Annotated in this window: 39 protein-coding genes and 2 pseudogenes (1 of these 41 only partly in view); 19 read left to right on the plus strand and 22 right to left on the minus strand. The window is 54.2% G+C overall.

The features are described from left to right. From FND52_RS19995 to FND52_RS20020, 6 genes and pseudogenes are all read right to left on the minus strand, one after another. Window positions 1-849: the 5' portion of an MFS transporter gene (locus tag FND52_RS19995; RefSeq protein ID WP_125293842.1), read on the minus strand. It extends 486 nt beyond the left edge of the window; only the first 849 of its 1,335 coding nucleotides appear in the window; it begins with the start codon at window positions 847-849; its stop codon lies beyond the left edge, outside the window. A 36-nt stretch (window positions 850-885) separates the two neighbouring features. Beyond that, window positions 886-1,578 (minus strand): RraA family protein, encoded by a 693-nt coding sequence (locus FND52_RS20000; RefSeq protein WP_144132888.1) that lies wholly within the window; start codon window positions 1,576-1,578, stop codon window positions 886-888. Between the two features lie 17 nt (window positions 1,579-1,595). Further along, window positions 1,596-3,314, minus strand: a complete 1,719-nt coding sequence (locus FND52_RS20005; RefSeq protein ID WP_144132890.1) for an IlvD/Edd family dehydratase — start codon at window positions 3,312-3,314, stop codon at window positions 1,596-1,598. A 380-nt stretch (window positions 3,315-3,694) separates the two neighbouring features. Continuing rightward, window positions 3,695-4,546 carry an aldose 1-epimerase gene (locus tag FND52_RS20010; RefSeq protein WP_144132892.1) on the minus strand — a complete coding sequence of 284 codons (852 nt, stop codon included), beginning with the start codon at window positions 4,544-4,546 and terminating at the stop codon, window positions 3,695-3,697. Then, window positions 4,546-5,991, minus strand: a pseudogene (locus FND52_RS20015) (sugar porter family MFS transporter); the annotation flags it as partial. The pseudogene FND52_RS20015 and the gene FND52_RS20010, both read right to left, overlap by 1 nt. A gap of 54 nt (window positions 5,992-6,045) precedes the next feature. Further along, window positions 6,046-9,321: a DUF5107 domain-containing protein gene (locus FND52_RS20020; protein ID WP_144132894.1), complete on the minus strand. Its 3,276-nt coding sequence runs from the start codon at window positions 9,319-9,321 to the stop codon at window positions 6,046-6,048. Between the two features lie 116 nt (window positions 9,322-9,437). Between FND52_RS20020 and FND52_RS20025 the strand changes: the two genes are divergently transcribed. Beyond that, complete coding sequence (locus FND52_RS20025; RefSeq protein WP_144132896.1) at window positions 9,438-10,634, plus strand: ROK family transcriptional regulator; 1,197 nt, start codon at window positions 9,438-9,440, stop codon at window positions 10,632-10,634. 61 nt (window positions 10,635-10,695) lie between these two features. Here FND52_RS20025 and FND52_RS20030 read toward each other — a convergent pair whose 3' ends face one another. Both FND52_RS20030 and FND52_RS20035 read right to left on the minus strand, forming a co-directional pair. Continuing rightward, window positions 10,696-12,009 (minus strand): MFS transporter, encoded by a 1,314-nt coding sequence (locus FND52_RS20030; protein ID WP_144132898.1) that lies wholly within the window; start codon window positions 12,007-12,009, stop codon window positions 10,696-10,698. A gap of 105 nt (window positions 12,010-12,114) precedes the next feature. Then, window positions 12,115-13,311, minus strand: a complete 1,197-nt coding sequence (locus FND52_RS20035) for an L-talarate/galactarate dehydratase (protein ID WP_125293834.1) — start codon at window positions 13,309-13,311, stop codon at window positions 12,115-12,117. Window positions 13,312-13,598: 287 nt separating this feature from the next. Between FND52_RS20035 and FND52_RS20040 the strand changes: the two genes are divergently transcribed. The 11 genes from FND52_RS20040 (at window position 13,599) to FND52_RS20090 (ending at window position 25,636) form a co-directional block, all read left to right on the plus strand. Beyond that, window positions 13,599-14,621 (plus strand): LacI family DNA-binding transcriptional regulator, encoded by a 1,023-nt coding sequence (locus FND52_RS20040; protein WP_244290594.1) that lies wholly within the window; start codon window positions 13,599-13,601, stop codon window positions 14,619-14,621. 303 nt (window positions 14,622-14,924) lie between these two features. Further along, window positions 14,925-16,190, plus strand: coding sequence for a tagatose-bisphosphate aldolase subunit GatZ (gene gatZ / locus FND52_RS20045; protein WP_125293832.1), 1,266 nt, complete (start codon window positions 14,925-14,927; stop codon window positions 16,188-16,190). A 19-nt stretch (window positions 16,191-16,209) separates the two neighbouring features. Continuing rightward, a complete protein-coding gene (locus tag FND52_RS20050) occupies window positions 16,210-17,250 on the plus strand; it encodes a zinc-binding dehydrogenase (RefSeq protein WP_125293982.1) in 1,041 nt (346 codons plus the stop codon). Between the two features lie 3 nt (window positions 17,251-17,253). Beyond that, window positions 17,254-18,123, plus strand: coding sequence for a tagatose-bisphosphate aldolase subunit GatY (gatY, locus tag FND52_RS20055; protein WP_125293831.1), 870 nt, complete (start codon window positions 17,254-17,256; stop codon window positions 18,121-18,123). Window positions 18,124-18,161: 38 nt separating this feature from the next. Next, window positions 18,162-18,587 carry an L-fucose mutarotase gene (gene fucU, locus FND52_RS20060; RefSeq protein WP_125293830.1) on the plus strand — a complete coding sequence of 142 codons (426 nt, stop codon included), beginning with the start codon at window positions 18,162-18,164 and terminating at the stop codon, window positions 18,585-18,587. Window positions 18,588-18,639: 52 nt separating this feature from the next. Then, window positions 18,640-20,142 (plus strand): sugar ABC transporter ATP-binding protein, encoded by a 1,503-nt coding sequence (locus tag FND52_RS20065; protein WP_280114075.1) that lies wholly within the window; start codon window positions 18,640-18,642, stop codon window positions 20,140-20,142. Continuing rightward, window positions 20,143-21,192 carry an ABC transporter permease gene (locus FND52_RS20070; RefSeq protein WP_125293828.1) on the plus strand — a complete coding sequence of 350 codons (1,050 nt, stop codon included), beginning with the start codon at window positions 20,143-20,145 and terminating at the stop codon, window positions 21,190-21,192. A 46-nt stretch (window positions 21,193-21,238) separates the two neighbouring features. After that, window positions 21,239-22,195 (plus strand): ABC transporter substrate-binding protein, encoded by a 957-nt coding sequence (locus FND52_RS20075; RefSeq protein WP_125293827.1) that lies wholly within the window; start codon window positions 21,239-21,241, stop codon window positions 22,193-22,195. 76 nt (window positions 22,196-22,271) lie between these two features. Beyond that, a complete protein-coding gene (locus FND52_RS20080) occupies window positions 22,272-23,291 on the plus strand; it encodes an aldo/keto reductase (RefSeq protein WP_144132902.1) in 1,020 nt (339 codons plus the stop codon). 36 nt (window positions 23,292-23,327) lie between these two features. After that, the gene (gene xylB, locus FND52_RS20085) at window positions 23,328-24,815 is read left to right on the plus strand and encodes a xylulokinase (protein ID WP_144132904.1); all 1,488 of its coding nucleotides are present in this window, start codon (window positions 23,328-23,330) and stop codon (window positions 24,813-24,815) included. 23 nt (window positions 24,816-24,838) lie between these two features. Then, complete coding sequence (locus tag FND52_RS20090) at window positions 24,839-25,636, plus strand: DeoR/GlpR family DNA-binding transcription regulator (protein WP_125293824.1); 798 nt, start codon at window positions 24,839-24,841, stop codon at window positions 25,634-25,636. Between the two features lie 76 nt (window positions 25,637-25,712). Here FND52_RS20090 and fdhF read toward each other — a convergent pair whose 3' ends face one another. From fdhF to nikA, 8 genes are all read right to left on the minus strand, one after another. Beyond that, window positions 25,713-27,860 carry a formate dehydrogenase subunit alpha gene (gene fdhF / locus FND52_RS20095; protein WP_144132906.1) on the minus strand — a complete coding sequence of 716 codons (2,148 nt, stop codon included), beginning with the start codon at window positions 27,858-27,860 and terminating at the stop codon, window positions 25,713-25,715. Window positions 27,861-28,181: 321 nt separating this feature from the next. Continuing rightward, window positions 28,182-28,481 (minus strand): helix-turn-helix domain-containing protein, encoded by a 300-nt coding sequence (locus tag FND52_RS20100; RefSeq protein ID WP_125293822.1) that lies wholly within the window; start codon window positions 28,479-28,481, stop codon window positions 28,182-28,184. Continuing rightward, window positions 28,468-28,833 (minus strand): type II toxin-antitoxin system RelE/ParE family toxin, encoded by a 366-nt coding sequence (locus FND52_RS20105; RefSeq protein WP_144132908.1) that lies wholly within the window; start codon window positions 28,831-28,833, stop codon window positions 28,468-28,470. The genes FND52_RS20100 and FND52_RS20105 overlap by 14 nt, the downstream gene beginning before the upstream one ends. 120 nt (window positions 28,834-28,953) lie before the next feature. Beyond that, window positions 28,954-29,814 (minus strand): nickel import ATP-binding protein NikE, encoded by an 861-nt coding sequence (gene nikE / locus FND52_RS20110; RefSeq protein WP_144132910.1) that lies wholly within the window; start codon window positions 29,812-29,814, stop codon window positions 28,954-28,956. Beyond that, a complete protein-coding gene (gene nikD / locus FND52_RS20115) occupies window positions 29,814-30,575 on the minus strand; it encodes a nickel import ATP-binding protein NikD (protein WP_144132912.1) in 762 nt (253 codons plus the stop codon). The genes nikE and nikD overlap by 1 nt, the downstream gene beginning before the upstream one ends. Then, a complete protein-coding gene (gene nikC, locus FND52_RS20120) occupies window positions 30,572-31,405 on the minus strand; it encodes a nickel ABC transporter permease subunit NikC (protein WP_144132914.1) in 834 nt (277 codons plus the stop codon). Before nikC ends, nikD begins: the two co-directional genes overlap by 4 nt. Beyond that, window positions 31,402-32,346: a nickel ABC transporter permease subunit NikB gene (gene nikB, locus FND52_RS20125; protein ID WP_144132916.1), complete on the minus strand. Its 945-nt coding sequence runs from the start codon at window positions 32,344-32,346 to the stop codon at window positions 31,402-31,404. Before nikB ends, nikC begins: the two co-directional genes overlap by 4 nt. After that, complete coding sequence (nikA, locus tag FND52_RS20130) at window positions 32,346-33,866, minus strand: nickel ABC transporter substrate-binding protein (RefSeq protein ID WP_144132918.1); 1,521 nt, start codon at window positions 33,864-33,866, stop codon at window positions 32,346-32,348. The genes nikB and nikA overlap by 1 nt, the downstream gene beginning before the upstream one ends. 406 nt (window positions 33,867-34,272) lie before the next feature. Between nikA and FND52_RS20135 the strand changes: the two genes are divergently transcribed. Genes FND52_RS20135 through FND52_RS20145 form a run of 3 tightly spaced genes read left to right on the plus strand, consistent with a single transcriptional unit; the run spans window position 34,273 to window position 36,030 of the window. After that, the gene (locus FND52_RS20135) at window positions 34,273-35,415 is read left to right on the plus strand and encodes a transglutaminase-like domain-containing protein (protein WP_144132920.1); all 1,143 of its coding nucleotides are present in this window, start codon (window positions 34,273-34,275) and stop codon (window positions 35,413-35,415) included. Further along, the gene (locus FND52_RS20140; RefSeq protein ID WP_125293815.1) at window positions 35,393-35,749 is read left to right on the plus strand and encodes a mercuric transporter MerT family protein; all 357 of its coding nucleotides are present in this window, start codon (window positions 35,393-35,395) and stop codon (window positions 35,747-35,749) included. The genes FND52_RS20135 and FND52_RS20140 overlap by 23 nt, the downstream gene beginning before the upstream one ends. After that, the gene (locus FND52_RS20145; protein WP_125293814.1) at window positions 35,746-36,030 is read left to right on the plus strand and encodes a heavy-metal-associated domain-containing protein; all 285 of its coding nucleotides are present in this window, start codon (window positions 35,746-35,748) and stop codon (window positions 36,028-36,030) included. The genes FND52_RS20140 and FND52_RS20145 overlap by 4 nt, the downstream gene beginning before the upstream one ends. Before the next feature lie 14 nt (window positions 36,031-36,044). On the opposite strand, the gene FND52_RS20150 is transcribed toward FND52_RS20145, so the two are convergent. The 6 genes from FND52_RS20150 to FND52_RS20175 are packed head-to-tail and all read right to left on the minus strand — an operon-like array spanning window position 36,045 to window position 41,989. Further along, window positions 36,045-36,665, minus strand: coding sequence for a helix-turn-helix transcriptional regulator (locus tag FND52_RS20150; protein ID WP_125293813.1), 621 nt, complete (start codon window positions 36,663-36,665; stop codon window positions 36,045-36,047). 45 nt (window positions 36,666-36,710) lie between these two features. Beyond that, a complete protein-coding gene (locus tag FND52_RS20155) occupies window positions 36,711-37,232 on the minus strand; it encodes a fimbrial protein (protein WP_144132922.1) in 522 nt (173 codons plus the stop codon). 12 nt (window positions 37,233-37,244) lie between these two features. Then, window positions 37,245-38,183, minus strand: coding sequence for a fimbrial protein (locus FND52_RS20160; RefSeq protein WP_144132924.1), 939 nt, complete (start codon window positions 38,181-38,183; stop codon window positions 37,245-37,247). Between the two features lie 26 nt (window positions 38,184-38,209). Then, on the minus strand, window positions 38,210-40,699 hold the full coding sequence (locus FND52_RS20165; RefSeq protein WP_144132926.1) for a fimbria/pilus outer membrane usher protein: 2,490 nt from the start codon (window positions 40,697-40,699) through the stop codon (window positions 38,210-38,212). A 29-nt stretch (window positions 40,700-40,728) separates the two neighbouring features. Further along, window positions 40,729-41,406 (minus strand): fimbrial biogenesis chaperone, encoded by a 678-nt coding sequence (locus FND52_RS20170; protein WP_144132928.1) that lies wholly within the window; start codon window positions 41,404-41,406, stop codon window positions 40,729-40,731. Between the two features lie 55 nt (window positions 41,407-41,461). Continuing rightward, on the minus strand, window positions 41,462-41,989 hold the full coding sequence (locus FND52_RS20175; RefSeq protein WP_144132930.1) for a fimbrial protein: 528 nt from the start codon (window positions 41,987-41,989) through the stop codon (window positions 41,462-41,464). A 343-nt stretch (window positions 41,990-42,332) separates the two neighbouring features. Between FND52_RS20175 and FND52_RS20180 the strand changes: the two genes are divergently transcribed. The 4 genes and pseudogenes from FND52_RS20180 to FND52_RS20195 all read left to right on the plus strand — a co-directional run. Next, complete coding sequence (locus tag FND52_RS20180) at window positions 42,333-42,995, plus strand: winged helix-turn-helix transcriptional regulator (protein ID WP_144132932.1); 663 nt, start codon at window positions 42,333-42,335, stop codon at window positions 42,993-42,995. Window positions 42,996-43,104: 109 nt separating this feature from the next. After that, a complete protein-coding gene (locus tag FND52_RS20185; RefSeq protein ID WP_244290596.1) occupies window positions 43,105-43,710 on the plus strand; it encodes a winged helix-turn-helix transcriptional regulator in 606 nt (201 codons plus the stop codon). Window positions 43,711-43,874: 164 nt separating this feature from the next. After that, complete coding sequence (gene hypB / locus FND52_RS20190) at window positions 43,875-44,741, plus strand: hydrogenase nickel incorporation protein HypB (RefSeq protein ID WP_144132936.1); 867 nt, start codon at window positions 43,875-43,877, stop codon at window positions 44,739-44,741. A gap of 27 nt (window positions 44,742-44,768) precedes the next feature. Continuing rightward, a pseudogene (locus FND52_RS20195) lies at window positions 44,769-44,912 on the plus strand (hydrogenase formation protein HypD); the annotation flags it as partial. Between the last annotated feature and the right edge of the window lie 20 nt (window positions 44,913-44,932).

Below are 44,932 nucleotides of genomic sequence, written 5' to 3' on the forward strand. Positions count from 1 at the left end.
AAAGCCGTTGGTTAAATCCGACACCCCGAAACCTTTGACGATAGTTGGCATCCAGTAACTTAAGCCATATGCGCCGAAGGAGATAAACCCTAATACCAACGCCAGCAGCAGAACACGGCTGTCTTTAAGTGTTTTAAGGATGCCAGTGACGTGGGTATCCTGATGTTGCTGCTGCTCTTTTTGTAATGCGTCGTTTAACCATATTTTTTCTTCTCTGGTGAGAAAAGGCGCTTTTTCCGGGCTATCAGGCAACCATAATAAAATCGGTAAAATTAACAGTACGGCAGGCAAGCCGGTGCCGATAAATATCCATTGCCAGCCTTCAAGATTGAATGCGCCATGAATGGAAAGCAGCATGCCGTTAAGCGGAGCGCCGATTAGATTGGCTACCAGGCTTGCCATAATAAGATATCCCACCACACGGGGACGGTGGGCAAGCGGAAACCACTTCGTCATGTAATACAGTAAGCCTGGATATAACCCCGCTTCTGCCGCACCTAATAAAAAGCGCAAAACATAAAACATGGTTGCATTGGTCGTGAAGGCCATAACTACAGTAATTGCACCCCAGGTCAACATAATACGAGCAAACCAGACACGTGCGCCTACCCGATGGAGAAATACGTTGCTGGGCACTTCAAAAAACAAATAGCCGATAAAAAATAATGAGGCACCTAAACCAAAAGCCGTTTCGCTTAACCCCAGACTATCAACCATATGTAATTTGGCAAAACCGATATTTTGACGATCGATATAGGCAATCACATATAGCATCACCATTAGCGGAATGATTTTTAAACCAGCCTTTTTCATCACGCTGGCTTCAATACCTTGCGCGAGTTTGCTCATAGAAAACTCCAGAAAGTAAATGGGATAGACGAGATATTACATAATCCCGAACTTATCGAATGCCTCGACGGTGGTCATTCCTTGCTGCAGGGCGGTTAATACGGCATTTTCACCTTTAGCTTTTTCAAACGCGCCGTGGAATGCATCGTCAACGGCGTGCGCGGGGATCACTAATATGCCGTCACGATCGCCATAAATCACATCACCGGGCGTAACGCGTATACCGTCCAGCTCAATCGGAACCCGCCAGTCAACCACTTTGCCACGTGGTCCCTGATCCTGAGCGTAACTGCCGAAAGAGGCCACCGGATAATTTAGCCGCAATATTTCATTGGTATCACGATGATAACCATGAACCACTGCACCCGCTGCACCGCACTGCAACGCACGCGTAGACATCAGCCCTCCCCACTGGGCGTAGCGCAGCGATCCGCCAGCGCAAATATAGACTTCATTTTTCTTTAAATCGTCCAGCGCATGAAACATTAATCCAAAAGGTTTCTCGCTAATTTCATTATGCCCTGGTCCTTGCTGCTGAAAATAATCCGCTTCCAGCACCGGCATAGCGCGACCAATAATAACCATGTCGGGATCGATAGGTTTAAGTTGCGGATGAAGAAATTGATGTTGTAACCCCATGGTATCCAGAACATCACCCACTAACGCGACAAACAATTTTTCTTTGGCTAAGGAAAAAAGCATGTCGTCATCTGACCAAAATTGACTCATTATTCACTCCTGTTGTGTTATTCCGGATGCGGTTCACGTTTGATATCGGTCCCGGACTGGCCAATTAAAAAGTCCAGATCGGCCCCGAGATTAGCTTGTTGAACGGTACGAATATAAAGATTGGCATATCCACGCGGGTAATCCGGTAAGTCGGGTTGCCATTGCGCGCGGCGGCGTAATAACTCTTCTTCAGAGACATGCAGCGTCAGCTCACGTCGTTCGCAGCTTAATTCAATGATGTCGCCTGTTTGTACCAGCGCAAGTGGTCCGCCTACCGAAGATTCAGGGCTAACATGCAATACGATGGTTCCAAACGCCGTTCCGGACATTCTTCCATCGGAAATACGGATCATATCCCGCACGCCGCGTTTCAGAAGTTTTAAGGGCAGACCAAAATTGCCGACTTCAGGCATACCAGGATAGCCGCGTGGCCCTGCGCCTTTTAACACCAGAATATCGTTTTCAGCGACCGGTAAATCAGGATCGTTAATTCGGTGGTTATATTCCTCAATGTTTTCGAAAACAAAAGCCCGGGCTTTATGATTTAATAATTGAAACGTGGCGGCGGAGGGTTTAATAATTGCTCCGTCAGGGCATAAATTTCCGCGCAATACCATAGTTCCGGCATTCTCTTGCAACGGTTTACTACGCGGTGTAATGACCTGTGGGTCGTAAGTCTCACTTCGTGAATAATTTTCTGACAGGGTTAGCCCATTTACATTGCGCGTATCAAGGTGAAGCTTGTCGAGAAGTTGATTTATAACAGCAGGCACGCCGCCAGCATAGTAAAAATCCTCCATTAAATATTGTCCGGACGGTTTTAAATTTACCAGTAAGGGGATGTTTTGGCTCAGGTGGTCAAAGTCATCCAGAGTAAGAGGGATTTCCATTCTTCCCGCGATGGCTAACAAATGAAGAATAAAGTTTGTTGAACCGCCAATGGCCGCATTAACAATAATTGCGTTCTCAAACGCCTGTCGGATAAGAATATCTGACAGTTTACAATCTTGTTTTACCATCTCCACGATCCGCCGCCCTGACAGGCGTGAGACGCGGCGGCGATTGGCATCGACAGCGGGAATCGCAGCAGAGCCGGGCAATGACAGGCCAAGTGCTTCAACCATGCAGGCGAGCGTGGAGGCGGTTCCCATCGTGTTGCAGGCCCCGGGGCTGCGCGACATATCGTTTTCGCTCTGGTCAAACTGAGACTGCGTGATAATACCGGCCCGTAAATTTTCACTAAATTTCCAAAGGTCAGTACCGGAGCCGATATCTTTGCCATGGTGTTTGCCATTGAGCATAGGGCCGCCGCTAACGACCAGGGTTGGTAAATTAACGCTGGCTGCGCCCATCAGACAGGCTGGGGTTGTTTTATCGCAATTTGCCAAAATAACCACGCCATCAATGGGATTCCCGCGAATAGATTCTTCGACGTCCATACTGGCTAAGTTGCGAAATAACATTGTGGTTGGCTTCATCAATGCTTCACCCAAAGACATCACCGGAAACTCAAAGGCAATACCACCTGCTTCCAGTACGCCCATTTTGACCTGTTCGGCTAAATCGCGTAAATGCGCATTACAGGGGGTTAATTCCGACCAGGTATTACAAATACCAATGACTGGACGGCCATCAAATGCATCATTCGGCAATCCCTGATTTTTTAACCAACTTCTGGCAATAAAACCTGATTTATCTTTACGGCCAAACCACTCCTGGCTACGAAGTTGTTTCATATGTTTACCTTATTATGCTGTCGATATTACGTTGATTAATATTCTATGAAATATATCGACCTTATCAATGAGGGACAGCCGAGGTATTTTTTTATTGCAGTGTGAGCAATCAAAAATAAATATTGGCATCAGGGCGAAAGGACTTTTACTAATAAAAATCAACGCTAACCTGATTGAGGCTAAAAAAATAAATAACTTATTTTTCAGCCGCTTGCTTGCCGGGAGGGAAAAATGGTTTTTACAGGTGAAAGTGATATTTTTTTCTTTATGCATTCAATCTGTGAGGAAAATCACAGAACGCAGGCCTGAGTTCGCGGTTACGGTGAGAATCCACACATATAGATAGCCTGACCCTCAGGCGACTAAAGGTCAGGCATTGCTCAATGTATTAGCACATCGATTTCCATACTAAACGCCAGACTTTCTGCCTGTGCCAGCATTCTTAACCCCGGTTGCCCCGGCAAATTATGGGCGTTAACCGGATGGGTTTGCGGCTCCAGGCAAATAAACTCGCTTGTTTCAGTCTGGTAAACCATCAGCCAGGGCGTATCGCTGCGCAGTATGACTTCACGCCCGGCGCTGATAAGCCGGGCCACCCCGCTCCAGCCGGAGTAACCGTTGTTAATCCACCGTGCGCCGGGAAGGCGCGGCCTGGCGAAATCCAGCGTTGCGGGCAAGGTGGATGACCATGCCAGCGGTAAATGCCGGGCGTCCTCAGGCCAGTATCCGCCAGCGGAAAAGTGCAACTGCGTGTCTGGCGTTTTGGCAAAGAAGGGATGAAATCCGCCGCCGTAGAGCATTGGCGTGGCACCGCAGTGAGTAATTACTAACTTTGCGATAAAACGGTGGCCTTCGAGAGCGTAGGTGAGTTGCGCATGGTAATCGAAACCGCAACGTTCGATTGCCCGCAGGTGCAGCGTGATGGCATCCGGTGCAGTCTCACAGGCTACCCATTTCTCAAGCCAGCCGTTGCCGTGTAAAAAACCTTCTGGATCGCCGGGTTTGCCAGGTAATTCAACGGTCTCTTTACCCTGGGGATAACGGTTTTCCGCCACCCGGTTCGCCAGAGGCAGCATTGGAAAAAGCGCACTATCGCCAGGATGGAACGACGCATTGTCCTGCAAGGCACGGAGGATCGGTTGTTTATCGGCAGTGTCCAGCGCCAGCAGCGCCGCGCCTTGCGAAGTCACCCGCATCCGAAGATGCGGGTTTTGCAGCGTAAAGATCTCCATTACGGATTCACGCGTTGAGCAGTGGGCGCATGCAGCGGATCGCCGCCTGCCATTTGTTTCTCCAGCGCTTCCAGCGTCACGCCTTTGGTTTCCGGCACTTTGCGCAGCACGAAAATGTAGCCTGCCGCGCAAATCACCCCGTAGAGCATAAAGCTGCCCGCCGCGCCCAGACCGGCGTTGAGCAGCGGGAAGGTGTAGGTGAGAATAAAGCACGCCACCCACAGCGCCAGCGTACCCACCGACATCGCCAGGCCGCGCACCCGGTTGGGGAAAATTTCCGACAGCAGTACCCAGGTGACCGGGGCGAGCGTCAGCGCATAGATGGCGATGGCGGCAAGCACCAGTACCAGCACCGGCCAGCCGAGAATGCCCAGACCGTAGGCCGCGGCGATCAGCGCATAAATCACCGTCAGGCCTGCTGCGCCAATCAGCATCAGTTTGCGGCGGCCCAGCTTATCCACCAGCGGCAGGGCGATGATGGTAAACACCAGGTTGATTAAGCCCGTGGCGACAATCGATTTCAGGGTGCTGTTAATATCGAAACCGGCTGAGGCGAAAATCTCCTGCGCGTAGTTAAAGATGACGTTAATCCCGCACCACTGCTGGAACACCGCCAGCACCATGCCAATGATGATAATCGGCTTCACTTTCGGCTCCAGCAGCGCCGAGTAGCTTACCTTCTGGGCGTTGGCATCGGCGCTGAGGGTCTGTTTGATGTCTGACAACGTGGTGTCGGCATAGCTTTGTGAGCCGATTTTCAGCAATGTTTTGCGGGCGCGTTCGGTTTTCCCTGCGTAAGCCAGCCAGCGCGGGGATTCCGGCACAAAGAACATCATTACCAGGAACAGGAACGACGGCACCCCACAGGCGGCGAACATCCAGCGCCAGCCCATCTGGCCGTTCCAGCTCTGCTGGATTTCCAGCAGCGTGGCGTTGGAGGCGACCGGTTGGGCAATCGCCAGATTAATCAGCTGTGCCGCCAGCACGCCGATCACGATGGTGAGCTGGTTGATCGCCACGAACTTGCCGCGCTTTTCCGCCGGGCTGACTTCGGCGATATACATCGGGCTCACCGCAGCGGCCAGGCCGATGCCGATGCCGCCAACGATTCGGAACACCACAAACAGATCGAAGTGGGTGGCGACCGCCGTGCCCCAGGCGGAAAGCGTAAACAGGATCGCGGCGATAATCAGCGGGATTTTGCGGCCTAGTTTGTCGGCGCACCAGCCGGAGATAAACGCGCCAAAAATACAGCCCACCAGCGCCGAGCTCATCGCCCAGCCGGACAGCGCCGGGTCGGTAATATTAAAATAGGCCTCGTAGAAGGGTTTTGCCCCGCCAATCACCACCCAGTCGTAACCGAATAACAGGCCGCCGCAGGCGGCGACCAGGCAAATCATCCATATGTAGCCCATACGGAGTTGTTGAGTGTTATGCATGATGTTCCTCTCCCGTTGAGAGAAGTCGTTATGGGAAGGGGGATCGCTCCCCCCGTTTAGTTAACTCAGGATTGGACTGTTGCTCAGAGCCAGCAGCAGATGCGCTTTGTCATGGGCCGGATTAAGTGCCAGCAGGGTGTCGATGCGCTCGTTAAAGGCGTGGCGCTCTCCCAGCCCCAGATAGCCCAGCGCCTCGACAAACAGGCAGTGCTGGCGATGACGCTGCTGCGGGTCGCTGTCAAGCACCACCAGATCCGGCAGGGAGACCGCAAAAAAATCGCTCTCTACCGGGTCGTTGTGATGCTGTTGCCCCCAGGCGATAAACTGGCGGAAACGGGCCTCGGCCTGCTCATGCTCGCCGAGGCGCTTCAGCGCCATGGCCTGCCAGAACTGATAATCCACCGGCTGATCGTTGTAGTAGCGTCCGGCATCCAGGCCCGCGTCGCCCTGGATGGCCTGCCGCCAGGCCGCATCGGCGTGCTGGGTTTCCTGCTGCTGTTCGGCGCACCAGCCCAGCAGATACCAGATGTCGTTATCGGTTTGCCCGGCCAGGCGGCCTTCGCCAAGATTAAGTGGATAGTGCAGCGCCTCTTTCAGCAGGTTTTGCGCGCTGCGGTAATCGCCGTGATGGATCGCCTCTAACGCCCGGCGCTGCTGGTTAATCAGATACTGGTCGGTAATTTTGCCTTCTCCCCCTTCCCACGGGTGGAAAGTGCGTTGCGCCAGCACCGCGTGGGCCTCGGCGTTTTTGCCGTGGATATGCCACAGGCTGAGCAACTCGGCGGTGAGATCGTCGCGCAGCAATGCCACGGGCTGATGTTTTTCCAACAGGGCCAGGCGCTGTGCGGTGGGGCGGCCCAGCTGTTTGTGCAGATAATCCAGCTCGAACAGCAGGCGCGGGTTTTCCGGCTCCAGCTCCGCCGCTTTGCGCAGCGAGGCTTCCGCCTGCGCGGCGTCGTGCTGTTTATTCCAGGCCCAGATGCCCAGCAGGCGATGAACGGCGGCGAAGCCAGGCAGTTGCTGGCGGGCGAACTCCCAGCAGGCCACCGCCTCGGCGTACAGCCGTTTGCTGTAGTAAAAACAACCCAGCAGATATTGCGCGAAGCCGTCCTGCGGCAGCTGGCGCAGCATTTCCACTTCATCCACCAGGTTGGGGAAGCGCACTTTAATCGTGAAGTTGGCTTTGGCCAGCGCCAGCCAGCGCTGGCGCTGCACATCGTCCTCCTCCAGCGCCGCGCGCCACAGCAGCGGCAGGGTTTCCGGGTTATCCAGCAGTGCGAGGAGTTCACGCGCCTCAGCTTTCATGCCCAGATTCACCAGCCAGCCCGCCAGCACCGACGCGTTAACGCCGCGCTGGTTGGTGATGTCACGCAGTTGAGTAAGCGCTTGCTCACTTTGTGATATGGCATAGCGGGCATAGTGCAGCGCATAGCTCAGCGGGTAGTCAGCAAGCTGTTGTTCGATATAGGTTAACGCTGCATCGCGCTGGCCGTTTTGTGCCATCAACAGGGCATTCAGCGCCATCGCCAGGTTGTTGCTGGCGTTGAAGCGCAGGCTCTGCTGGCAGAACGCCAGCGCTTTGGCACTCTCGCCCCGGCGCAGCGCCAGGCGGGCCAGATCGTAAAACGCCGCGTCCCGGCAGTTGCCGCTCCAGCTGGCTTTGAAATAGTGGTCGTATGCCGCATCGAGCTGGCCCTGTTTTTCCAGCGCCGCGCCCAGCAGCTGGCTCGCCTGGCCGCACTGCGGGTTTTTGTTCAGGCGGTGCGCGCGTTTTAACGCCGCTTCGGCATGGGCCTGCGCCTGCGGCCATCGGGCGCGGTTAAACTCCAGCGTTGCCAGCGCCACGTTGCAGCGGTAATCGTGCGGGTCCAGCTCCAGCGCTCGCTGGTAATAGTCGAACGCGGAGCGGCTGGCGTGCAGGTATTGCTCCAGATGCTGGCCGATAAAATAGAGTTCATCGCCGTTGGTGATGTCCGCAGGCAGCGCCGGGGCGCAGGCAGGATCGGGCAGCGGCGTTGCTTCAGCGATATGCTCAAGGTAATGCAATATTGGCTGGCCGCTGGCGTCGCGTAGGGTCAGGGTCAGACGATCCGGGAAGTTATCGGCAAGGGTTTCCTGCCACGCCTGCGCCGGGGTTAATGACAGCGGCTGCTGCCAGACGAGTGCGCCACCCTGTGACAGCTCCAGCGTCACGTCGTTAAGCGGCGCGATGGCGTAGACGCCGATATGCAGCTGCCCATTATGGCGCTCCAGCTTGATCGCCGCCTCGGTGCTGGCATTCTGCAACGTGCCAAGATGGCTGTAAGGCAGGAAATTCTGCACAAACACTTTTTCTTCGAACGGGGCAATCCAGGTGAAGTCCGGCTGGTTGTCGGTAAACACCCCGGTCATCAGTTCAATATACGGCCCGTTTTCATCGGTGAGATTGCGATCCCAGGCCTGACCGAAATCGCCATAGCCCCAGCTCCACTGTTTTTTGCCCGGCGATACGTGGTGGTCCGCCACGTGCAACAGCCCGCCGTTTTCCCCGTGGTGCCATGCGCCGACAAAATCGTAATCCGATTTATCCGCCATATAGGAGGTGGGAACCGGGATATTTTTGTAGCGCGAGATATCCACGCCCGCCGAGTAGTCCACTTTGTAATAGGTGCCGTGAGCAATCGGGAATGAGGAAACGTCGCGCTTGCCGTGGTCGAACACTGCGGTGACGTCCGGTGGGAAGACGCTTTGATGGTCGTCGCCGCCTTTGACCGCCGGGTTTGCCCACCACAGGAAGTGGCGCGGCGTGGCATTGGGGTTAAACACTTTGCCGGTGATTTCAATCAGCGCTTTGTGCGGGTAGAGGGTAAAACCGGTCATCACCTGTAGGCCGCGCATCGGCTCCACTTCACCCAGCCAGACGGTTTGCGAGCCGTCGTCGTTGGATTTGAGAGTGACGTCCACCGGCATAAAGGTGGTGGGGCGGTGGTGCTGTGGCCAGTTGAACTCGATCCCGCCGGAGATCCACGGGCCGACCAGCCCGACCAGCGCCGGTTTGACCACTTCGTTGTAGTAAACGAAATCGCGCTGCATCACTTTATCCCACGCCCGGTGGATGCGCCCGCCCAGCTCCGGCAGCAGCATCACCCGGATAAAGTCGTTTTCCAGGTACACCGCCTGGTAGATTTTCTCTTCGCGTTCACCGGTCAGCGTATCGATCACGCCCCAGGGATAAACCGCGCCGGATGAGCCCTGATAAACGCGTTTTTCCAGAAACATTGGGTTGGGATCTTCCTGACCCGTGGTCCATGTCGGTAAGGAAATGCTCTCTCGCCAGACCTTCACGTTGCCGTACATGTGCGTCTCTCCAGTAAAAAAATGACAGTGAAATAAGGTATACTGTCATTCTGGACAACAAATTCGTGGCGGTAACACGTAGTGGTCACGTAATACAGTTAACGGAGTTTAGTGAAGTGACGATCGTTGGTCTAAATAATCAGCGGGTGCGGCAGTACAACAAAAAGGCGCTAATGACGCTGATTTGGCAGGAAAAAGTGGTCAGTAAATCGCAGCTGGCGCGCCAGACTGACCTGTCGATCCCCGCCGTGAGCAATATTCTCGATGAGCTGGTGGAGGAGGGGCATCTGGCCCATTCGCAGCAGGCGTTGAGTAAACGCGGGCTGAGCAGCGGCAGCTATCAAATTCCGTTAACCGGGCCGCTAACCCTGTGCCTGAACGTGACGCCGACCACCATCGAAAGCCAGCTGGCGGACCAGCAGCTTTCGCCGCTGGGGGAGTACGCCAAAACCCACGTCGATGCGCCGCACCCGGAAGCGCTACTGGCGGCAATGCTGAGGATTTGTCATCAGTATGCCAAAACGTACAGCGGCAATACCTTTCGCCTTGCCATCGCCATCCACGGCCAGGTGGATCCGGTGACCGGCGTATCGCAAACCATGCCGCAGGCTCCGTGGAAAGCGCCGGTGGAAATCAAATATTTGCTGGAAGAAAAGCTTAAATGGCCGGTGCTGGTGGATAACGACTGCGTGATGCTGGCGCTGGCGGAGAAGTGGCAGAACCCCAGCCGACAGCAGGATTTCTGCGTGATTAACGTCGATTATGGGATTGGTTCGTCATTTGTGATTAACCAGCAGATTTATCGCGGCAGTCTGTACGGCAGCGGCCAGATTGGCCACACCATTATCGATCCGGACGGCATGGCCTGCACCTGTGGCCGCTACGGCTGCCTGGAGACCGTGGCTTCCCTGACGGCGCTGAAAAAGCAGGCGCGCGTCTGGTTTAAAAGCCAGCCGGGCATGGGCGACCAGGATATCGACAATCTGACCACCGCGCATCTGCTGACCCTGTGGCGGCAGCACGATCCGATGGTCGAACAGTGGGTAGAAAACGGTGCCACCACCATCGGCCTGAGCCTGTATAACTTTCTTAATATTCTGAATATCAATCAGATTTGGTTTTACGGGCGCTGCTGTGAATTTGGCGAGCGCTGGCTGGCGGCCATTACCCGGCAGATCAGCACCAATCCGTTCGATCCGGCGGACCCGACGCGGGTTAACGCCACGCGCGTGGCCTTTGGGGAATTAAGCCGGGCGCAGCAAATTATGGGGATTGGTTATTTGTACGTGGAGAAGGCGCTGGAGAATTTTTAAAAAACGTGCTGGCGGCAGTCGAGTGCGGGCCGTCCAGCACGTGTGCTAATTAAAACACCAATTACGCAGCCGCCAGTGGCTGCAATTTAATGCGATCCAGCGGACCGACAATAAATACGTAAGAAAACAGGCCAATCAGCCCCATCGAACCGACATACAAAATAGCGTAATCAAACGAGCTGGTGGTGGTCAGGATGTAGCCAATCACCAGCGGGGTAATGATACTCGCCAGGTTACCGCACATATTGAACACGCCGCCCGCCACGCCCAGCACTTCTTTGGGTGAGGTATCGCTCAGTACGCACCAGCCGAGATTGCCGAAGCCTTTGGCGAAGAACGCGATGCTCATCGCCGCCACCACAATCACTTCCGACTCGGTGTAGTTGGCGCTGACAATCACACACGAGAGCAGCATGCCGCAGATAATCGGCACTTTGCGGGCGTAAGTCAGGCTGTGGCCCTTACGCAGCAGGTAATCCGAGAACATCCCGCCGATTAATCCGCCGGCAAACCCGGCGATCGCGGGGATAGAGGCGATTAAACCGACTTTAAGGATCGACATCCCTTTGGCCTGATACAGATAGGTCGGGAACCAGGTCAGGAAGAACCAGGTGATGGAGGTGACGCAGAACTGGCCGATATACACGCCAATCATCATGCGGTTTACGCACACCTGTTTTAACTGCGCCAGCGAGATTTTTTGTTTTTTCTCCTGTTTGCCTAATTCCGGCTCGCCGCCGCCCTGTTTAATATAATCGAGTTCCTGCTGGTTAATTTTTTTATGCTTAAACGGATCCTGGACAAAGCCCAGCCAGAATATGCCCAAAATAATGCCGATGCCGCCGATATAATAAAACACATAGTGCCAGCTTAAATTATGCAAAATAATGGTCATTAATGGCGTCACAATCCCTAAGGAAATATACTGCGCGGCCTGATAAACCGAGGTGACGAATCCACGCTCTTTATTCGGGAACCACTGGACGCTTAACCGGCTGTTGGCCGGGAAGGCCGGGGCTTCAATCGCGCCCATCAGCAAACGCAGGGTGACCAGCGCCATCAGCGGCGTGGCGAACAGGTAAATCGTGCCCTGCAGCATCGTCACCAGCGACCAGCCAATCAGCGCCACGCCGTACACCAGCCGGGAGCCGTAGCGATCGAGCAGCCAGCCGCCGGGGATTTGCATAATCACGTAAGAAATACCAAATGAGGAAAACGCCAGCCCCATCATTTCCGGATCGAACGCTAACTCTTTACTCATAAACGGCGCAACCACAGAAAGGGTGGCGCGGTCGGCATAATTAAATACGGTGGCTAAAAATAAAAAAATTAAAATCGTATAACGAACATTGGTTTTGGCCTTGAAATTATCCATAGAAGATAACTCCTGCGTAGGATTATTAATATTAATAGAGGTGAGGGATATTCTGGGTGGATAATGCCCGATCTGCTGCCGTTGTTAATTATCCACCCGAATTTATTAAGGCTGTTTACCAAATTCGCATTCCAGCACCGTCCACTTACGGGCCTGTTCGCTGATGGTAAAGCCCAGACCGTGACGATCGGAAACGTGCATCCGGCCATCGCGCAGTTCGAGCTGCTCGTTGAACATTGGGTTCAGCCATTCGAAATGTTCCAGCCACGGCTCAATCGGATAGGCCGCCGCCAGATGCAGGTGAACTTCCATGGCAAAATGCGGCGCCAGTTTGCGGCCATGTTTAGCGGCCAGATCCATGATTTTCAGGAACGGCGAAATGCCGCCAACGCGCGGCGCGTCCGGCTGGACGAAATCGCTGGCGTTGCCGAGGATCAACTGCTCATGCTCGCGGAAGCTGGTGAGCATTTCACCGGTAGCGATAGGGGTGTCCAGCGCGGCGGTCAGCGCGGCGTGGCCCTCCACGTCATAGGCGTCCAGCGGCTCCTCAATCCAGATCAGATTGAAATCTTCCATTTTTCGGCCCATGCGAATAGCGGTTTCCCGGTCCCACTGCTGGTTTGCGTCCACCATCAGCGGGAACGCGTCGCCCAGCTCTTTGCGCACGGCGGTTAAGCGGCGGATATCCTCCTGGGTATTCGGTTGGCCCACTTTCAGTTTGATGCCGCCAATGCCGCTTTCGCGCGAGATCGCCACGTTCTTCAGCACCTGATCCAACGGGGTATGCAGGAAGCCGCCGGACGTGTTGTAGCACTGCACGGAATCGCGGTGTGAGCCGAGCAGTTTTGCCAGCGGCAGACCGGCGCGTTTGGCTTTCAAATCCCACAGCGCGATATCGATCGGGGAGATCGCCTGCACCGCCATGCCGCTACGGCCCACAGACGCGCCCGCCCACAGCAGTTTGGTATAGATCTTATCGATATCGTTGGGATCTTCGCCCAGCAGGTTATCGGCGATCTCCTTAGCGTGCGCGTAAATCCCCTGGCCGCCCGCGCGTTTGGAATAGCTGAAACCCACCCCTTCGAAGCCATCGCGAGTGCGGATCTCGGCAAAAATAATCGCCACCTCGGTTAACGGTTTTTGGCGGCCTGTCAGCACTTTGGCATCGCTTACCGGCGTGGCCAGCGGCAGGAAGGAAAGGGAAATTTTTACCCACGCAATACGGTCACCGGTTTCGGCAGCCGTTCTGGCATTAGTCACTTTGGCGTAGGTCACAGCCTGGGAGTTAGCGCTATCGATCATAAGAGTCTCCATTAACCCGGTGGTTTAAAATGTTTGCGCTAACATTTGTAGGCTCAGGGAAATGTTAGCGCTATCTTTCATGGCATAAACTGAGATTTAGATCGCAAATAGCCGCTTAATTGATCGCTTTTTGTGATGTTAATCGAGAATTTGCGCCACTGAATGGCGGATCTTTATTTATTAATGATTGCGCAATCATTGGTGGTGTCTCGCATTTCTGGAAACAGGGGGATAATTAACCGATAATGTTCGCCGCTTTCACGCGCCATGAGAGGACGGTTGTCGAATTGAAAAGTGAACGAAACGCCAGAAAGACGGTATCCCGCGCTCCGACGCTCGAAGATGTCGCCCGCGCCGCTGGACTGTCGCCCATGACGGTAAGCCGCGCGTTGAACACACCAAATATCGTGCGCCCGGCCACCGTGGCGAAAGTCATGGAAGCGGTGAAAGTGACCGGATACATCCCCAATCTGCTGGCCGGTAGCCTGGCGTCGCGGCGCAGCAAGCTGATCGCGGTGGTGGTGCCGCAAATTAACAACAATATGTTTGTCGATACCGTACAGTCGTTAAGCGATGAGCTGGCGGTGCGGGGCTATCATCTGCTGTTGTGCGTGGCGGGGTATAGCCATGAAAGCGAAACCGATATTGTCTCGACGCTGCTCTCCCGCCGCCCTGACGGCATCGTATTAACCGGCATTCATCACAATACCGAGCTGAAAAAGGCAATTATCAATACCGGGCTGCCGGTCGTGGAAATCTGGGATTTAACCCCCACGCCCATCGATATGCTGGTGGGGTTCTCCCACGAAAAAATTGGCAATGCCATTGGCGAATACCTGCTTAACAAAGGCCACCGGCGCTTTGGTTTTATCTGGACCGATGATAAACGCGCCATGCTGCGTAAAAAGGGCGTGCTGGATGTGCTCAACCGCCAGGGAGATTGCCAGTGGCAGGATGCGCTGGTGCCGCTGCCCGCGACCATGGCGCTGGGGCGCAGCGGTCTTGGCGCACTGTTAAAAAGCGGCCAGACGTTCGACGCTATCATCTGTAGTTCAGACACCCTGGCGCAGGGGGCAATTTTCGAAGCGCAAACCCACCAGCTGCGCGTGCCGCAGGACATCGCGGTGATGGGCTTCGGCGATCTTGATTTCGCCGCCTGTAATATTCCGGCAATCACCACCGTTAATATCGACCGCTGGAAAATCGGCAAAGACGCCGCCACGCTGCTGGCCGATAAGATTGAAGGCGTGCCGGTGGAGGAGGGGATTGTCGATATTGGATTTACGCTGATGGAAAGGGAATCGGCGTAAGCGCGCTTCCTGATACTTTTTTTCTAAGCGCCTGAATGGGCGCTTTTTTTTGCCTGACGATTACGCTGGCTTATCCATCAAGATGTTCCCACCACTACGCTCACCTTGCCTTTTTCTTTGCATTTGCCTCCGCTGCAACCGAAATAAACCGAAAGCATCCTCCCGGTGAAACGTTTCACTTTCGTTTTCTTTTTTCGCTTTAGCCGTTTTTGTGATGCTTATCGCAAACAAAAGAAAGCAAAAGGTTAATGATAGAAACCAGAGAGACACTAAATTTCAAATTTGCAACATAAAGGAAATCAAATGAAAGATATCATACATAAACATAAATCAGGGCAACCTGTTGGTATCTGTTCAGTCTGTTCTGCCCATCCTCTGGTTATTGAAGCGGCGCTGCTGTTCGATCTGAATAGCGACCGCAAGGTGCTGATTGAAGCCACCTCCAACCAGGTGAACCAGTTCGGCGGTTACACGGGAATGAAGCCGGAGCAGTTCCGGGATTTTGTGCTGGCGATTGCCGATAAAGTGGGCTTCCCGCACTCGCGCCTGATCCTCGGCGGCGACCATCTTGGCCCTAACTGCTGGCAAAGCGAAGACGCCGAAAGCGCGCTGCTGAAATCGGAAGTGCTGATTGAACAGTACGTGCGCGCGGGTTTCACCAAAATTCATATCGATACTTCCATGTCCTGCGGGGACGATCCGGTTCCGCTATTACCCACCACCGTAGCCGAACGCGCAGCGCGTCTTTGCCAGGTGGCGGAGCGCGTGGCAACCGACGAGCAAAAGCAGCACATCACCTATGTGGTGGGGACTGAGGTGCCGGTACCGGGCGGTGAGAAAGAGGCTATCCAGTCGGTGCATATCACCACGCCGCAAGCGGCGATGGAAACCATCCAGACCCATTACGACGCCTTCGCCAGACTGGATTTGCATGACGCGATTGAACGCATCATCGCCATCGTGGTGCAGCCGGGCGTGGAGTTTGACCATTCATCCATCGTTCACTATCAGCCGGAACTGGCGCGCGACCTGACGAAAGCGATCGAAAGCACCAGCCTGGTGTATGAAGCTCACTCCACCGATTACCAGACGGCAGAGGCTTATAAAGCGCTGGTGCGCGACCACTTTGCGATTCTGAAAGTCGGCCCGGCACTGACCTTCGCCCTGCGTGAAGCCATGTTTGCGCTGGCCATGATCGAAAACACCCTGGTTGCGCCGGGCGAGCGTAGCGAACTGGTTTCGGTGATTGACAACGTGATGCAGGACGAGCCGGGCTACTGGAAAAATTACTACAGTACGCTGCATTCAAAAGCGATGATCGACCTGCACTTTAGCCTGTCCGATCGTCTGCGCTACTACTGGCCGCATCCGACTATCAATAAAGCCGTGAACAAAATGTTCGCCAACCTGGAAAGCGTCACGCTGCCGCTGGGGGTGATCAGCCAGTACTTCCCGGAACAGTTCCAGCGTATTAACGCGAAGCAAATCCCTCTGACGCCGAAAAACCTGGTGCTGTTCCGTATTCAGGATGTGCTGCGCCTGTACGCCTATGGTTGCGACCCGGAATAAGGACATCAACATGACGACCATGAAAGAAATTGTGATCCCGGAAAATAACCAGCTGGAAATTCGCGAAACCGGGATCCCCGAATACGGCGACTACGATGTGCTGGTTAAAGTGATCTATTCCGGGCTGTGCGGCTCCGATATTCCGCGTATTTTTCATCACGGCGCGCATTTTTATCCGGTGCGCTTAGGCCACGAATTTTCGGCCAGGGTAGTCGCGACCGGCAGCAAAGTCAGCTCGGTAAAAGAAGGCGACAACATCTGCTGCGTACCGCTGATCCCTAATTTTTCAGCGCCGGAATGCCAGCGCGGTTTTTATTCCTTAGGAAAAGGGTATTCGTTTGTGGGCTCCCGCTTGCCGGGCGGCAATGCGCAATACGTTACCATGCCGGAAAGCAGCTGCTTTTTATTACCGGAAGGCGTAACGCCGTTGCAGGGCGCATTTTTCGAACCCGTTACCGTGGGCGTGCATCCGATATTAATGGCCGGCGGCTGTCAAGATAAAAATGTGATTGTGCTGGGTGTCGGCACCATCGGTTTACTGGCGATGCAGAGCGCCAAAGCGCTGGGCGCGAAATCCGTCACGGCGGTAGATATTAATAACGAGCGTCTGGATCTGGCGAAACAGCTTGGCGCGGATCATGTTATCAACGTAGCGCAGGAAAATGCGCTGCAAGAAGCCGCATTCCTCGCTGATATCAATTTCGACCAGCTTATTCTTGAAACCGCCGGTACGCCGCAGACCTTTAAACTGGCATTGAAAATTGCCGGTCCGCGGGCGCAGGTGGCGTTAATCGGTACGCTGCATAAAGACCTGGCGCTGACCTATACCGAATATGAACAAATTCTGCGTAAAGAGTTATTTGTGTTCGGCAGCTGGATGAATTATTCCGCGCCGTTCCCCGGTGACGAATGGCGCTTAACCATTGACATGTTCCGTAATGGGCAAATCCAAATCGATCCGCTGATTAACTGCATCGTTAATGAAAATGATTATGTCGAGCAAGTAATGGCATTAGAAGGCGGTCCGGCAAACGGCAAAATTTTACTGCACTGGGAGTAACCGATGAACCATATTATTAACAGCAGCTATTTGCTTAACCATGCGCGAAAATTTGGTTATGCCGTACCGGCTTTTAATATTCATAACCTGGAAACCATTCAGGTGGTATTAACGATTGCCAAAGAACTGGAGTCACCGGTTATTTTAGCCGGGACGCCGGGTACCTATAGTTATGCCGGGGTACAGCAAATTATCGCGATTGTCGAATCCATGGCGGCGGAAAATAATCAGCAGGTGGTGGTGCATCTCGATCACCATCATGATTTTGACGATATCCATAACAAAATTCGCGCCGGGATCCGTTCGGCGATGATCGACGGCAGCGCCATGCCGCTGAAAGAGAATATTGCTATTACGCGTAAAGTTACCGAGTTATGCCATTACTACGGGTGCAGCGTGGAAGCGGAAATTGGCCAACTGGTCGGCCAGGAAGACGATCTGATTATCGATGAAGTCGCCGATCCGTATACCCATCCGGAAGATGCGCGCCTGCTGGTTGAGCAAACCAACATCGACTCGCTGGCCGTGGCAATTGGCTCCGCGCATGGTCTGTATAAATCTACGCCAAAACTGGATTTTGAGCGTCTGCAGAAAATCGCCAAATTAGTGGATATTCCGCTGGTGCTGCATGGCGCATCCGGTATTCCCGATAGCGATGTGAAAAAATGTATTGAATTGGGTATAAGTAAGGTTAATGTGGCGACCGATCTTAAATTAGCCTTCGCTGAAACATTAAAATCGTTTTTCCTTGAAAAGCCAGGTTCTACCGATCCGCGCGAATATAACCAGTTGGCGAAAGCGGCAATGGCCGATGTCGTTCGCCATAAAATTATGACCTGCGGCAGCGCCGGGCGTATTTATTCGTTCAAATAAAAAACACATTTGCGATTTTTATTAATACTGGAGCAATCATGCTTAAAAATATTGATCCCCGTCTCTCTCCTGAATTGCTATATACGTTATATTGCATGGGTCACGGCGACGAAATTGTTTTGAGCGATGCGCATTTCCCGGCTCACTCGGTGAATGAGAATGTTATTCGCGCTGATGGTAATCAGGTGGAACAATTACTTAAGGCTATCATGCCGCTTTTTGAGTTAGACAGCTACGTGACCGATGCTGTTGTAATGATGTCCGCGAGCGCGGGTGATGAATTACCGCCAGGGTTAATTGATGATTATAAATCGGTGTTACCAGAAAATCAGGAAATTACCTTTATTGACCGTTTTGCCTTTTACGAAAGAGCGCAAAAAGCCAGTTGCGTGGTGATTACTTCCTCAACGCGGAAATATGGAAACATTCTTCTGAAGAAAGGCGTTACGCCAGTGGAATGTTAATCCTCTTATTCTCTTTTTTCCGGAGTTTTTCATGAAGCAAGCCATATTGCAAATGAGAAATATATCCAAATCATTTGCCGGTGTTCACGCACTTAAAAATGTGAATTTCCAGCTGCGTAAAGGGGAAGTTCACGCCTTAATGGGTGAAAACGGTGCGGGCAAATCGACATTAATGAAAGTGTTGATTGGCGTACATGCCGCAGATGAAGGAACCATTTATTATAAAGATCAAGAAATCTCGTTTGATTCCGTGCTGGAAGCGCAGAAAAGCGGGATCAGTATGATCTTCCAGGAACTTAACTTAGTTCCGCATCTTAGCGTGGCGGAGAATATTTTCCTGGCGCGAGAGCCGTTAAAAAACGGGCTGGTTGACTTTGCCTTGATGGAAGAGAAATCCGCTAAGCTGTTGGAAATGTTTGACATTGATGTATCGCCAAAAGATATCGTTAATACCCTGTCGGTGGCGAAACAGCAGATGGTGGAGATCGCCAAAGCACTTTCTTTTGATGTCGAAGTTCTGATTATGGATGAACCCACATCGGCACTGACCAAAAAAGAAATTGATAAACTTTTCCAGCTGATTGAGAAATTAAAAAGCCGCGATGTCTGCATTGTTTATATTTCTCACCGCATGGAAGAATTAAAGCGTATTTGCGATCACATTACGATTTTCCGCGACGGAACCTATATTTCCGATCATGTGTTTGCCGACATCACCATGGATGAAATTATCACCAAAATGGTCGGGCGCTCGCTGGATAATCATTTCCCAACCCGCAAATCGCAGGCGGAAGATAAGGTTATTTTGTCGATTCAGAACGCCAGCCGTTTCGGCGTGTTTGAAGGCATCGACTTTGACTTAATGAAGGGGGAAATTCTTGGCATCACCGGCCTGGTCGGCGCAAAAAGAACCGAACTGGCGCGCGCTATTTTCGGTGCAGAAACCCTGGATGACGGGCAAATAGTTTCTTTCGATAAAGAAATTACCATTACCAGCCCGAACGACGCCATTAAAGCGGGCATCGCTTATTTATCGGAAGACCGTAAGTTAAATGGTCTGGCGGTGGATATGTCGGTAAAAAGCAATGTGATGATGGCGGCGCTGGATAAAGTCTGTAGTAAGTGGGGCGTTATTTCCGGCATCAAAGAAAAAGTGGCATGCGATTTATACATAAAAAAATTAAGCATCAAAACACCGCACATTGAGCAGATAGTTAAAAACCTCAGCGGCGGCAACCAGCAAAAAGTGGTTATTGCGAAATGGTTATTTCGGGACGCCAGGATCATGATTTTTGATGAGCCAACCCGGGGGATCGATGTCGGCGCGAAATATGCCATTTATGAATTACTGGATGAACTGGCGGATCAGGGGATCGGCGTCATCATGATCTCCTCAGAACTGCCGGAAATATTGGGAATGACCGATCGCGTGGTGATCATGAAAGAAGGGCAGATGACGGCGGTATTAAAAACCACCGACACCAGCCAGGAAGAGATCATGCAGTACGCGACAGGAGTGAAAAATATGTACGTCACCGAACAGGAGTTAGCTTAAATGAACGATAAAAGAAAACTTTTATTGCAGAAGTTGACTGCGTTGGGCGGTTTACTGCTACTGATTATTATCTTTTCCTTTACCAGCGACAGCTTCTTCTCCGTCAATAACATTATGACGGTGGGTCTGCAAACCTCGACAATCGCCTTTATCGGCATTGGCGTCACCTGCGTCATTTTGACCGGCGGCATCGATCTGAGTATCGGCTCCGTGGTTGCGCTCTCCGGCGTGGCGGCAGGCCTGGCGGTCAATGCCGGTATGCCGGTCAGTATCGGGTTATTGCTTGGCGTCGTAACCGGCAGCGCCTGTGGCCTGGCGAACGGCATTCTGGTGACAACGTTCCGTCTGCCGCCGTTTATCGCCACCCTCGGCACCATGATGATCCTGCGCGGCCTGGCGCTGTACGTCACCAATGCTGCGCCGGTGTCCGGTATGCCGGAATCCTTTGGCGATTTGGGCAACGGCTCGCTGTTCCGCATCGTTCAGGAAGGCGATAACGGCTTACCGCAGGTCATTTTCCCTGGTATTCCTTACCCGGTCATTTTGATGATTATCGCCGCGGTACTGTTTACCTTCGCCTTAACCAAAATGCGCATGGGCCGTTATTTATACGCTATCGGCTCTAACGAAGAAGCGGCGCGTTTGTCGGGGATTAAAACCAATCAGGTCAAATTAGTGGCCTACGTTATCAGCGGCACCTTTGCCGGACTGTGCGGCGTGGTTATCGCCTCTCGCCTGGTCACTGCCCAGCCGAACGGCGGGATGATGTATGAACTGGATGCGATTGCCAGTGCGGTAGTGGGCGGCACCTCGTTAATGGGTGGCGTCGGCACCATTCCGGGCACCTTAATCGGCTCCTTTATCATCGGCGTGCTGCGTAACGGCCTGAATATGAACGGCGTGTCGTTCTTCGTTCAGCAAATCATTATCGGCAGCGTCATTCTGTTGGCGGTGGCCTATGACCAAATCCGTCAGCGTCCGGCTACCAAAAAATCCGTAAAGCAAAAAGTCAGTAATAAAAAGCCACAGGTTAATCCTTCGGTGAAATGACATTAACCGTCTTACCCCTACACATAAGATAATAAGGAACACGTTCATGAAGAAATTAGCAACATTTGCAATGCTGGGTTTGGCAGCGGCAATTTCGATGAGCACATCGGCTGCGTTCGCTAAATCAAATGAAATTGCGGTTATCGTTAAAACGGCTAACTCTAACTTTTGGCAAAACGTGAATAAAGGTGCCACGGACGCGGGAAGCGAATTTAAAGATAAATATAAAGTGACCTTCCAGGGCCCGGAAGCCGAAACCCAGGTCGCCGAGCAGGTGAATATGGTGGATAACGCCATCAACCGCGGCGTATCCGGTATTGTCCTTGCGCCGTCCGATCCGGATGCGTTAATCCCGGCGGTGAAAAAAGCCTGGGAAAACGGTATTCCGGTGGTACTGATTGACTCCTCATTAGGCGAGAAAGGTGCGAAATATTATCAGTCCTTCCTCTCTACCGATAACCGTAAAGCCGGCGCGCTGGCCGCACAGAAATTGATTGAAGCCAACGGCCAGGAAGGCAAAGTCAGCGTGATGTCCTTTACGCCGGGCGCAGGCAGCGCCATTGAGCGCGTCGGCGGTTTTACCGACGTGATTAAAGCCGACTCAAAATTAAACATGATTGGCCCATTCTATTCCCAGGCGGATATGGCGACGGCGCTGAACCAGACCATCGACGCGCTCTCCTCCAATAAAGACATTACCGCGCTGTTTGGTGCGAACGAGCCGACCGCGGTCGGTATGGCGCGCGCCATTAAGCAACTGGGCTATAGCGGCAAAGTCGTGGCCGTAGGTTTTGACGGTAACGCCGCGCTGCAGCATTTCGTCCGTGACGGAACCCTGAACGGCATTATCGTTCAGTCCTCTTATCAGATGGGTAAAAAAGGCGTTGAGACCATCGACCAGATTCTGAACCAGAAGAAAGTCGACAAAGTCATCGATACCGGTGTGGTGTACATCGATAAAAACAATATCGACTCCCCGGAAGCCCAGGCTGTTCTGTATTAATACATGCCTCTCATCGGGTTGCTTCGGCAGCCCGATGAGAGGGAATAACGATAACTTCTTCATAGAGCCGTGAGAAATGAGCAACTTATCAAACTTAGTCGCACCCGCGCAGGATGCCATTCCGTATAAAACCTTAGCGAATGGCTATAAGATCCCCGGTATTGGCATGGGCACCTTTGGCTCTGACCGCTTTACCGCAGAACAGGTGGCAGAGGGTGTCTATCACGCCGCCGAAGCCGGTTTCCGCTTCTTTGACTGTGCATCGGTCTACGGCAATGAAAGTATGATTGGTGAGGTATTTGCCAGAATCATGCAAAGCGGCGTGAGCCGTTCTGAGCTGTTTATCGACTCGAAAGTCTGGAACGACCAGCATGACGACGTGATCGCCTCGTGCAAAAAGTCGCTGGCGGATCTCAAGCTCGACTATCTCGACCTGTATTTAGTGCACTGGCCGTTCTCTAACTATCACGCGCCAGGCTGCACCGTGGATTCCCGTAGCCCCGACGCCACTCCGTATTCCCACGAGCGCTTTATGAAGACCTGGGCGCAGATGGAGCAACTGGTGGAAATGGGCCTGGTCAGAAGTATCGGCACCTCCAACATGACCATTCCCAAAATGGAACTGCTGCTGCGCGACTGCAAAATCCGTCCTGTAGTCAATGAGATGGAATGCCATCCGCATTTCCAACAGCAGGAATTGTACGACTACCTGATTGCCAATGAGATCCAGCCCGTTGGCTTCTGCCCGATTGGCTCTCCGACGCGCCCGGATCGCGATCGCACCGAAGATGATACCTGCGATATCGAAGATCCGGTGATTGTTAACATTGCTGAGCGTCTCGGCGTACATCCGGCCATTGTCTGCATCAAATGGGCGGTACAGCGCGGCCATATTCCGATCCCATTCTCGGTATTTAAGGAGCAAATCTACGGCAATATCACCTGTATTACCGAAGATCCGCTAACCGATGAAGAGATGGCGGCGATTGCCGGTATCGATCGCAATAACCGTCTGATTAAAGGTCAGGTGTTCTTATGGGAACACGCTAAAGGTTGGGAAGACCTGTGGGATCTTGACGGCGTTATCGTCAAATAACCAGCGCGAAACTGACTCTTCACCGGGGAATTAACTATGTATCTGGGCATCGATTGTGGCACGCAGGGCACCAAGGTTTTACTGTGGGATGCTGAAACAGAACGGGTTGTGGCATCCAGCTATCATACCTGTGAGCTCATCAGCGATCGCCCAGGGCAAAAAGAACAGCATCCCGCCGCCTGGCTGGATGCAATAAAAAAAGGCGTTCAGGCCGTCATTGCCAGGGCGGGGATTGCGCCTGAGCAGATTGCGGCAATGGGCGTATCTGGCCAGCAGCACGGTTTGGTGCTGCTGGATGAACAGGATGCGCTCATCCGCCCGGCAAAGTTATGGTGCGATACCGAAACGGTGCCGGAACTGAACGCATTTTTGACGCGGTTTAACGCCGCGATGGGCGCGCCGGTGGCGCATTTCACCGGCATCCATATTCCCGTGGCGTTTACCCTCGCTAAATTACTGTGGGTGAAAGAGCATGAACCCGAGGCGTATCAGCGCATCGCTAAACTCTTTCTGCCCCATGAATACGTTAACTACTGGCTGACCGGCCATTACTGTGCCGAATACGGCGACGCATCGGGCACCGGCTGGTTCGATACCTATAATCGTCGCTGGCGCAAAGAAGTGGTGGACGCCATCGACCCGCAGCTGATGGCGAAGCTGCCGCCGCTGATTGAGGCTCATCAGCCTGCCGGGTATCTAAGCGCTGCCAGCGCCGCGCTGCTGGGGCTGCCGGAAGGCATCCCGGTTTCCAGCGGCGGCGGCGACAATATGATGTCCGCTATCGGCACCGGTAATATCGCCCCCGGCATCCTGACCATGAGCCTCGGCACCTCGGGCACGTTATTTACCCACGCCGCGCAGCAAATCGAAACCCAGCATCATCCGGATATTAACGCCTTCTGTTCCTCCTCCGGCGGCTGGCTGCCGTTGGTTAGCACCATGAACGTGACCAACGCCATCAATGCCTTTCGCGAGGTGATGGATATTCCGCTGGCGGAATTTGAAAACTATCTCAACAACAGCGAGCCGGGAGCCGGGGGGCTGTGGTGTTACCCGTGGCTGAACGGCGCACGCCTGCCGAACCGCCCGGACGCCACCGCCAGCGTAATGGGCATCACCAGCCGCAATTTTAATAAAGCCAATTTATTGCGCAGCGTGGTGGAAGGCGTGACCTTTAAGCTGTGCAAAGGCATCGAAATTTTCCAGCAGTGCGGATTGCATTTCGATCAGCTGCGGGTGATTGGCGGCGGGGCCAATAGCCAGGCCTGGTGCCAGTTAATTGCCGATATCAGCGGTATTGAAGTCATACGCCCGACGGTAAGCGACGCTGGCGCGCTAGGCGCGGCGTTACAGGCGCGGTGGTGCAATGAGAATCTCCAGCAGCCGGGCGAAATGATTGCGCTGCACGAGATATTACCCGCATCACTGCGTGATATTGGGCGCGACGCTATACTGCCTTGCCCGCAGCAGCGGGCGATCTATCAACCCATTTATGCTCGCTATCATCAAAATATGCCCACATAAAAAAACTGCGGGGACGCGAAACGATGCATCTGATGGAACGAAGGAATCAAATTCTGGCTGCGCTGACGGAAAAGGGCAGTGTGCAGGTGGCGCATCTGGCAAATAAGTTTGGTATTTCCGAGGTTACTATCCGCAACGATTTGCGGGAGCTGGAAACCCAGGGGCTGCTTATTCGCTTCCACGGCGGGGCGACTAATCAAATAAATAACTGGGCGCTGACCGGAAAGCCCAACGGTAATAGCGATAGTCATAACGAAGTAAAACTGGAAGATCGTGCGCTGCTCTCTGCCGATGCCAAAACCCGCATCGCCAATGCCGCAGCGCGCCTGGTTTCAACCGGCAATAGCGTAATCATCGACAGCGGCAGCACCACGTTAAAAATCGCCCAGCAATTAGCAGACGCCGCAGATTTAATCGTCGTCACCAATAATTTACCCGCCGCCGAAGTGCTGTCGATTAATCAGCACATCACCCTGGTGTTATGTGGGGGGACCTTCCGTCATAAAACCCGTTCTTTTCACGGTATGCATGCCGAATCGGTATTAAAAGGCATCGTGGCGGATTATCTGTTTATTGGTGCTGACGGTATTGATATTGATAAAGGCATTACCACCTTTAACGAAGGTTATGCCATCAGTAAGGTCATGGCGCGGGCAGCAAAAAAAGTGGTGGCGGTACTCGACTCAACCAAGTTTGGCCGGATTGGTTTTAATCCGGTATTACCGATTAGCGATATTGACGTGCTGATTACCGATGACGGCATCAGCCGTGAGATGGTCACGCTGCTGGAAAACAGAAATATCGACGTAATTATTGTTTAACGTGTTGGCAGTATTGCGCGATAAATAAAAAAGCCGGTCCGCAATCGCGGACCGGCTTTTTACTATCGGCCAGAAATCAGCCCATTGCGGTTTCCCGTAAATGGCGTTTCAGCTTGTTGTACTCATTGATCACGTACTGCTCTGCCGCATTCTGATCGGCAATCGGCTCAACGCGCACCGCACAGTACTTGTACTCCGGCGTTTTGGTAATCGGGCTGAGGTTTTCCGTCACCAGTTCATTACAGGCACCAATCCACCACTGGTAAGTCATATATACCGCGCCTTTGTTCGGGCGATCGCTCACCTGAGCGCGGGTAATGACTTTGCCTTTGCGCGAATTCACCCACACCAGCGCTTCATCCTGGATGCCCAGGCGAGCGGCATCGGCGGTGTTGATCTGCGCGTAGCCCGGTTCATCCGCCAGCGCAGCCAGCGCGGCGCAGTTACCGGTCATGGAACGGCACGAGTAGTGGCCGACTTCACGCACCGTCGACAGCACCATCGGGTACTCTTCATTCACGCGATCGAGCGGCGGAGCCCAGTCGCAGGTGAACAATTGCCCCAGACCGTTCGGCGTGGAGAATTTATCCTCGAACAGATAATCCGTTCCCTGATCGGCCTCGGAGACATCGCGGCACGGCCACTGGATATAACCCAGCTCGCCCATTTTCTCGTAGGTTGCACCGTAGAAGTCCGGGCACAATCCGCGCAGCTCATCCCAAATCTCTTTGGTGTTGTTGTAGTGCATCGCATAGCCCATCCGGGTGGCGATTTCACTGATGATCTGCCAGTCGGTTTTCAGGTCCCACTTCGGTTCCACTGCTTTAAAGAAGCGCTGGAATCCGCGGTCGGCGGCGGTATACACCCCTTCATGTTCCCCCCACGAGGTGGACGGCAAAATCACATCCGCTTGCGCGGCGGTTTTGGTCATGAAGATATCCTGAACGATCACCAGCTCCAGCCCTTCAAAGGCTTTACGCACCGCTGACAGCTCGGCATCGGTTTGCAGCGGATCTTCGCCCATGATGTACGCCGCGCGCACTTCGCCATGCTCAACGCGGTGCGGCAGCTCGCTGATGCGATAACCGGTATGCGCGGGCAGTTCGGACACGCCCCAGGCTTTAGCGAATTTCTCGCGGTGCTCCGGGAACTTGACGTACTGGTAACCCGGATAGGTATCCGGCAGCGCGCCCATATCGCATGCGCCCTGAACGTTGTTTTGCCCACGCACCGGGTTGACGCCCACGCTCGGCTTGCCGAGGTTACCGGTCAGCAGCGCCAGGCTGGTCAACGAACGCACCGTTTCTACGCCCTGATAGAACTGGGTCACGCCCATGCCCCACAGGATGGTGGCCCGTTCGGATTTGGCATACATCCGCGCGGCCTGGCGGATCTCACTGGCCTTCACGCCGGTGATCTCTTCCACGGACTCCGGCGTATAGCCTTCAACGATTTTGCGATACTCCTCGAAGCCTTCGGTACGCGCCGCGACAAACGCGTGGTCATACAGATCTTCTTCGATGATCACATGGCCCATGGCGTTCAACAGCGCGATATTGGAGCCGTTTTTTAACGCCAGGTGCATATCGGCAATACGCGCGGTTTCGATTTTACGCGGATCGCAGACGATCACTTTCGCCCCTTTCTGCTTCGCCCTGATCACGCGGTTTGCGACGATCGGGTGAGAATCAGCAGGGTTATAGCCAAACACAAACACTAAATCAGCATCTTCGATACCGACGATGGAGTTACTCATCGCGCCATTACCGACCGACTGGTGCAGACCTGCAACCGATGGGCCGTGTCAGACACGTGCGCAGCAATCGACGTTATTGGTTCCAATAACGGCGCGCGCGAATTTTTGCATGATGTAGTTGGTTTCGTTGCCGGTACCCCGGGACGAACCGGTGGTCATAATAGCGTCCGGACCATATTTGGCTTTGATGGTGCTGAGCTTATCGGCGACATAATTCAGCGCCTCATCCCAGGAAACGGCTTCCAGCTTCCCGCCGCGTTGGCGACGGATCATAGGCGATTTAAGGCGTGGCGTCAGGATCTGGGTGTCATTGATAAAATCCCACCCGTAATACCCCTTCAGGCATAAATCCCCCTGATTGGTCTTACCCTGCGCCGGTTCCGCCTTAACGACTTTGCCATTATCGACGACGAGGTTGATCTTGCACCCCGACGCGCAATATGGGCAAACCGTGACGACTTTTTTCATCCTGGCTCTCCAGTTAATCGTGTTCTTGCAAAACGCAAAACGTCTTTACCTTCTCAACGCCGTATTAATGCATATTCCATGCCAGCAATATGATTTTATTTAATTCATTGATATTCATATGAAATTTCAGCGAGCTGCCGGGCAACATCCAGGATTCGACAAAAGTGTCATGTCATTATTATCACTTTGACCCATATCGACAGATGGCCTGACACCGCATCCTAACCCTGACGTCAGAGGGGACACTTTGATGTAGAGCGGTATAAAGGGAGGTTAAAACCTCCCGGCGGGGGAGTGGAACGAATGGAAATATCAGGTTTGCTAAAGATGAAAACCCAACTGTTCCCCGGTGGGAAGCTTGATATTGATACTTAATTCACCGCCAAGCGCGTCGACATATCGCTTGAGCGTAGAAAGCCGCAGATCGTTTTTCGGTTTTTCAATTTTGGCGAGCGTGGGTTGTGAAATTCCCAGCGTTTGAGCCAGCTCGGTTTGCGAAATATTTAGCGCTTCGCGCAGAGCATTCAGGGCAATTTCATGACGAATAATGTCCGCTTTTTCGTGGATACGCCGTTGGCTTTCCGGGCTCTCTTTAGCCATAAGTTCTTTAAGTGTGGACATCATTTTTCTCCTCTTGCGCCAGATAACGGCGATACTCAGATTCGGCTAGTCGGATCATTTCTTTGTAAAAGCGTTTCTCATTCACGCCTGTTTTATCGCCCGCACAAAGTACAACGGCACGGCGTAGCGGATCGAAAGCAAAAAACGCGCGAATGGGGTTTCCGTCATGCTGAATACGCAACTCTTTTAAATTTGGGAAAATGGAGCCGTGAAGCGTATCGGCATACGGACGTCCCAAATGAGGGCCAAATTCCTCAAGAATATGCATAGCCGCCAGCACATCTTCACGTAAACTTTCGTGTTGTGCGAACAACCACTCGTCGAAAACATCGGTTGTGATGACTTCCCACATGTCGCTACTCCATAGCCAATAAGCTATAGCAAAGTTATAGCTTTTTGGCTATGGCTACCATGCGCAAATTTCTGACTTATTTGCTACTGTCAGCAAAATAGAGATGTTGAGGCAATGCCGTTACGCACTGACCAAATGAGGCCTCAACGCTGGCGAGGCATTATCGCTGACCAGCGTAAGCCCCGGTCCGCGCGGTTCCCGGCGTGTCGGGAACGCGGGCAGCACGGCGCGTTGTAACGCCAGGCCCGGTGCGCTGGCAAACGCCACTGGCGAAGTCACCGGCAGAGTTTCGACGATTTCACCGCCCTCCATCACCATCACCCGCTGGCAAAACCGCTCTACCAAACGTAGATCGTGAGTGATAAACAGACACGCGGTGTGGTACTGCTGCTGTAAGTTTTTCAGCAGTTGTATGATGTTCGCTTGCAGCACCAAATCCAGATTCGACACCGCTTCGTCAAGAATTAACAGCTTCGGCTCCACAACCATCGCCCGGGCGAGGCACACCCGTTGAAGCTGGCCGCCGCTCAGCTGCGGTGGCCGTTTATCCAGCAGACCGGCGTCCAGTTCGGTCGCTGCCATCACCCGGGTAATGCGTTCGTTTTGCTGTGCAGTTGAGAGTTTCAGCAAGTGGCGCAGCGGCTCGCGGATAATCTCGCGCACCGTACGGCGCGGGTTAGCGGCGCTGATGGCGTCCTGAAACACCATCTGGATCTCCCGACGAAAGGCGCGCATCTCGTCGCCTTTCAGCGTGGAAAGGGGCTTATTACGCCAACAAATATCGCCCGAGGTCGGGGTTTCCAGGCCAATCAGCAGACGCGCCAGAGTGCTTTTCCCGCAGCCGCTGCTGCCCAGCAGCGCCACGCTTTCGCCTTCGCTGACCGCCAGCGAAATACCGTTCAGCACCTGATGATGGTGCTGAACGGTCAGCCCCATTCGCCCGTAGCGGTGCGAAACGTTCGAAACCGATAACAGTGTCATTACGCTAACTCCATGCCATACAGCGCCAGATGCGCCGATACCAGATTGCGGGTCACCGGGTGCTGCGGCGCGCGAAACAGCGTTTGCACGTCGCCCCGTTCGACAATTTTGCCGTTTTCCATCACCGCCACATCGTCAGCCAGCCGCGCCACCACGCCCATATCGTGAGTGACCAGCAGCATGCCGGGCGCATGCTGCCGCATCTGATCCTCCAGCAGTTGCAGGATCCGCGCCTGCGCCAGCGCGTCGAGATCGGTAGTGGGTTCGTCGGCAATAATAAACGGCGCATCGCTCAGTACCGCCAGCGCGATCATCATGCGCTGGAGCATCCCGCCGCTCATCTCAAACGGGTACAGCCCCAGCACCCGTTCGGCTTCCTCCAGCCCAACAGATTGCAGTGTGGCGATAAGCGTGGCGTCATCCAGGGTTTTGCCCAGCGCCCGACAGGTCTCTTTAGCATGGGTTGCCATGGTAAACAGCGGATTAAAGGCGCTGCGCGGGTTCTGCATGATGGTCGCCACCTGCCTGCCGCGCAGCGATTGCGGCGTTACGGTCTGCCCGTTCAGCGCCAGCTCGCCTGCGGTTTGCCGCACCCCGGCGGGCAGGACGCCCAGCGCGGCGGCGCAGGTGAGAGATTTCCCGCTGCCGCTGCCGCCGACCAGCGCCAGCACGCGCCCGGAGCGCAGCGTCAGCGAGACGCCATGCACCAGCGGGCGTTCCGCTGCCAGCGTGATGTTGTGCAATTCAAGTTGTGACATCAGTGGCTATGCTCCATGGCAAGATGCGGATCCAACTGGTCGCGCAGCGCGTCGCCCAGCAGGTTAAAGGTCATCACGCTGATAAACAGCGCCAGCCCTGGCCAGAACATCTGCATCGGCTGGGTCCAGATGTACTGGCGAGCGTCGTTGATCATCACGCCCCATTCCGGCGTCGGCGCGCTGACGCCCAGCCCAAGGAACGACATGCCCGCTACGTGCAGCATCATATGGCCGATATCCAGCGTCGCCAGCACCAGCAGCGAGGGCATCACCGCACCGGCGAGATGATCGAAAAACAGATGCCAGCGGTTCGCGCCGCTCATCCGCGCCGCCAGCACGAATTCCCGATGGCGCAGCGAAATCACGATGCTGCGCACCATCCGCGCGTACCAGGCCCAGTGGGACAGGGCAATGGCGAGGATCACGTTTACCAGCCCGGTGCCCAGCACGCCCACCATAAAAAACGACAGAATCGAGGTGGGGAAGGTCATAAACATATCGGTGGTGCGCATCAGCAACTGGTCGGCCCGCCCGCCCATCAGCCCGGCGCTGCCGCCCACCACCAGCCCCAGCGTTAATACCAGCAACAGACAGGCCAGCACCGATCCCAGCGACACCCGCGTCGCCGCCAGCAGACGAGAAAAAATATCGCGCCCCAGATGATCGGTGCCCAGCCAGTGGGTGCCGTCCGGCGGCAGCAGACGCTGCGGCAAATCAATAGCCAGCGGATCGAACGGCAGCCACCACTGGCTGGTCAGGGCGATGGTCATCAGCAGCGCCAGAGAGAGCAGCGCCAGGCGCACCGGCCAACGCGCCGTACGGATAAAATTCACGAGTGCGCTCCTTCATGGCGGCGAATACGCGGATCGAGCGCGGCATTCAGCAAATCAACGCTGAGATTACAGATAACAAACACGCCCACCATCATCAGGGTAAAGCACTGGATCACCGGATAATCGCGATTAAAAATCGCCGATACCGCATAGCGCCCGACGCCGGGCCAGGCGAAGATATTTTCGATAATCATGGTGCCGCCAATCAGCTCGCCGATATGCATGCCCACCGCCGTTACCATCGGCAGCGTGGCGTTGCGCAGCACGTGCCGCCGCTCGGTTTGCCGGTCGCTCAGCCCGCGCAGTTTCGCCCAGGTGACATGACGCTGGCCCGCCGCATCCAGCATGCTGGCGCGCAGCAGGCGGGCGTTGATCGCCAGCGACATAAAGGCGATAGACACCGCCGGTAAAATGATGTGCTGCCAGCCGCCGTAACCCAGCGCGGGCAGCCATTGCAGATGGACCGAAAACAGCATCACCAGTAAAAAGGCGAGCCAGAAGTTGGGCATTGACACGCCCAGAAAGGCGATCAGCCGCACGAGGTAATCCGGCAGCCGGTCGCGGTAGCGCGCCGCCCAGATGCCGAGTGGCACCGAGGTCACCAGAATCAACGCCAGCGCGAAGCCTGCCAGCTGGAGCGTGGCCGGGAAAAAGCGCAGCAAATCGTCCAGCACCGGGCGCTGGGTGGCGAACGACACGCCGAAATCGAGATGCAGGGCGTTCCACAGCCAGCGGCCATACTGCACCGGCAGCGGCTGGTCGAGCCCGAGCATCTTGTGGGTCGAGGCCACCAGCTCCGGCGTCGGTGGCAGGTTAGACAGCCGTAAATAATCCATCGCCGGGTCACCGCTGCCGAGGCGCAGCAGCAGAAAGATAATCAGCGACGCCGCCAGCAGCATCGGGACCAGCAGCGCAACGCGCCACAAAATATAACGTAGCATCAGGGCGTTACCGGCTTGATCTGTTCAAACGGAATATCCGAGGACATTGGCGCGAAGGGCAGCGCGCCCCACTGCGGCTGGGAAACGGTCATCAGGGAAACGTAGCTCAGCGGCAGATACACCGCGCTTTGATGCAGGCGAGTCAGCACGTCGCGGTACAGTGCTTTGCGCTGGGTCTCATCGGTGCCGGTAAGGATCTGGCCGATTTCCGCATCGATTTGCGCCTTATCCGGCAGGCCGAGCTGGGCCTGATAATCGGCGTGGGACGGGACGCGCATTGAACTCATAAAGGCATGCGGATCGAACGGCGCGCCCCAGGTGCTGTTGAAAATCATATCGAAGCGGCCATCGCGCTGGCGGGCGTCAATGCTGCTCTCTTCTTCGCCCACCAGTTTTACGTCAACGCCCACCTGGCGCAGGTTGGCCTGGATTACTTCCGCCATCGATTTATTTAGCGCGTCGGTGCCGATAAACGCCAGCTCCAGGCGCAGCGGCTGGCCCGATTTTTCGCGGATCTGCTGGCCGGCGGGCAGCGTCCAACCGGCGTTTTCCAGCAGCGATTTGGCCTTTTCGGGATCGTAGTGGCGCGGCGTCAGGCCAATATTAGCGTAGGGTACACTCGGGGCGAACAGCGTATCCGCCACCTGTTGGGTACCGTACAGCACGCTATCAACTAACGTCTTTTTATCCACTGCATAGTTCAGCGCTTCCCGCACCGCCTGTTCGCGGGTGGGCGATTTCGCGGAGTTGAGCGCCAGCATCACAGTTTCCACCGGGGCGGAAAGCTGGGTTTTCCACTGTGGGTTATGGCTGAAGCGCTCGAAGGTGTCCAGCGGCAGCAGCCCTTCGTCGCCGTACATCAGGTCAATTTCGCCGGTTTCAAACGCCACTGCGCGGCTGGTGGGGTCGGCAATCACTTTGATGGTGACTTTATCCAGCGCCGGTTTGTTTCCCCAGTAATGATCGTTACGCACAAACACATCGTACTGATTAAGCTTGCTTTCCTGGAGCACCCACGGCCCGGTGCCAATTGGCGAGAGAATGCCGTCTTTGGTTCCGCCCTGTTTAAACTGCGACGGCGCGATAAAGCGGAACGGGCGCGGCAGCGCCAGCTCTTGCAGGAACGGGTAATAGGCACCTTTTAACTCGATTTGCAGACGGTGTTCATCCAGCGCTTTCACGTCGACGATCTGGTTCGCCAGCTCCAGCCAGGCGTGACGCGGGCGGTTATCCAGCACCGCGCGGAAGTTGGCTTCGGCGGCCTGGGCGTTAAAGGGTTCACCATTGGAAAACGTCACGTTATCGCGCAGGGTGAAAATCCACTGCTTACCGTCGGCGGAATGTGTCCAGGAAGTGGCCAGCCACGGCGCGATGCTGCCGTCAGCCTGATATTTCACCAGGGGTTCGTACACCATACTCTGGGCGAACATTTGGTTCGGTGTATATAAGTGGGGGTTAAGCGGCCCCACGTTTACCGGCCAGGCGGTGGTAATTTCCTGCGGTGTCGCAGCGCCAGCCATCAATGAAACACATGCCAGCAATACCGTTAAACAGTGCCGTAAAGTAAACAAAGGACTACTCCTTGCGGAATAAGGGGGGGCTAAAAATGAGTATGATGATTTTATGAAAACTGCATACGCGGGCGTTGTTCTGGATCAACCTTAGGCAAACTGATAACTGGTCGGCGTTTTTAGCGGCAAATTATCAATTTTTTATATTTATTTGGCGGTTTTTTGATATCCCTGGTTTACACAGGCCATTGTTCGCGGCTTAATAACCGCGTTTTCATTCACAGTTAACAGGTCTGTTATTGATGAATAGTTATCGACCCGCCTTTCTCCGCCAGTCCCTGTCTGCTGTGATGATCCTCTGCGGTTTTGGCCCGCGCTGCCGCCGCCTCACATCCATCAAAAAAGACAGATAACTATGCAACGTCGACAATTTCTCAAAAATAGTGTGCTGCTTTCCGCTGCCGGTTTAGTTGGCCCTTCGATTGTCAGCCAGTCGGTCCAGGCGGCCGAACCTGCCGCCGCGCCGGTCGCGCGCCGCCGTTTTGTGCTTTCGCAAACCTATAAACTCAACCCGCCGCAGGGCTCCAGCGGCGTGGTCAAGCTGTGGATCCCGCTGCCGGTGGATACCGCGTTTCAGCAGATGACTAACCTGACCTTCAGCGGCAACTATCAGCAGGCGTACATCACCACCAATAATACTTACGGCGCGAAAACGCTGTTCGCCAGCTGGCCGAAATCTGAAGGCGATTTGCAGATGCAGGTGGATATTGAAATCGAAACCGCCGACTGGGAACCGCTGAAGCATGACGCGCTGAAAACCTGGCAGGCACCGGAGCAAATCATTTATCCGCTGGACGTGAAGCCTTATCTGCTGCCAACCACCCATACGCCGATTGACGGCCAGGTAAGGGAAACCGCGCAGAAAATTACCAACGGCGAGCAGGATCCGCTGAAAAAAGCGCGCCTGATTTACGAGTGGGTTAGCCGGAACATGGAGCGCGACAACGACGTCATCGGCTGCGGTACTGGCGATGTGGCGGCGATCCTGAAAAGTGGCAAACTCAGCGGCAAATGCACCGATATGAGCTCAGTGTTTGTGGCCCTGGCGCGCGCCAGCGGCATTCCGGCGCGTGAGCTGTTCGGCATCCGCCTGGGCAAAGCCACTAAGCTGGAGCGCTACTCGAAAAGCGCCTTCGGCAAAGCCGACGAGCAGGGCGTGGCAGACGTCAGCGGCGGCCAGCACTGCCGTGCGGAATTTTATCTGGCGGGTTACGGCTGGCTGCCGTGCGATCCGGCGGACGTCACCAAAATGCGCCTGGCGGAGAAAAAATCCCATCAGGACGCCGATGTTCAGGCGGTGAACACTTATCTGTTCGGCAACTGGGAAATGAACTGGGTCGGCTTTAACTACGGGCGCGACTTTGAGCTTTACCCGGCGGCAGAGCAGGGCGCGATGAACAACTTTGGCTATCCGTATGCCGAAGTCGATGGCGACCCGATTAACTTCTACGATCCAAAAGTATTTTCTTATCGCTATGTCTCAACCGAACAGCGCTAAAAGCGCGGGCGTAACTCTCCTGACGGCAGCTGTGGCTGCCGTTACCGCCGGGCTGTGCTGCATCGGCCCGCTGCTGTACCTGCTGTTCGGCATCTCGGCGGCGGGGTTTGCCGGGCTGGCGAAGCTGGAGTTTCTGCGCATCCCGATGATCGTCATTTCTCTCGGGCTTCTCGCGCGCGGCTTCTGGCGGCTCTATATTTCGAAAAGATTGTGGTGTACCGGCCGGCTGACCCTGGGCCAGATGCGTTTGCTGTACTGGCTGGCGCTGCCGTTTATGCTGCTGATCCTGTTCTACCCGACGGTGGTCGGCTGGTTTTATGAGGTATTTGAATGAAAAGACTCGCGCTCGCCGCTTGCCTGATGCTGCCCCTGTGGGCGCAGGCAGAGAATGAAAAAGTGGTGCTGGATGTGGAAAACATGACCTGTTCGCTGTGCGTGATCTCGGTGAATCAGGCGCTACGGGAAACCGACGGGGTGATTAAAGCCAAATCGTCCCTGAAAACCCGCCAGACTGAAGTGATCGTCCCGGAGGGGTTTCCTACCGAGACGCTGCTGAAGGCGGTGGCGAAAACCGGTTATACCGCCACGGTGAATCACACGGAAGCGCAACAGTAACCGGGGCATCCCGGTTATTCGCCGACGTGCTTAATAATGGACTGTTTTACCCGCTGGATTTGCAGAAACATCATCAGCTGATGGTCATTTTTTAGCTGGAATTTGCGCATCAGCGAATGTTTATGAGCAAACACCGATTTGCTGTTGAGCGCCAGTTTTCCGGCAATATGCCTGACCGAGCACCCCTCGATAAATGAAGCGGCGACCCGTTTTTGTTGCGACGTCATGGTGCGGTGCTTGCAGCCGTAACAGTGCGGCTTGCGCGTTTTCTCCGCATCGGTCTGCAGCTTTTCCCACGCCTGTTTTAGGGTTCGACGAATGTTTTCCGTCCCGGCTTTGCGGCTGATGATTATCCGGTCGTTGGCACAGAGCGGCAGAGGATAGTGATCCGCCCTGTCGTTGTCGTCTACCAGTCCAATCATCAGGCTGGGTTTGCGGTAATAGAGTGCGGGATAACATAAAAAGGCCTCACCGGGACGTAATGACTGAATAATAATATCTGCTGTTTCTACCGTGGATTTATTGATTTCTCTGGAATAGCAGGGCGTATAGCCCTGATGGCAAAAAATGTCATTCAGTAAGTGCGTTAAGCCGGAATAAAACAGGGCATCATTTTCATTAATGATGATATGCATAATATATAATCCTTTAAATGCAGTAAGATGATTTGAACAGTTATGTCATTGCCAGGTAAGGGTAATGACAACAACGCTATTCACTGTGCCGGGGGTGACTTTTCCATATTTACTGAAAGCCCGGGCGAGAAAATAAAACGTTGCCTGGCGATTAATAATATCTCCCGTCAGGGTTTTATTATTTCCCAACGGGCCGCCCTGCATATTCAATAACTGTACGGCGACGTTTTTTGCCGTCCCGCTGTTTTTATAGGAATCTTCGGGTTGGTTATCATCGGCAGGGCCATTGAATTGCAGAGTGGTTTTCACTGTTCCGGCGGGGCAGTTGATGACGCTGAAATTAAACATCACAAACGGCGAACCCGAGCCTGCCGTATACATAGACGAGGCGCGTATGCCCTGTGGGCCAAACAGATCGACCACCTGTTCAACGCTGGCGCTGTCAACCTGACAGGGTGCGGCAACCACCTTGCCGTTAACATACAGCGTAACGGGATCGGCAGCCTGTATCCCACCGGTAATAAACATTAGCGCCAGGGCAAAGAGCCCATATATCCGTTTAATCATCGGCTTTGCTCTCTATTGATAGGTAATTTCCAGCGTCGCCGTGGCGCTGGCGTCGCCCGCTTTGACCACCGGCTTGGTCTGGTAATAGCGGGCAACCAGTGGGAACGTCTCCTGGCCGCCTGGCGACTGTTTTAAAACCATCCGGTTATTCAGCCGTAGCGCGCTGCCGTTATATAAAAACTGCACGCCCACGCCGTCAGCCACGTAAGGGCGGCCCTGGCCGCTTATTGCCAGCACGCTGTCATCTGAAGTAGCGTCCGGATTCTGCATGCCTTTTAATTCAATATTGATATTGGCCCCAGGGTCGCAATTCAGACCAATATTCTGGGTATCGGAACGATCGGGAATAAAGCCGGCCTGTGTGCCGAACTCCTGGGCGCTTAGCGTGCCGAGATTAAAATTGACCGACTGAGTGGTTAGGGAACAGCTCAGAACATTTATAGTGGTTTCGCTATCCAGCGAGAGATCGAGAAAGGTTTGCGAATTATCGCCGAACCAGCCATAAACAATCTGGCCTGCCGCTAATTTACCGGGCGTGATTTTGCCGGTTTTATACAGCACCACGCTATATTCATTCGGCCAGGTATAGCGTATGACCCCGGGAGCGGAAGAGGTGATCGACCACCACTGGGGAACGTTGACGACCTGAATCCCGACGCCGCTCAGATTGGTGTTATAGACCCCGGGCATTGATGACGGGGTTGCTGATAAATAGGTGATATTTGCCCGCGCTTCGCAATATTGCCGGTCAGTTGGTGAATATGCAGAAACCACGGCGTTGCCGGGCGTGCTGAACCGGCCTATTTCACTGTTGGTTGGCGCATCGCGCTGTACGTTGATGGTCCCCAGCGACACGGTCTGGATAATCGCCTGCTGGACGGTACAGTCCGCCGACGCGTTAAACGCGCCAGCGCCAGTCACCAGCAGAAACAGATAATGAATAATGCGCATTACTTTTTTACTCTCCGGTATCACTGTTAACGGCAAACTGACTGAAGCTGAATGACAGGCGCGGTTCCGGGGGCGGTGGGCAGCGTAAAATCCGCCGTGCAGTGCTGTTGATCGTCGCTTCCCCACACCACCTCCAGCGTTCCCGCCTGCGGCATGCCGGTCAGATACACCTGGCCGTCATCGCCGACAATCGCGCTCGGCCCGTTGCGGCCCTGCAGCGTCGCCATTGCGCCGAACGGCACCGTCTGCCGCCCGCTACGCACCAGCGTCAACAGAAGACGTTTCCCGACGCTGGTGATGTAATCCGCCCGCACTACCGCACCCCGGGTAGGGATGACCGTCTGGCTGGTTAACGCCAGCTCCACATCGTCCGGCAGTGAGGCGGTATTAAGCCCGATATCGTTTTTATGAAAGGGGGTCACGTTGCTGGTGATGCCGTAGCCGCGAAAGTCTGTTTTTACGCTGCGCTGGTTGTTAACGCCTGCGCCCGCTGCGCCAGGGGCTTTAATCAATACGTTAGTTTCGCCCAGCGGCTGGGAGAACGTCACGCCGTCGGCATGAGCAATGATGCCGCCCGCCAGGCCGTAGCTCAGACGCTGGCTGTTGCGGTCATAGCCGTAGCCCGCCGTGACTTGCCCGTAGGTGCCTTTGTAGTCGCCGTTGGCGCTGCCGGTATAGCCCACGCCATCGCTGCCGTAGCCCTGCTGGACGCTCCAGTTGAGCGTGTTGCCCGCCAGCGCCATGCCGTTTAGCCCCAGGCCGTGGGTGGTGCCATTATTCCGGCTGCTGTTGAGGTTATAGTTGGCCCAGCTGTTCGCCATCCATCGATCCAGCGGCACGCTGACATTAATGGCAATCTGCCGATCGGTAGCGGACGAGCTGGCTCCCGGGTTGTTTTTACTCAGCGTCCAGGTGAGCCCGTAGCTGATCCCCTGCCAGGCATTGTTGTAGCTGGCGCTCAGCGACCGCATGCTGCCAGGCGAATTCCAGTAATCCTCCTGAACTGCGCTGGCCATAAGCGAACCCAACCGCCCGCCTAATGTCTGGCTGACCGTCAACTCCATACGGTTGCGGCGACGATTATTGAGCGCCGCGCTGTCGCCCCACGAGTCCAGCACTTCCTGCATGCCGTAATAGCCGTTTGTGGAGTAGCGATACCCGGCAATGGCGAAATGGGTGCCGGTCTGCACGATATTTTTACTGTAACGAATGCGCCAGGATTGCCCCTGCGTCTGCGCTTGCCCTTTCGGTTGTGACGCGGCCTGCGTCACATCGCCAGACAGCGCGCCGATTTCGCCAAGGTTTTTACCCACGCCAACGGCATATGACTGGTATTTCGCGGATTGCTGGGTGCCGCCATACAGGGTAAATCCCCATGGCAGACCATAAATCGCGCTGGCTTGCCCGAAAGGCGTGTTTTCGACGCTGCCGTCATAAGAACGGTATTGCCCGCCGGTCAGGGCGTACTTCAGCCGCCCTTCGCGTTGCAGCACCGGCAGTGAGGCAAAGGGGACGGTGTAATTCTGCTCGCTGCCGTCGGCTTCTTTAATGGTGACGTTGAGATTGCCTGCGCCGCCGGTGGAATACATATCGGTAATTTCAAACGCGCCCGCCGCGACGTAACTCTGATAAATCACGTAGCCATTCTGGCGGATCACCACCTGGGCATTGGTTCGCGCGATGCCGCGCACTACCGGGGCATAGCCTTTCAGCGAGTCGGGAAGCATTTCGTCATCGGATGCCAGCTGGCCGCCGCGAAACGGCATGCTGTCAAACACATCGGAAGGGGCCGAGCTGTCCCCCAGAATGAGCTGCGATTTCAGCGGCGCAATGCTGCGTTGCGCATAGCTGTAGACGTTATCCCATTGATTGCCGCTCTGGTTATCGCGCCGCCAGGTGGTGTAATTACGTAGCCGCCAGGGGCCGATATTGATACCCGGTCTGAGGTTTACATACTGACTGTCGCTGCTGCCGTGCGATCGGTTATTCGCGCCATTCATACTGTAATTCAGCAGGGCTGCGGTAATGCCCTCATCCCATAATTCCGGCGCGACATAGCCGCGGGCATGCTGCGCCAGCGCGGCCTGAGGAATACTCAAATCGAGTTTCTGGTGGGAAAACACAAACTCGCTGCTGGCCTGAGGGATAACGTTTAGCGTTGCGCACTCATCGGCGTGCGCCATATCCGGGAATAGTGTGGTTTTCACACCATAGCTTTCCAGTAGCCCGGCAGACAGGCAGGGGACGAGGCGTTGCGCATCGTCGGTTTTCAAGCGCACGTCCCGGCTATCGACTTTCTGCCCATTCAGAATGATATCGACGTAATAGGTGCCGGCAAGCTGGCCGCCGGATTCAAACGCGGTTAAATCGGCACCTTTCAATGCCGGATTGTCTATTTCCAACAGTTCAGGATTAAAATAATCGCGCCCGAAAGCCTCACTGAACCAGGATGCAATGCCAATAGCCAAACCCATTATCAGGTGACGACGAATGTCATAAATTGTTGATACTTTCATCCGCGTATTACCCGATGAGCGTTTCTTGATTACCGCAGGCTGGCGCTATGCGAATCGCCAATACCGCCATAGTCATTGATGATTTTAAAATTCACTGCCGTTGAATTGACGCCCGGCGGTAAGGCAAAGCGCGCGGACGACTGGGGTGCGACAAAAGTTGCATCCTCAACGCGTTTACCGCCCACGGCGATTTCATTGAAGTTAATGTAATAAGGCGTAGGGTTATTGACCTGAATACTGTTGCCCGCCCGCGACCATTGCAGTTTTGCCGCCTGATCTTCGGGCGTACTGGTCAGAGATTCAGGACGATAAATTAATTTTATTCGCGTCTTAACGGCAATCTGGATGGTGTTATCCCGCTTTGCCACCGAGGGAATGGATTTAATATTCAGCCAGAACAGCGACTCTTTATTTTCGGCTAACTGACCGGCTCTGATAATTCGCATTTCATTCTGCTGCCCGGCATCCAGTCGATACAGCGGCGGCGTAATAATAAACGGCGCTTTGGCCGCATCGGGCATTGGCGCGTCAATCCACGATTGAATCAGGTAAGCCAGCTTGTCGGGATTATTTACGCTCAGGGGAACCTCTTTTTTATTCCCCTGATAAACCACTCGTGTACCGCCAATAATTACCCCTGCCTGTGCGCCGGAGACAGCAGCGCTCATTAGCAATATCGCCGCTAATGCGCGTGATAACATCTTCATTAGATACCTCATACCGGGGCCGGATACCGGCCCCATAACACCATTACGCAATAAATCAGTTGTAGTTAACGGTGAAGTTAGCAACGGAATGCGCCGTACCGGCCATCACGCCAGATTGCGTGGCGCGGTAAGCGGCGTAGAACTCCAGGTTATTATCCCAGTTGCTGCTCAACACGTAGCTATAGCCATTGGTCTGGTTTAAACCCAGCGGGGCTCTGTCTGCCGTCATCAGCTTAATCGCCACACCGGAGGCGCTGCCCGGCCCGGAATTAATCGCCAGCAGGGAACTGTCGGAAAGATCGTTTGCACCATCAAATTTCACCTGCGCCGCATTCACGCTGGCCGGACAGTTAATTAAGCGGATGACAAATTTCGTCGCCGCTGCTTCATCGCCCGCGTTAATAAACGACGTCTTTGCCACCCGGCCTAAATCGACGGTCATGGTATTATTAGCGCCGATATCGACAGTACAGGCCTGATCGAGGATCTCACCCATAAAATTAATCGTTCCATCTGCCGCATTAACAGTAGATATACCCAGTGTCGCTGCTGCGGCAAACGTTATAACCAGTAGATTTTTCATAATATTATGTCCTTGTAATAGATGCTTCTTATGTTAAAAACGAGCCGCCGGATTGAATCGGTTATTCGTGATATATAGTCAATGCTGACATTAAATAATTAATTCAGGCTGCATGAAGAATTGGTTAGCCTGAGAAGGCAGTTGCAGGAAATAGCCTGGCTCGCTGCAGTATATGATGGCTCGTTTTTATTCATCCAGATTTTGTATTAAAAGCATTCATCATCTCAAGTGATGTTTTGGTGTAATTTTACACTAATTCATTCATTCACTAATTAGAGGGTGGTGATTCATAATTGATCCATCGCAATTTGATATTACATGTTGAACTGGAGGCGGTATCGCAATGCCTGAGACTAAAAATACAGTGCAAACAAATATGTATGAAGCGCTGGCGCATAAACCTGTTCAGCATATCGACACGTTAATTCACTGCCTTGCTCCATATTCAAACTCTTTTAAAACAAGTGCTAAACAAATTATTAACTACGAGAGCGGCGAGTCGCGGCAATGCTATCTATTGCTGGAAGGCACGGTTGCGCTATTTCGCAGTCGCGATAGTTTTATGTTGAATTCGGAATCGGCCCCCTATGTCTTTGGATTAAGTAACCAACATGCCGACGCGAATTATCTGCATATGCGGACGCTGGAGGATTCTCTTATTGCCAGCATTCCGCTCCATGAAGCAAACCGTATTATCGCTGAACATAATCTGTGGAAAAGTCTTGCTAAGGTGCTGATTTATACCGCAGGGCGGATATATGAGCATTGCACGCGTATTTATGCGCCATCGTCTTACGATATTATCCGATCCCAGCTGTATGAGTTGATGGATGAATCTGTGGAAATAAGACTGCACACCACCGCGGCGAACTATATTCAGGCGCGCACTTTTCTTTCGCGCAGCAGCATTATGAAAATCCTCGCCGATCTCCGCAAAGGGGGGTATATCACCACCCGGCGCGGCGTACTAACAGATATTCCGCAGCGCATACCGCTGAAATACTAAATTTTTTCTGCCGCGCCAGGTAACTGAGCGTAATTATGCTTATGCTAAAACTATCTACATAATTTGTTTGCGAATAAGCGCGATGAACAGCGATGACTCTGTTTCCCTGATGAAATTACCCTCTCCCTGGGCGGGGCAGTTGCTTAATGGCTTGACCCGCGAAGAAGATTACAAAACCTGGCCGAAAGGGAGCAAATTATCGTTTCAAATTAATGGCGAGCCGGTGTGCCACTTTGTTCGGTCTGGTGTAATGACGCTGGAGCGGTTCGATGACGCGTTATTAATGGGCACCGTTACCGCGCCGCTGGCGTTGGGATGGATGTCCGCTACATCTTCACGCATGATTTTGCGGTCGAAAGGGCCCTGTGAAATCGCCACGATACCTTTTGAACAGGTGATGGCGCTGGTTGAGCAAAAACAGCTGTGGGATCTGGTGGCAAAGCATATGCTGCATATCACCAATAAGCTGTTTATCTATAACGAGATCCTGACGGCACCCACCACCTATGACCTGATCTGCTATCAACTCATCAGCCTGTTACAGGAACCTGAATCCACCCGCAGCAGTACGGCAGCCTATCAATACATCCTCGATCGCACCCGACTTTCACGCAGCAGTGTGATGAAGATGTTGGCGGAACTGAAAAAGGGCGGGTACATCCAGCTTGAGCAGGGGAAACTGGTGGCGATCCATTATCTGCCGCCCGGATTTTAAGCTCCATAGCGCCGACCGCGCTCTCGATCGGACTGGTGTGACGTCGCGCAGCTCCTGACATTTCCTTCCTGGCTTTGCGCCTTAATCTTTGAAGCCGGACAAAGCAACGCCCTGATGGCGGGTAATAAAATAGCCGCGCTATGGAAATCGCTCAGGAGTAAATTATGTGTACCACATGCGGTTGCGCCGAAGGCAACCTGTATATCGAAGGGGATGAGCGCAACCCGCACTCCGCCTTTCGCAGCGCGCCCTTTGCCCCTGCGGCCCGCCCGGCGCTGCACATCAGCGCCGTCCGTACTCAGGATTTCAGCCCGGCCGAAAGCGCGCAGGGCGACTTACACTACGGCCACGGCGAGGCCGGTACCCACGCCCCGGGCATGAGCCAGCGCCGGATGGTGGAAATCGAAACCGATGTGCTGGACAAAAATAACCGGCTGGCTGGCCGCAACCGCGCCCGCTTCGCCGCCCGCGGGCAGCTGGTATTAAATCTGGTCTCCAGCCCCGGCTCCGGGAAAACCACGTTACTGACCGAAACCCTGAAACGCCTGCACGGCACGGTGACCTGCGCCGTTATTGAAGGCGACCAGCAGACGGTGAACGACGCCGAGCGTATCCGCGCCACCGGCACGCCGGCAATCCAGGTGAATACCGGTAAAGGCTGCCATCTGGATGCGCAGATGATTGCCGATGCCATGCAGCGTCTGCCGCTGGACGATGGCGGCATCCTGTTTATCGAAAACGTCGGTAACCTGGTGTGCCCGGCCAGCTTTGACCTCGGCGAGCGCCATAAGGTGGCGGTGCTGTCGGTCACCGAAGGCGAGGACAAGCCGCTCAAGTATCCGCACATGTTCGCCGCCGCCTCGCTGATGCTGCTGAACAAGGTCGACCTGCTTGCGTACCTGAACTTTGACATGGAGGCCTGCCTGGCCGCCGCCCGCGCGGTCAATCCGGGTATTGAAATCATACTGGTTTCCGCCACCACCGGTGAGGGGATGGACGCCTGGCTTGCCTGGCTGGAGGCGCAGCGATGATGCGTTATGTTGACGAGTACCATGGAAGTGACCGGGCGCTGCAAACCTGCCCGCTGCCCGCTGTTCGGCGAGCACTGCAACCCGCAGAACGCCTTTGGCGCGCTGATGGTCTCATCCGAAGGGGCCTGCGCGGCCTGGTACCAGTACCGTTCCACGGAGTGTGAAGCATGAAAACCATCACCCTTGCCCAC

It is taken from the genome of Atlantibacter subterraneus (assembly GCF_007570865.1).
Classification (GTDB): domain Bacteria; phylum Pseudomonadota; class Gammaproteobacteria; order Enterobacterales; family Enterobacteriaceae; genus Atlantibacter; species Atlantibacter subterraneus.

Excerpts from the sequence above, each read along its gene's own strand:
- FND52_RS20000 (WP_144132888.1), bottom strand. The coding sequence starts at position 1,578 with ATGAGTCAATTTTGGTCAGATGACGACATGCTTTTTTCCTTAGCCAAA.
- FND52_RS20005 (WP_144132890.1), bottom strand. The coding sequence starts at position 3,314 with ATGAAACAACTTCGTAGCCAGGAGTGGTTTGGCCGTAAAGATAAATCA.
- FND52_RS20010 (WP_144132892.1), bottom strand. The coding sequence starts at position 4,546 with ATGGAGATCTTTACGCTGCAAAACCCGCATCTTCGGATGCGGGTGACT.
- FND52_RS20020 (WP_144132894.1), bottom strand. The coding sequence starts at position 9,321 with ATGTACGGCAACGTGAAGGTCTGGCGAGAGAGCATTTCCTTACCGACA.
- FND52_RS20030 (WP_144132898.1), bottom strand. The coding sequence starts at position 12,009 with ATGGATAATTTCAAGGCCAAAACCAATGTTCGTTATACGATTTTAATT.
- FND52_RS20035 (WP_125293834.1), bottom strand. The coding sequence starts at position 13,311 with ATGATCGATAGCGCTAACTCCCAGGCTGTGACCTACGCCAAAGTGACT.
- gatZ (WP_125293832.1), top strand. The coding sequence starts at position 14,925 with ATGAAAGATATCATACATAAACATAAATCAGGGCAACCTGTTGGTATC.
- FND52_RS20050 (WP_125293982.1), top strand. The coding sequence starts at position 16,210 with ATGAAAGAAATTGTGATCCCGGAAAATAACCAGCTGGAAATTCGCGAA.
- gatY (WP_125293831.1), top strand. The coding sequence starts at position 17,254 with ATGAACCATATTATTAACAGCAGCTATTTGCTTAACCATGCGCGAAAA.
- fucU (WP_125293830.1), top strand. The coding sequence starts at position 18,162 with ATGCTTAAAAATATTGATCCCCGTCTCTCTCCTGAATTGCTATATACG.
- FND52_RS20065 (WP_280114075.1), top strand. The coding sequence starts at position 18,640 with ATGAGAAATATATCCAAATCATTTGCCGGTGTTCACGCACTTAAAAAT.
- FND52_RS20070 (WP_125293828.1), top strand. The coding sequence starts at position 20,143 with ATGAACGATAAAAGAAAACTTTTATTGCAGAAGTTGACTGCGTTGGGC.
- FND52_RS20075 (WP_125293827.1), top strand. The coding sequence starts at position 21,239 with ATGAAGAAATTAGCAACATTTGCAATGCTGGGTTTGGCAGCGGCAATT.
- FND52_RS20080 (WP_144132902.1), top strand. The coding sequence starts at position 22,272 with ATGAGCAACTTATCAAACTTAGTCGCACCCGCGCAGGATGCCATTCCG.
- xylB (WP_144132904.1), top strand. The coding sequence starts at position 23,328 with ATGTATCTGGGCATCGATTGTGGCACGCAGGGCACCAAGGTTTTACTG.
- FND52_RS20090 (WP_125293824.1), top strand. The coding sequence starts at position 24,839 with ATGCATCTGATGGAACGAAGGAATCAAATTCTGGCTGCGCTGACGGAA.
- FND52_RS20100 (WP_125293822.1), bottom strand. The coding sequence starts at position 28,481 with ATGTCCACACTTAAAGAACTTATGGCTAAAGAGAGCCCGGAAAGCCAA.
- FND52_RS20105 (WP_144132908.1), bottom strand. The coding sequence starts at position 28,833 with ATGTGGGAAGTCATCACAACCGATGTTTTCGACGAGTGGTTGTTCGCA.
- nikE (WP_144132910.1), bottom strand. The coding sequence starts at position 29,814 with ATGACACTGTTATCGGTTTCGAACGTTTCGCACCGCTACGGGCGAATG.
- nikB (WP_144132916.1), bottom strand. The coding sequence starts at position 32,346 with ATGCTACGTTATATTTTGTGGCGCGTTGCGCTGCTGGTCCCGATGCTG.
- nikA (WP_144132918.1), bottom strand. The coding sequence starts at position 33,866 with ATGGCTGGCGCTGCGACACCGCAGGAAATTACCACCGCCTGGCCGGTA.
- FND52_RS20135 (WP_144132920.1), top strand. The coding sequence starts at position 34,273 with ATGCAACGTCGACAATTTCTCAAAAATAGTGTGCTGCTTTCCGCTGCC.
- FND52_RS20140 (WP_125293815.1), top strand. The coding sequence starts at position 35,393 with ATGTCTCAACCGAACAGCGCTAAAAGCGCGGGCGTAACTCTCCTGACG.
- FND52_RS20145 (WP_125293814.1), top strand. The coding sequence starts at position 35,746 with ATGAAAAGACTCGCGCTCGCCGCTTGCCTGATGCTGCCCCTGTGGGCG.
- FND52_RS20150 (WP_125293813.1), bottom strand. The coding sequence starts at position 36,665 with ATGCATATCATCATTAATGAAAATGATGCCCTGTTTTATTCCGGCTTA.
- FND52_RS20155 (WP_144132922.1), bottom strand. The coding sequence starts at position 37,232 with ATGATTAAACGGATATATGGGCTCTTTGCCCTGGCGCTAATGTTTATT.
- FND52_RS20160 (WP_144132924.1), bottom strand. The coding sequence starts at position 38,183 with ATGCGCATTATTCATTATCTGTTTCTGCTGGTGACTGGCGCTGGCGCG.
- FND52_RS20165 (WP_144132926.1), bottom strand. The coding sequence starts at position 40,699 with ATGAAAGTATCAACAATTTATGACATTCGTCGTCACCTGATAATGGGT.
- FND52_RS20170 (WP_144132928.1), bottom strand. The coding sequence starts at position 41,406 with ATGAAGATGTTATCACGCGCATTAGCGGCGATATTGCTAATGAGCGCT.
- FND52_RS20175 (WP_144132930.1), bottom strand. The coding sequence starts at position 41,989 with ATGAAAAATCTACTGGTTATAACGTTTGCCGCAGCAGCGACACTGGGT.
- FND52_RS20180 (WP_144132932.1), top strand. The coding sequence starts at position 42,333 with ATGCCTGAGACTAAAAATACAGTGCAAACAAATATGTATGAAGCGCTG.
- FND52_RS20185 (WP_244290596.1), top strand. The coding sequence starts at position 43,105 with ATGAAATTACCCTCTCCCTGGGCGGGGCAGTTGCTTAATGGCTTGACC.
- hypB (WP_144132936.1), top strand. The coding sequence starts at position 43,875 with ATGTGTACCACATGCGGTTGCGCCGAAGGCAACCTGTATATCGAAGGG.